We start from the raw sequence: 55,338 nt of genomic DNA, 5'->3' as shown, positions 1-55,338 counted from the left end.
GAGGACGTCCTCGCGCTCTCGGTCGACGCCCGCGCCCGTGCGGGTCTGTTCCTCGCCATGCAGTACCCGGTCGAGGTCCCCGGCGTCAGCGTGAGCAACTTCCTGCGCACCGCGAAGACCGCGATCGACGGGCAGGCCCCGCCGCTGCGCACGTGGGTCAAGGACGTCCGCAAGGCGATGGACGACCTGCGCATGGACCCGGCCTTCGCCGAGCGCTCCGTCAACGAGGGCTTCTCGGGCGGCGAGAAGAAGCGCCACGAGATCCTGCAGATGGAGCTCCTCAAGCCGAAGTTCGCGATCCTCGACGAGACCGACTCCGGCCTCGACGTCGACGCGCTGCGCGTCGTGTCCGAGGGCGTCAACCGCGTCAAGGAGAACCCGGACGTCGGCGTCCTGCTGATCACGCACTACACGCGGATCCTGCGCTACATCACGCCCGACTTCGTGCACGTCTTCGTCGACGGCAAGGTTGCCGAGGAGGGTGGCCCGGAGCTGGCCGACCGCCTCGAGAACGAGGGCTACGACCGCTTCCTGTCGACAGCCACGGTTCTCTGAGCACCTGATGACCAGCCTCCTCCACGACGCAGCCCGGACGCTCGACGCGTCCGAGCTCGCGGCCGTGCGCGCGGACTTCCCGCTGCTCGCGCGGACGCTGCGCGGCGGGCGCCCCCTGGTGTACCTCGACTCGGGGGCCACCTCGCAGAAGCCCGAGGTCGTCCTCGACGCCGAGCAGGACTTCTACGTCCAGCGCAACGCCGCCGTGCACCGCGGGGCGCACCAGCTCGCCGAGGAGGCGACCGAGGCGTTCGAGGACGCGCGGGACCGGGTCGCCTCGTTCGTCGGGGTGTCGCCGGGGTCGCTGGTCTGGACGTCCAACGCGACGGCCGGGCTCAACCTCGTGGCGTACGCGATGTCGAACGCGTCGCTCGGGCGCGGGGGAGCGGCGGCACGGCAGTTCGCGCTCGGTCCCGGCGACGAGATCGTGGTCACCGAGGCGGAGCACCACGCGAACCTCGTGCCGTGGCAGGAGCTCGCGTTCCGCACGGGAGCGACGCTGAAGTGGCTCGGGGTCGACGACGACGGCCGCATCCGGCTGGACGACCTCGACACGGTGGTCACCGACCGCACCAAGGTGCTCGCGTTCACGCACGCGTCGAACGTGACGGGCGCGATCACGCCGGTCGCACCGTTCGTCGCGCGGGCCCGCTCCGTGGGGGCGCTGACGGTGCTGGACGCCTGCCAGTCGGTCCCGCACCTGCCCGTCGACCTCACGGCCCTCGGCGTCGACTTCGCCGCGTTCTCGGGGCACAAGATGCTCGGTCCCACGGGCGTCGGCGCGCTGTACGGGCGGCGCGAGCTGCTCGAGGCCATGCCGCCCGTGACCACCGGCGGCTCGATGGTCGAGGTGGTCACCATGGAGTCGACCACCTACGCGCCGCCGCCGCAGCGGTTCGAGGCGGGCACGCAGATGGTGTCCCAGGCCGTGGGCATGGGCGCCGCGGCGTCGTACCTGGCCGAGCTGGGCATGGACGCGGTCGCCGCGCACGAGGCGCACCTGGCCGGGCTGCTGCTCGACGCCGTCGCGTCCGTGTCGGGCGTGCGGGTCATCGGGCCCACAGACACGCGCGATCGCCTCGCGACCGTCTCGTTCGTCGTCGACGGCGTGCACGCGCACGACGTGGGCCAGGTGCTCGACGACGCCGGCGTGGCCGTGCGGGTGGGCCACCACTGCGCGCAGCCCCTGCACCGGCGGTTCGGCGTAGCGTCGACGTCGCGGGCGAGCGCCGCGGTCTACACGACCGACGAGGAGATCGAGGTCTTCCGGGAAGCACTGACGGGGGTCCGGGCGTTCTTCGGTCTGGAGGTGTCATGAGCACGGGATCGATGGAGCAGCTGTACCAGCAGGTCATCCTCGACCACGCGAAGTTCCCGCACGGCAAGGGACTGGGCGCGGCGGGGGACCTGCACCTGCACACGGGCGAGTCGCACCAGGTGAACCCGACGTGCGGTGACGAGGTGACGTTGCAGGTGGACCTCTCCGACGACGGCGTCGTGCGGGACGTGCGCTGGGACGGGCAGGGCTGCAGCATCTCGCAGGCCTCCGTCTCGGTGCTGCACGACCTGGTGGTCGGCAACGACCTGGCCACCGTCGACCAGATCGGCGGCACGTTCCGCGCGCTCATGCAGACGCGCGGCGCGGGGCTCGACGACGAGGCCGAGGACTCCCTCGGCGACGCCACCGCCTTCACCGGCGTGGCCAAGTACCCCGCGCGGATCAAGTGCGCCCTGCTCGGCTGGGCGGCGCTGACCGACGCACTCATCAAGACCGGCGCACGGGAGAACTCATGAGCACGGACACGCCCGCACCCGTCACGGTGGCCGACGTCGAGGAGGCCATGCGCGACGTCATCGACCCCGAGCTGGGCATCAACGTGGTCGACCTCGGGCTGGTCTACGGCCTGACGATCGACCAGACCAACACGGCGGTCATCGACATGACGCTCACGTCGGCGGCCTGCCCGCTGACCGACGTCATCGAGGACCAGTCGGCGCAGGCCCTCGACGGCCTGGTCGACGGCTTCCGCATCAACTGGGTGTGGATGCCGCCGTGGGGCCCCGAGAAGATCACGCCCGACGGGCGCGAGCAGATGCGGGCCCTGGGCTTCAACATCTGACCACGAAGGCCTCCGGGATYCCGGAGGCCTTCGTCGTTCTTCAGGAGCTGTCAGAGCTGGTCGGTGGCGAACGTGTCGCAGGCCTGGAACGTGCGCTGCTGGTAGCCCGTGGTGAACCAGCGCTCGCGCTGCTCGCTCGAGCCGTGCGTCCACGAGTCGGAGTTCACGCTGCCGCCGGACTGCTTCTGGATGTTGTCGTCCCCGACCGCCGCCGCCGCGCCGAGCGCGTTCTGCAGCTGCTCCGGCGTGATCGGGTCGAGGTAGGCGACGCCGGTGTCCGGGTCGATGGTGTTGGCGGCCGTGCCGGCCCACATGCCCGCGTAGCAGTCGGCCTGGAGCTCGGTGCGGACCGAGTCGGAGTCGGCGCCGGTGCCCTGGCGGTCGGCCTTGTCCATGACGCCCGTGATCTGCTGGATGTGGTGGCCGTACTCGTGCGCGGTGACGTACTCCTCGGCCAGGGGCCCGTCCTCGCCGCCGAGCTGGCTGAGCTGGTCGTAGAAGCTGACGTCGAGGTAGATCGTCGCGTCGGGCGGGCAGTAGAACGGGCCGGTGGCGCTCGTCGCGTCGCCGCAGCCGGTGCTGATGGAGTCGGTGAACGCGACGGCGTCCGGCTGGCTGAACTGGCCGCCGGCCGCGGTGACCGTGGCGGCCCAATAGGTGTCGAGCGAGTCCAGCGTCGCGCTCAGCCGGCAGGTGCGGTCCGTGTTGGCCTGCTCCGCCGTGCACTCGCCGACGGTGCCCTCGGGCTGGGGTGCTCCGCCGCCGCCGGCGACCCCCGTCAGATCGACCTGGCCGTTGGAGAACAGGTAGACGAGCAGCACGATGATGCCGACGGCGCCGCCGCCGCCCGCGGCGATCTTGCCGCCGTTGCCGCCGGTTCGTACGCGTCCGCCGCCGAAGCTGCCACCCTCCTGGAACGTCACCGAGGCAACGTAGCCGCGTCATGCCGTCCGCGCCCGTCGAGAGCGGGTGATCAATCCTCGCCGAGCCCCCGCGCGGCCAGGGCGTCGCCGGTCGCGCGGGCGTGCGCGACCATCCGCACCGCGGCGGGCACGAGGATCGCGCGCGGCTCCCGGTCGAGGCCGCGCGCCCGGGCGGCGTCCCGCGTCTCCAGCGACATCCGGGCGAGCACCGGCACGGTCCGCAGGAACAGGCCGACCACCAGCGCGAACGTCTCGGGTGCGAGGCCCACGTGCCGCAACGGGCGCGCCAGCCGCGCGACGACGTCCAGGAGGCTGTCGGCACGGGTGGTCGCGGTGACGACGGCGGCCATGAGCACGAGGGCGACGAGGTCGACCGCGACCTCCACGGCGGTCGCCCAGCCGCGCGCCCACCACTGGTACGCGCCGACGAGCCCGGCGGTGACGACGGCCGGGACCAGGCCGCGGGTGGTCCGGTGCCAGGGGATGCGCGCGACCAGCTGGGCCAGCAGGGCGACGCCCAGGGCGAGCACCGCCGACAAGGGACCGTGGAACGCCACGACAGCAACGGCGAAGACGGTGAGGAACGCGAGCTTGAGGCCGGCCGGCGCACGATGGATCACGGTCGTGCCCGGGTGGTAGAGCCCGAGCGGCCCGGCCCACGGGGGCCGGATCGGGCCGGTCACGACCGGATCTCCATGAGCGCCCGGTACGACGCGACGGCCGATGCCGGGTCCCCGTCGAACACCACGGCGCCGTCATCCACGACGAGCACGCGGTCGGCGCGCAGCGCGGCGTCGAGGTCGTGCGTCACGACGATCACCTGCTGCTCGAGGTCCGCCAGCAGCCCGTCGACGACGCCGCGCCAGCGCAGGTCCAGCAGGGTCGTGGGCTCGTCGCACACCAGGACGGCGGGCTCCGTGGCCAGCACGGACGCGAGCGCGAGCAGCTGCCGCTGCCCCCCGGACAGCGCGTGCACGGGGACCTCGGCCCGGTCGGCCAGCCCGAACCGGTCGAGCGCCGCGCGCGCGGCGACGTCCCGCTCGGCCGCGGTCATCGACAGGCGGCGCAGGGACAGGGCGACGTCCTCGACCGGCGTCGGCATGACGAGCTGCGCGTCGGGGTCGGTGAACATGAAGGCCACCCGGCGACGCACCGCGGCCCCGTCCCGAGCGGTGTCCAGGCCGTCCACCCGGACGGTCCCCGACGACGGCAGGACGAGGCCGTTGAGCAGGCGCGCGAGCGTCGACTTGCCTGAGCCGTTCGCCCCGATGATCGCGATGCGGTGCTCGGCGAGCGCCAGCGTCACCGGCCCGAGCAGACGGACGACGCGGTCGGCGCCGCCCGCCGGGTCGGGGCTGTAGGCGGTGACGAGGACGTCGTCGAGGGCGATCACGCGAGCGTCAGCGGCGGGTGCGCAGCATGTCGGGGAACGCCTTGAAGACGGCCAGGGCGACGGCCGCGGCGGCGAGGTTCTTGAGCACGTCGCCGGGCCAGTAGACGAGGTCGATGGCGAGGGCCTCGCGGAAGCTGAGGCCCAGGCGGGCCATGAGGCCGACGATGCCCGCGGGGTGGATGGTCAGGAAGCTCGCGGCCAGACCGGCCAGCACGAGGACCGGGTACCGCCATCCGGAGGTGACGCGCAGCGCGATGCCGCCGAAGACGCCGGCGAGCGCGGCGGCGAACGGGAACGCGAGCAGGTAGCCCACGGACGGCTTGCTCAGCACGACGACACCGCCGGTGCCCTCGGCGAAGATCGGCAGCCCCGCCAGGCCGAGCGCGAGGTACAGCAGCACCGCGAGGGTGCCGCGGCGCCAGCCGAGCACCAGGCCGGCCAGGATGACCCCGAACGTCTGCAGCGTGATGGGTACGCCCGACGGGGTGGGGATGCCGGGCAGGATCGCGCACACGGCGATGAACGCGGCGAACGTGGCGATGAGCGCGACGTCGGTGGCCACCGACGCACGCGCGACCGGAGCCGGAAGAGCAGAGGCGGATGCGGCGGCGGTCTCGTTGCCAGGTGCGCTGGTCATGGATACCCCTCGATGGTCGTGGCGGGCGCGGCGATCCCGCTCGTACGGGGCGCCGTCGGGACCCTGCGGCCGGTCGCCACGCTAGCCGGTCGTAGACTTGCTGGCGTTTGTGCCCGCGGCCAACGCCAGCGCGGCGAACTCGGAGGAAACCGTCAAGTGATCACTGCCCAGGCTGTCGAGCTGCGCATCGGCGCACGAGTGCTGCTCGAGGAGTCGTCGTTCCGCATCGCGGCCGGCGACCGGATCGGTCTGGTCGGTCGCAACGGCGCCGGCAAGACCACGCTCACCAAGACGCTGGCGGGCGAGACGCAGCCCACCGGCGGCCAGATCGTCCGCGGCGGCGAGGTGGGCTATCTCCCGCAGGACCCCCGCACCGGCGATCTCGAGCAGCTCGCGATGGACCGGGTGCTCTCGGCTCGCGGCCTCGACGAGGTCGTCCGCGCCATGCGCGCCACCGAGGTCGCGATGGCCAGCGAGGACGACGCGGTCCGCGAGAAGGCGATGGACCGGTACTCCCGGCTCGACTCGCGCTTCAACGCCGCCGGCGGGTACGCCGCCGAGAGCGAGGCCCACCGGATCGCGTCGAACCTGGGGCTCGACGAGCGGGTGCTCGGCCAGACCATCGGCACGCTCTCCGGTGGCCAGCGCCGCCGCGTCGAGCTGGCCCGCATCCTGTTCTCGGGCGTCGAGACGCTGCTGCTCGACGAGCCGACCAACCACCTCGACGCCGACTCGATCATGTGGCTGCGCGACTACCTGAAGTCCTACTCGGGTGGCCTCATCGTCATCTCGCACGACGCCGACCTGCTGCGGGCCGTGGTGAACAAGGTGTTCCACCTGGACGCCAACCGCTCGCAGCTGGACCAGTACGCGCTCGGCTGGGACGCGTACCTGCAGCAGCGCGAGACCGACGAGAAGCGCCGCCGGCGCGAGCGGGCCAACGCCGAGAAGAAGGCCTCCGCCCTCATGGCGCAGGCCGACAAGATGCGCGCCAAGGCCACCAAGACGGTCGCCGCGCAGAACATGGCGCGCCGCGCCGAGCGCCTGCTGTCCGGGCTCGAGGACGTCCGCGCGTCGGACAAGGTCGCGCGCCTGCGGTTCCCCGAGCCGGCCGCGTGCGGCAAGACGCCGCTCACCGCCTCCGGGCTCTCCAAGACGTACGGGTCGCAGGAGGTCTTCACCGACGTCGACCTGGCGATCGACCGGGGGAGCAAGGTCGTCGTGCTCGGGCTCAACGGCGCCGGCAAGACGACCCTGCTGCGCATCCTCGGCGGCGTCGAGCGGTCCGACACCGGCGAGGTCCGCCCGGGTCACGGGCTCAAGCTCGGCTACTACGCGCAGGAGCACGAGACGCTCGACATGGACCGCACGGTCGTCGAGAACCTCAAGTCGTCGGCGCCCGACCTCACCGAGACCCAGGTCCGCTCGGTCCTGGGCTCGTTCCTGTTCTCGGGCGACGACGCCGACAAACCCGCCCGCGTGCTGTCCGGCGGCGAGAAGACCCGCCTCGCGCTCGCGTCCCTCGTCGTCTCCAGCGCGAACGTCCTGCTGCTCGACGAGCCCACGAACAACCTCGACCCGGCGTCGCGCGAGGAGATCCTCGCGGCGCTGCGCGGCTACGCCGGGGCCGTGGTCCTGGTGTCCCACGACGAGGGCGCCGTCGCGGCGCTGGACCCCGAGCGGGTGCTCCTGCTGCCCGACGGCGACGAGGACCTGTGGAGCCCGGCCTACCTCGACCTCATCGCGCTGGCCTGATCTGCCAGACCCCTGGATGACGCCCCGGCCGCGTGGACCGGGGCGTCATCCGTCGGCTCAGACGACGCCGTAGGTGGCCAGCCAGTCGCGGACGACGGCGATGTCGACCCGCTGGTAGCCGCCGAGGTACCGGCAGTTCGCGGTCAACCCGTAGCTGGTGACGGCGACGATCGTGCCGTTCAGGAACACCGGGCCGCCCGAGTCCCCGAAGCACGTGCCGCCGGTGCCGCGGGGGTCCTTGTCGTTCCCGTTCGTCTGCAGGATCTGCGGGGTGAGCTTCTGGCCCGGCATGTCGACGTACCGGCGGATCAGCGGGTAGCTCATCGGCTGCGGCTTCTGCGGGCCCGAGTCCGGCTTGCGGACCTCGGTGCCGTACCCGACGGCCGTGAACAGCGTCTTGTTCAGCACCGGCTGCGCGAACCCGTCGAGGTAGTTGAGGGTCGAGAGCTTCGCGGGCGTGATGCTCGTGACCGGCCGGTCGAGCACGATGACGCCGACGTCGTTCCAGTTGTCGAGGTCGGTGAAGTCGGAGTAGTCGGGGTGCGTGTACGCCGTCCCCGAGAGATAGCCGGCCGCCTCGATCTCGGCCTGCGTGTAGCCGGCGGCCGGGTTGGCGGCGACCGGGAACGGGGTCGGCGGCTTCTCGGCGATGACGGAGTCGAACGTGACCAGCGTCTTGCCGAGCGTCCCGTCGGTGCAGTGCGCGGCGGTGATCAGCACCGTCGGGGAGACGAGCGTCGCGCTGCACCGGAAACGGCCGTCAGCGCTGTAGAAGAGGATCAGTCCGACGTTCGGGTGGGTGTTCCCGTCGGGGGTCCCTCCGGTGCTGGCGAGGGCGGGTGCCGCGCCGAGGGCGGTCAGCCCCAGCGCCATGGCGAGGGCGACGACGAGCTTGATGAGTCTGGGTCGCATGCGTGCTTCCTCCTGGTTGGTGTGTGACGCACACCACACCACGAAGATCCCGGGCGCGCGAGGCGAGCGAGGGTCAGTGCGCGCGGTCCTCGCGCACCGCCGCCTCGGCGAGCTGGGCGTCGATGAGCGCGTCMTCGGCGTCCTCGTCGCGGCCCCCGCGGCGGCGCGGGGCGTCCGGAGCACCCGGCGTCGGGCGGGGCCGCGGGGTGTCGCGCGTCGGCCACAGCTCGACGCCCGACGGGGAGACCTGGACCGGGGCGGGTTCCGGTGCCCGCCCCTCGGCGTCGCGGAACGCGCGCTCGTCCTGCAGCTCGCGGCGGGCACCCAGGCTGAACGCGATCAGGCCGCCGAGGGCGAACGTCCACCACTGGAACGCGTAGGACAGGTGCGAGCCCGGGTCCGTGCTGGGGGGCGGCAGCGCGCCGGGCACGGGGGAGACCGACKGGTCTTCCGCGGTCATCGCCCCGTAGACGTCGTAGGTCTCGCCCTCGACACCGCCGGCGGCCAGCACCTGCTCGGCAGAGATGGCCTGCACCTGGCCCGGCGGCGCGGTGCGCGTCGACGCCGGCTCGTCCTGGCGCAAGCGGGCCGTGAGCGTGACGGACCCCTCCGGCGGCGCGGGCGCGGCGACGTCGACGCTCGCGTCAGCACCCGGGTCCACCCAGCCGCGGTCGACGACGAGCACCGTGCCCGCCTGGGTGGGGGTGGTGGCGGTGCCCGCCGAGGCGTCCTCGACGACGAAGGGGACGAGCACGTGGTACGCCGGGGCGCCGTCGACCGGGCGGTTCCGCAGCAGCACGGTCGCGTCCGGCTCGTACCGGCCGACCACCGTCACGCGCCGCCAGACGTCGTCGTCGGTGAGCGGGGTGTCCGTGGTCGGCAGCACCGTGTCCAGGGGGACCGGGTCCGCGGACCAGTTCGTCTCCACCACGTCGATCGCCGCGTCGCGCCAGACGTGCCGGTTCCACTGCCACCGGCCGAGGAACGTGCAGGCGACCGCGACGACGATGCCGAGCAGCACCAGTCCGGTCGCGCGACGGGCCGCGGGGCTCATGATCCGGTGGCGGGCTCGAGCTCCGCCGCGGGGACGACGTCGCGCAGGAAGCCACGCGTGTCGAGGAACTGGCTGAGGTGCTCGCGGTGGTCGTCGCACGCGAGCCACACCTTGCGCCGGTCCGGGGTGTGCAGCTTCGGGTTGTTCCAGAGCAGACCCCAGGTCGCCTCCGCCCGGCAGCCGCGGCTGCTGCACACCAGCTCGTCCACGGCGTCCGGGACGGGGCCGAACAGGCTCACGCGCGACCGTCCGGCTGCTCGTCCGAGGGGCCGAGCCCGCGGGGCGCGCCGGTGCCCGGACCGATCTCGCGCGACGTCATGAACGTCCCGTCGGTGTCGCGGCGCTCGCGGCCGGCGTTCGCGAACAGCACGGCCGAGTAGGGCAGGACGACGGCGGCGACGATGAGGATGAGCGACGCCCACAGCGGGATGTGGCCCCACGAGAAGACGGCACCGGCGAAGCAGACGACGCGGATGCCCATCTGCACCAGGTAGCGCTTCTGCCGGCGGGCCAGGTCGTCGGCCAGCGCCTCGGGCGCGGAGGTGATGCTGTGGACCTCACCCGGGGGGACTGCCGGGTGACGGCGGTTGCTGCTCACTACCTGATCGTAGTCCGGCGGCGCTGAGACGGTGCTGAGGAGAGGTGTTGTGTGGGTCCCACAACACCGCGCGACGAACATGGGCGCGGACCCTGCCGTGACGTGCGGCGGACGTCGGATAGCGTCGTGTCTCGTGCCAGAGACTTCCGACAACACGACCACCGCCCCCGCGCCGCGCAGCGTCCTCGTGACCGGGGCCAACCGTGGCATCGGCCGGGCGATCGCCGAGCGGTTCGTGGCGAACGGCGACAAGGTCGCCACGATCTACCGCGCGGGCGAGCTGCCCGCCGGCGTCCTCGGGGTCGTCGGTGACGTCCGCGACACCGCCAGCGTCGACGCGGCGTTCGCCGAGATCGAGGCCGCGCAGGGACCGGTCGAGGTGCTCGTCGCCAACGCGGGCGTCACGCGCGACCAGCTGCTGATGCGGATGACGGATGAGGAGTTCTCCGAGGTCCTCGACGTCAACCTCACCGGCGCCTTCCGCTGCGCGCGCCGCGCGAGCAAGGGCATGATCCGGCTGCGCCGCGGTCGGATCATCTTCATCTCCTCGGTGGTCGGCCTGTACGGCTCGGCCGGGCAGGTCAACTACGCGGCGTCGAAGTCCGCGCTCGTCGGGATGGCCCGCTCGATCACCCGGGAGCTCGGCGGCCGGGCGATCACCGCGAACGTCGTCGCGCCGGGGTTCATCGACACCGACATGACGCGCGCCCTGCCCGAGGACAAGCAGAAGTCGTACCGCGACGCCATCCCGCTCGGCCGGTTCGCCGAGCCCGACGAGGTGGCCGGAGTCGTGGAGTTCGTGGCCTCGCCGGCGGCGGGCTACATCTCCGGCGCGGTCATCCCGGTCGACGGCGGCCTCGGCATGGGCCACTGACACACTCATTCTTTCTGCACGGCGACACACAGAACGGAACACTCATGGGTCTGCTCGACGGCAAGAAGCTCCTGGTCACCGGTGTCCTCACGGACGGCTCGATCGCCTTCCACGTGGCGCGCCTCGCGCAGCAGGAGGGCGCCGAGGTGCTGCTCACCTCGTTCGGCCGCCAGTTCCGGCTGACGCAGGCGATCGCGCGCCGCCTGCCCAAGGAGGCGCAGGTCCTCCAGCTCGACGTCACCGACGCCGACGACCTCGCGGCGCTCGAGGGCCGCGTGCGTGAGGCGGGCTTCGACGCGCTCGACGGCGTCGTGCACTCGATCGGGTTCGCGCCGCAGTCCGTCATGGGCGGCAACTTCCTGGCCGGCGAGTGGGACGACGTCGCGACCGCGCTGCAGGTCAGCGCGTACTCGCTCAAGTCGCTCGCCGTCGCGACGCAGCCGCTGCTCAGCTCGGGCGGCGCCATCGTGGGCCTCACGTTCGACGCGCGCTACGCCTGGCCGGTCTACGACTGGATGGGCGTGGCCAAGGCGGCGTTCGAGTCGACCTCGCGCTACCTGGCACGCGACCTCGGCCCGCACGGCATCCGCATCAACCTGGTGTCGGCCGGACCGATCCGCACGACGGCCGCCAAGTCGATCCCGGGCTTCGAGGCGATGGAGGGCGGCTGGCCCGAGCGCGCGCCGCTCGGCTGGGACGCGTTCAACCCGGAGCCGACGGCCCGCGCGGTCGCCGCGCTGCTGTCCGACTGGTTCCCCGCGACCACGGGCGAGATCGTGCACGTCGACGGCGGCTACCACGCGATGGGTCTGTGAGTCGTCGCGCGGCGGCCGCGGGAATGGGACGCTGAGCCGGTGACGTCCGACACCGGCCCCCGGCGCCTGCTCCTGCTCCGCCACGCGAAGGCCGAGCACCCGGACCTCATCGCCGACATCCAGCGCCCGCTGTCGCTCGTGGGTCGCAAGCAGTCGGCGAAGGTCGGCGCGGCGCTCGCGGCCGACGACCTCGTGCCCGACCTCGTGCTCTGCTCGGCGAGCGTGCGGACGCGGCAGACGTGGGAGCTCGCCCGCGGGACGCTCGGCGCGGATCCCGAGGTGCGGTTCCTCGAGGACCTCTACTACGCCGGGTCGAGCGCCGTGCTCGAGCTCGTCCGGGCCGTCCCCGCGAACGTGCGCACGGTGCTCGTGGTCGGCCACGAGCCGACGATGTCGCAAGCGGCTGTCCTCCTGGCCGGCGCGGACTCCGACCCGACCACCCTCGCGCGGGTGCGCGTCGGTGTGCCCACCGCGAGCTGGTCGTTGCTCGAGGTGGACGGCTGGGACGGGCTCGGGCGGGCCTCGGCGAACCTGCGCCGGCTCGCCATCCCGGAGTGAGCTCAGTACAGGTCGCGTAGCGCCCGGCTGCGTCCGGCGTCGGTGGTGAGGTCGGTGCTCGCACTGAGCAGGTCGACTCCACCGACCAGCGGCCGCCGCGCGAGCTCCCGCACCTCGGGGTCGGTGACGGCGCCGACGAGCAGCCGGGCGACCGCGCCGCCGTCGACCACGGCGAACGGCCGCCCGTGGAACGCGGTCGTGGCCTCGGGCACGGCGGGGGTGAGCCCGAGGGTGTTGTGCCGACGCACCAGCTCGACGAGGACCCCGCCGAGCCGCTCCTGACGCTCCCGCCATCCGTCGGCCGCCAGCGCGGCCGCCATGGCTGCCCGGAGCATCGTGGTGGAGTCGATCCGCGCCAGCGCCGTGCCCAGCCACTTGTCGTACGGCGCGTACCGGCGCTCCTGCAGCAGCGCCAGGAGCGCGGCCGTGCGGCACACGCGCGCGGTGATCATCCGGGACCCGAGGTCGTCGCCGACCATGCCCGCGCGCGGCGCGAGGTGCTCGTCCTGGCCGATCGCCGACCACGCCGCGGCCTGCTGGTAGAGCCACACGTCGCGGGGGTAGTAGCGCAGCCGCGCGCGGACGGCCTCCAGGCCGAGGTCGTCGTGGAACACCGCGCCGGCGGTCAGCGAGAGCAGACGCTGCTGCGGGACGACGAGCCAGTCCGCGGCCGACGTCGGGTCGACGGGACCGAGCACGCGCACGAGCAGCGAGTCGAGCGTGTGGAGCTCGATCCGATGGTCTACCGGGCCGACCGCTGCGGCGTCGCCGGGACCGCGTGTGCCGTCCGCAGCGGGCGCGGCGGCGCGCGTCGTCCAGCCGGCGACCTCKGGCGGCAGGCGCCGGCGCAGCTCCTCGTGCAGGTCGTCGCCGTGCGCGGCGCGGTCCGGCTCCGACAGGAGCAGCTGGAGCCGCGGCCCCCAGTCGTGGTCGGTGGAGGTCGCGTCGTCGTACCCGAGCACGTCCGAGCCGGGGCCGACCAGCGCGGCGGTGTGCGCGAGCCCCCGGACGACCAGCACCGGTCGGACCTCGGCGTAGAGCAGCCGTGCCAGGTCGATGCCCGGCACGAACGTGGTCACCGTGCGAACACCGGCAGGTCGAGCACCGCGTCGAGCCGGTCGCGCACGACGGCGTCCGCGGCGGCGCACACCAGGGGCTTGGCGTTGAACGCGATGCCGAAGCCGGCCGCCGCGAGCATGTCGAGGTCGTTGGCGCCGTCGCCGATCGCGATGGTGCGGTCCATCGGGATGCCGACCGTCGCGGCGTACTCGCGCAGGGTGTCCGCCTTCGCGGCGCGGTCCACCACGGCTCCGCTCACCCGGCCCGTGAGGCGCCCGTCGACCACCTCGAGGGCGTTCGCCCTGGTCAGGATGATGCCGACGGTGGCCGCGAGCGGGCGGACGATCTCGATGAACCCGCCGGACACGAGCCCGACGGGCCAACCCCGCGCGTCCATCTCGGCGACCAGCTCCCGGGCGCCGGGGGAGAGCTCGACCGCGGCGAGCACGTCGGCCAGCACCGACACCGGCAGGCCCGCCAGCGTGGCCACCCGCTCGTGCAGGGACGCGACGAAGTCGATCTCGCCGCGCATGGCGCGCTCGGTGATCTCGGTGACCAGCTCCTCGGTGCCTGCGTGGGCCGCGAGCATCTCCACGACCTCACCGGTGATGAAGGTCGAGTCGACGTCCATGACGACGAGGCGGGGCTGGGGGACGCTCACGGAACCGCAGGGTAGTGCCGGGCACGGGGTGGGCGCGCTGGCGGCTCAGCCCTCGATGATCGTTCCCTTCGGGACGACGGTGATGCCCGACTCCGTCACGGTGAAGCCGCGCGCGCGGTCGTGGTCGTGGTCGAGCCCGATGCGGACGCGCTCCGGGACGACCACGTTCTTGTCGATGATCGCCCGGTGGACCTGGGCGTAGCGGTTCACGTGGACGTCGTCCATGAGCACCGAGTCCGTGACCTGCGCCCACGAGTGCAGCCGCACGCCCGGCGACAGCACCGACCCGGACACCGTCGCGCCGGAGACCAGCACGCCCGGCGAGACGACGGAGTCCACCGCGTGACCGAGCCTGCCCGCGCCGGCGTGGATGAACTTGGCGGGAGCCAGGCTCGTGTAGCCGCTGTAGAGCGGCCACTCGTCGTTGTACAGGTTGAACACCGGCTCGATGGAGATGAGGTCGATGTTGGCCTCGTAGAACGCGTCGATCGTCCCGACGTCCCGCCAGTAGTCGCGGTCGCGAGGCGTGGAGCCCGGCACGTCGTTGCGCAGGAAGTCGTAGACGCCCGCGGTGCCGCGCTCGACGAAGTACGGGGCGATGTCGCCGCCCATGTCGTGACGGGAGTTCACGTTCTCGGCGTCGGCGGTCACCGCGGCGACGAGGGCGTCCGCGTTGGCGACGTAGTTGCCCATCGACGCGAGGATCTCGCCGGGGGAGTCGGCCAGGCCCACCGGGTCGGTCGGCTTCTCGAGGAACGCCTTGATGAGCGTCGGGTCCGCGGGGTCGACCTCGATGACGCCGAACTGGTCGGCCTCCTCGATCGGCTGGCGGATCGCGGCGACGGTGAACTCGGCGCCGGACGTGATGTGGGCGTCGACCATCTGGGAGAAGTCCATGCGGTACACGTGGTCGGCGCCGACCACGACGACGATGTCGGGGCGCTCGTCCTCGATGATGTTGAGGCACTGGTAGATGGCGTCGGCGCTGCCGAGGTACCAGTGCTTGCCCACCCGCTGTTGCGCGGGGACGGCGGCGACGTAGTTGCCCAGCAGGGGCGACATGCGCCACGTCTTGGACACGTGCCGGTCGAGGCTGTGGGACTTGTACTGCGTCAGCACGATGACGTGCAGGTACCGCGAGTTGATGACGTTCGACAAGGCGAAGTCGACGAGCCGGTACAACCCCCCGAAGGGCACCGCCGGCTTGGCACGGTCGGCGGTGAGGGGCATGAGGCGTTTACCTTCCCCACCTGCGAGGACGATAGCGAGGACGCGCGGCGCTGCCATGGGTACGACCCTAGGCCCCAGGCGCGGTCCCAGCGAGGCCTGCGCGCGCTCACGCGCTAGCGTGTCGATGGGAGAACCGGTCGTCGGGGCCGGAGGCGAGGGGATGGTTCGCGTGCGTGTCGACCTGTTGACCCGGGAGTATCCGCCGTTCATCTACGGCGGTGCGGGCGTCCATGTCGCGGGGCTCTCCCGCGTCCTCGAGCGCACCATCGACGTGCGCGTGCACTGCTTCGACGGCCCGCGGGAGGACCCGCGGGTCACCGGGTACTCCGTGCCGACGGAGCTCGCCACGGCCAACGCCGCACTGCAGACGTTCGGCATCGACCTCGAGATGGCCGACGCCGTCGGGAAGGTCGGTGCCGACGGCGTCGCGTCCGACCTGGTGCACTCCCACACCTGGTACGCCAACCTCGGCGGGCACCTGGCCGGGCTGCTGCACGGCCTGCCGCACGTGGTCAGCGCCCACAGCCTCGAGCCCTTGCGGCCGTGGAAGGCCGAGCAGCTGGGCGGCGGCTACGCGCTGTCGGGCTGGGCGGAGAAGACGGCCTACGAGGGCGCCGCCGCCGTCATCGCGGTCAGCGGCGGCATGCGCGACGACATCCTGCGGGCGTACCCGAAGGTCGACCCGGACCTGGTCAAGGTCGTCCACAACGGCATCGACCTCGACCAGTGGCAGCGGCCCACCGACGACGCGGCGGTCGCCAAGGCGGACGCCACTGTGCGCGCGCTGGGCATCGACCCGTCGCGGCCGGCCGTGGTCTTCGTCGGCCGGATCACCCGCCAGAAGGGCCTGCCCTACTTCCTGCGCGCGGCCGAGCTGCTGCCCCCGGACGTCCAGGTGGTGCTCTGCGCCGGCGCACCGGACACCCCGGCGATCATGGCCGAGGTCACGGGCCTGGTCGACTCGCTGCGCACCAAGCGGTCCGGCGTGGTCTGGATCGAGCAGATGCTGCCGCGGGACGAGCTCATCGCGGTCCTCATGCACGGCACCGTGTTCGCGTGCCCGTCGATCTACGAGCCCCTCGGCATCGTGAACCTGGAGGCCATGGCGGTCGGCCTGCCGGTGGTCGGGACGGCCACCGGCGGAATCCCGGAGGTCATCGACGACGGCGTCACCGGCCGGCTCGTGCCGATCGACCAGCTGCAGGACGGCACCGGCACCCCGGTGGACCCGGAGCGGTTCGTCGCGGACCTGGCTGCGGCCTTCAACGACGTGCTCGACCACACCGCGCGGACCGCGGAGTGGGGGATCGCGTCGCGGCGGCGGGTCGAGGACCACTTCACGTGGGAGGCGATCGCCGACCGCACGCTGGAGGTGTACCGGGCGGCGCTGGCCTAAGGGGTCAGCTGCGACGAGGCCGCCGCCATCGCGCGGCGGGCCATCCGGTCGACGTCCCGCAGGGCCGTCGAGCGCTGGTCGGCCTGCCACAGGTTGACCGCCGCGCCGTCGTCCTGCGTGGCCAGCGCGACGATCGCGCGTAGCCGGGCCGCGCTCGCGAGCACCCGGAGCCGACGGCCGTCCAGCCCGTCCGGTAGCCGCCACGCGGGCAGCTCCAGGTCGCGCAGCGCCGCGACCTGCTCGGCCGCGTCGGGCCGCCATCGGGCGACGTCGAGCCGGACCAGCGCCTCGGTCGCCTGGAGCAGGCCCTGACGCAGCTCGCGCTCGGCGTCCTGCAGCGACCCCGTCCGCGCGTGCGCGACGTGCCGCCAGTCGGGGACCTCCGAGACCTCCCAGGTGACCAGGTGCCCCGGCTCGAGCGCCGAGCCGAACCGCTGCACCACGGGGACCGCGACGAGGCACGACTGCGGCGTCCGCACGAGCACGGCCTCGCCGGCATCGGTCGCTGCCGAGCTGACGGCCGCGGGCGTGGCGCCGGGGTCGCCCGGCACGGGCAGGACGGCGGCGACGTCGCGCGGGGAACCGGCGCACGCGTCGAGGAGCGAGCCGAGCGGCTMGTCGCTGACGTCGTCGCGGAGGGGGTCGTCGGCGGCCGGTCGGCGCTGCACGGTGTGCGGCTCGTCGTCGGACTGGACGGCGTCCAGCAGTACCGAGCGGTCGGAGCGGTCGTCCGCCAGCCACAGGGCGAGGAGCACGGAGCGGGGGAGCTCCAGGGTGAGGTCCACCGGACAACCGTAGACGTGACCGAACCCACCGACGAGCGGCCCGTCGTGGGCGCCCGACGTGCGGCTCGACGGTTATGGTCGTGCCCATGACCGACGTGCTCGACCTGCAGGCCGTGACGATCCGCCGGGGAACGACGACGATCCTCGACGAGGTGACCTGGACGGTCCGCGAGGGCGAGCGGTGGGTGGTCCTCGGCCGCAACGGCGCCGGCAAGACCACCCTGCTGCAGGTGGCCTCGGGACGCATGCACCMCACCAGCGGGACCGCGGACCTGCTGGGCTCCCGGCTGGGTCGCGTCGACGTCTTCGAGCTGCGCCCGCGGATCGGCCTGTCGAGCGCCTCGCTGGCGGACCGGATCCCGGCGGGCGAGCGGGTGCGGGACGTGGTCCTCACGGCGGCGTACGGCGTGACGGGCCGCTGGCGCGAGGAGTACGAGTCGCTCGACGAGTCGCGGGCGACGGACCTGCTCGCCGCGTTCGGCGTCGCGCACCTGTCCGAACGCTACTTCGGCACCCTCTCCGAGGGGGAGCGCAAGCGCGTGCAGATCGCCCGGTCGCTCATGACCGACCCCGAGCTGCTGCTGCTCGACGAGCCCGCCGCCGGGCTGGACCTCGGCGGCCGCGAGGAGCTGGTGGTGGCGCTCGCCGAGCTGGCCGGCGACCACAAGTCACCCGTGCTGGTGCTGGTCACGCACCACGTCGAGGAGATCCCGCAGGGCTTCACGCACATCCTCCTGCTGCGCGCGGGCAAGGCCTTCGCGGCCGGCCCGATCGACGAGGTGCTGACGGCGCAGACGCTGTCCGGGGCCTTCGACCTGCCGCTCGTCGTCGACAAGACGGACGGTCGCTGGTCGGCCCGGGCAACTTCCTCTCAGGGCTGAGCGTTTCCCCAGGTTTTCGCAAAGAAGACGCCTAGTATCGGCTTATAGCGGGAGCCGACGGCGGAACCTGCCGGACCGGAGGAGTGGACCCTCATGGGTTGGCTGTGGTGGATCGGCGCGGCGCTCGTCTTCGGCATCCTGGAGATGCTGTCGCTGGACCTCGTGCTCGCCATGTTCGCCGGCGGTGCCATCGCCGGGGCGATCGCGTACTGGCTGGGCGCCTCGGTCCCCGTGCAGTTCATCGTCGCCGCGATCACCTCCGTCGTGCTGCTCTTCGGGCTGCGACCGTGGCTGCTGCGACACCTGCGGGCCCGGATGCCGCTGGTGGAGACCAACGCCGCGGCCCTGGTCGGGCGCGACGCCGTGGTCGTCTCGACGGTCACCGTCGAGGGCGGCCGCGTGAAGCTCAACGGCGAGGTCTGGAGCGCGCGCGCCGACGCCGCGCAGGCGATCCCGCCCGGCACCGAGGTCCGCGTGTCACGGATCGACGGCGCCACCGCGGTCGTCGTGCCCGTGCCCGGCGCCTGACCCTGAGTGACCTGAGACCCCCGCGGGCACCTCGCCCGCGTGTACTCCTGGAGGATCCATGGACCTGAGCGGTGGGCAGATCGCCCTCTACATCGTGCTGGGCCTGGTGCTGCTGTTCGTCATCATCGCGCTGGTGCGGTCGGTCAAGATCGTCCCGCAGGCCGTCGCGATCATCATCGAGCGGCTCGGCCGGTACTCCCGCACGCTGGACGCCGGCCTGCACCTGCTCATCCCGTTCGTCGACCGCCCGCGCGCCAGCGTCGACCTGCGTGAGCAGGTGGTCTCGTTCCCGCCGCAGCCCGTGATCACGTCCGACAACCTCGTGGTGAGCATCGACACCGTCATCTACTTCCAGGTGACCGAGCCGAAGTCGGCGGTCTACGAGATCGCCAACTACATCCAGGGCATCGAGCAGCTGACGGTGACCACGCTCCGCAACGTGGTCGGCTCGATGGACCTCGAGCAGACGCTGACCAGCCGCGACCAGATCAACGGTCAGCTGCGCGGGGTGCTCGACGAGGCGACCGGGCGCTGGGGCGTGCGCGTGAACCGCGTCGAGCTCAAGTCGATCGACCCGCCGGAGAGCATCAAGGGCTCGATGGAGCAGCAGATGCGCGCCGAGCGTGACCGCCGCGCCGCGATCCTCACCGCCGAGGGGTTCAAGCAGTCGCAGATCCTCACGGCCGAGGGCGAGAAGCAGGCGGCGATCCTGCGGGCCGAGGGTGGCGCGCAGGCGGCGATCCTCACGGCCGAGGGCGAGGCGCGGGCCATCCTCCAGGTGTTCGACGCGGTCCACCGCGGCGACGCCGACCCCAAGCTGCTGGCCTACCAGTACCTGCAGATCCTGCCGAAGATCGCGGCGACCCCGTCGAACAAGATGTGGTTCCTGCCGTCCGAGCTGACCAGCGCGCTGGGCGTCTTCGCCAAGGGATTCGGCGGGCCGTTCACCCCCGACGACAGCGGGCGCCCGGCCGGTACCTCGCCGTTGGGGGACGACCTGCCGCCGACGACGCTCACCGATCCCGCCGAGGCGCTCGCGGAGGCCCGGCGCGAGTCGGCCGCCGCGACCGCGGACGCGACGGCCTCCGGCACCCTGAGCGGCCTGCCGTTCGACCCGTCGGTCGAGCTGGGCCAGCGGCCCGGCGGGGGAGCGGTGCCGCCGCGCGCCCCGCAGCCGCCCGCACCTGAGCCGCCGCAGGACACTCCGACGCAGTGAACCGTGGAGAGCCGGATCCGGGGTTCGGCTCTCTACGCCGTTCGCTCACAGTGAACAACGCTTTGGAGTGAGTGCTCACTCAGTTACATTCGCCGCGTGGAGATGATCACCGGGGTCGCACGTGCGGGTCGGGCCGCGCCGCTGCCGCCCGACGAGCGCCGCGCCGCGATCCTGCTGGCCGTGCGTCCCGTGCTGCTGGCCCGGGGTGCCGCCGTCACCTCCCGGGAGCTCGCCGAGGCCGCCGGAGTCGCGGAGGGGACGCTCTTCCGGGTGTTCACCGACAAGGTGACCCTCATCCGCGAGGCCGTGCTCGCCGCGGTCGACCCGGCGGACGCGATCCCGGAGATCGCGGTGATCGACCGGACGCTGCCGCTGCGCGACAAGCTGCTCCTCCTGATGACGCAGGCACAGGCCCACGTGGGCGACTCGATGCGCTGGATGGGCCTGCTGCACGAGGTCGGGCGGCTGGAGCCGGCCGGGCCGACCCCGGAGAACCGCGAGGCGGCCGTCCGGCAGTGGGGCCGCCGTCAGCAGGCGGGCACCGAGGCCGTGACGGCCGTGGTCGCGGCGCTCCTGGAGCCCGACGCGAGCGACCTGCGCCTGCCTCTCGCCGACGTCATCGACCTCTTTAACACCGTGCTCCTGGGCGCCACCATCCGTACGGTCGACGCTGGTCGCCGCGGGCTCGACACCGGCCCGCCGGACCCGGAGAAGCTGGTCGACCTCCTCCTCCACGGCGTCCTCGCCCCCACCCCGACCGACAGGAGCTCGTGATGCTGGTCAAGCTGCTGAAAGAGCATCTCAAGCCGTACCAGGGGGCGGTGATCGCGGTCGTCGTGCTCCAGCTGATCCAGACGATGGCGACGCTCTACCTGCCCAGCCTCAACGCCCGGATCATCGACGACGGTGTGGTCAAGGGCGACACAGCCGAGATCATGCGCCTGGGCGGCGTGATGCTCGCGGTCAGCTTCGTGCAGATCGTCGCAGCGATCATCGCGGTCTACTACGGTTCGCGGACCGCGATGGCGTTCGGCCGCGACGTGCGCAAGCGGTTGTTCGGCCAGGTGCAGACGTTCTCGGCCCAGGAGGTGGCCAAGTTCGGGGCGCCGACGCTGATCACCCGCACGACGAACGACGTCCAGCAGGTGCAGATGGTCACGATGATGACCTTCACCATGATGATCATGGCGCCGATCATGCTGGTCGGCGGCGTGATCATGGCGATGCAGGAGGACGTGGTGCTCTCCGGCATCCTGCTCGTCTCCGTGCCGGTCCTCGGCCTGGTCATCGGCCTGATCATCTCGCGGATGGTGCCGTACTTCCGGTCGATGCAGAAGCGGATCGACGCGATCAACCGCGTGCTGCGCGAGCAGATCGCCGGCGTCCGCGTGGTCCGGGCGTTCGTCCGCGAGCGCCGCGAGTCGCAGCGGTTCGACGGCGCGAACTCGGACCTCTACGACACGTCCCTGCGCGTCGGCAAGCTCATGGCGCTGATGTTCCCGTCGGTCATGGTGGTCCTGAACGTCACGAGCGTCGCGGTGCTCTGGTTCGGCGCGTACCGGGTCGACTCGGGCGCCATGCAGATCGGTCAGCTCACAGCGTTCCTGTCCTACATCGCGTACATCCTCATCGCCGTCATGATGTCGACGATGATGTTCGTGATGGTCCCGCGGGCCGTCGTGTCGTCGGAGCGCATCGGGGAGATCCTCACGACCGACACGTCCGTGGTGCCGTCGCCGCACCCGCGGGGGCTGCCGGGCAACCGCCCCGGCCTGCTCGAGCTGCGCGGCGTGGAGTTCCGGTACCCGGGCGCCGAACGCTCGGTCCTGCACGGCATCGACCTGGTGGCCGAGCCGGGCCGGACGACGGCCATCATCGGTTCCACGGGTTCGGGCAAGACGACGCTCGTGAACCTCATCCCGCGGCTGTTCGACGTCACCGGCGGCGCGGTGCTGCTCGACGGCGTCGACGTGCGCGACCTCGACCCGGACCAGCTGTGGACGCAGATCGGGCTCGTCCCGCAGAAGCCGTACCTGTTCGCCGGCACCGTCCGGTCGAACCTGGAGTACGGCAAGCCGGGGGCGTCCGACGAGGAGCTGTGGCACGCGCTCGAGGTCGCCCAGGCCCGGCCGTTCGTCGAGGCGCTGCCCGAGGGGCTCGACGCCCCCATCTCGCAGGGCGGCACCAACGTGTCGGGCGGCCAGCGACAGCGGCTCGCCATCGCCCGGGCGCTGGTGCGCAAGCCGTCGGTCTTCCTGTTCGACGACTCGTTCTCCGCGCTCGACTACGGCACGGACGCCGCGTTGCGCGCGGCCCTCGTCCCCGAGACCCAGGACGCGACCGTGCTGGTCATCGCGCAGCGGGTGGCCACCATCCGCCACGCCGACTCCATCGTCGTGATGGAGGACGGCCTCGTCGTCGGCGTCGGCACGCACAGCGAGCTGCTGGAGTCGTCGGAGACGTACCGGGAGATCGTGTACTCGCAGGTGAGCGTGGAGGAGGCGGCATGAGCACCGACGAGCGACCGGCACCCGCCCAGCGGATGCCCCCGCAGCGCCGCGGACCCGGCGGCGGCGGTCCCATGATGAACATGGGCATGCCCGGCGAGAAGTCGATGAACTTCCGCGGGTCGGCCCGCCGGTTCCTGGGCGAGATGCGCGGCGAGCGCTGGCCCATGCTGGCGATCGTCGCCATGGGCACCGCGTCCGTCGTCCTGGCGGTCACCGGGCCGAAGCTCCTGGGCAACGCGACCAACGTGATCTTCGCGGGCGTGATCGGCAAGCAGCTGCCCGCGGGCACCACCAACGCCCAGGCGGTCGAGTTCCTCCGCTCGCGCGGCGAGACGGCTCAGGCCAACATCGTCGAGTCGTCCGGCGCGATCCCCGGCGTCGGCATCGACTTCACCCAGCTGCGCAACATCCTGCTCGTGGTCCTGGTGATCTACCTGGGGTCGTTCCTGTTCGGGTGGCTGCAGGGCCGGATGACGGCGGTCGTGGTGCAGCGGGTCGTCTACCAGATGCGGCAGCGGGTCGAGGCGAAGCTGTCCCGGCTGCCGCTGAAGTACCACGACGGCCAGCCGCGCGGCGAGCTGCTCAGCCGGGTGACCAACGACATCGACAACGTCGCCCAGACGTTGCAGCAGACCCTCTCGCAGCTGATCACGTCGGTGCTCACCGTCATCGGCGTGCTCGCCATGATGTTCTTCATCTCGCCGCTGCTCGCGGTCATCGCCCTGATCACGGTCCCGCTGTCGATGTGGATCGCGGGGATGATCGCCAAGCGGTCCCGTCCGCAGTTCATGCAGCAGTGGGCGGTGACCGGGCAGCTGAACGCCCACATCGAGGAGATGTACACCGGGCACTCCCTGGTCACCGTCTTCGGTCGGCAGAAGGAGGCCGCCGAGGTGTTCGCGGAGCGCAACGAGAGGCTGTACGAGTCGAGCTTCAAGGCGCAGTTCATCTCCGGGATCATCCAGCCGGCGCTCGGCTTCGTCGCCAACCTCAACTACGTGATCGTCGCGGTCGTCGGCGGACTGCAGGTGGCGTCGGGAGCCCTCACGCTCGGCAGCGTCCAGGCGTTCATCCAGTACAGCCGGCAGTTCACGCAGCCGATCACCGCGATCGCGTCGATGGCCAACCTGCTCCAATCGGGCGTCGCGTCCGTGGAGCGGGTGTTCGAGCTGCTGGACGCCGACGAGCAGGAGCCCGACCCGGTCGACGCGGTGCAGCCGGACCAGCCCATCCAGGGCCGGGTCGCGTTCGAGAACGTGGCGTTCAGCTACTCGCCGGAGAAGCCGCTCATCCGGGACCTCTCGCTGGTGGCCCAGCCGGGCCAGACGATCGCGATCGTCGGCCCGACCGGCGCCGGCAAGACGACCCTGGTGAACCTGCTCATGCGGTTCTACGAGGTCGACGCCGGCCGGATCACCCTCGACGGTGTCGACGTGCGGGACATGACCCGCGACGCGCTGCGCTCGCAGATGGGCATGGTGCTGCAGGACACCTGGTTGTTCGGCGGCACGCTCGCGGAGAACATCGCGTACGGAGTGGAGCACGCGACGCAGGAGGAGATCGTCGAGGCCGCCGTCGCGACCCACGTCGACCGCTTCGTGCGGACCCTGCCGGACGGCTACGAGACCACGGTCGACGACGAGGGCGCGAACGTCTCGGCGGGGGAGAAGCAGCTGCTCACCATCGCCCGGGCGTTCCTGGCCGACCCCGCGATCCTCATCCTCGACGAGGCGACCTCGTCCGTGGACACGCGCACCGAGGTGCTGGTCCAGCAGGCGATGAACGCGCTCCGGCACGGGCGTACCTCGTTCGTCATCGCGCACCGGCTGTCGACGATCCGTGACGCCGACACGATCCTCGTCATGGAGGACGGCGCGATCGTGGAGCAGGGCTCGCACGACGAGCTGCTCGCCGCCGACGGCGCGTACGCGCGCCTGTACGCGAGCCAGTTCGCGGCCGCGGTGGCTCCCGTGGACTGACGCCGTCCACGCACGGCTCGGCGGCATACCGGCGGGCCACGGACGACCTCATCGAATCGATGTGATCGACCCGTACGCTCGGCCCCATGCCCACCCTTCCCGACGCCGAGCGCACCGGGTTCACGCGCGATCGGATGACGATCGCGTTCTACGGCTGCTTCGCCGTGTGGGGCTGGCTCCTGTACAGCTTCAACCCGAGCGTGCCGCTGCTGGCCGACGAGCTGGGCATCAGCGACGCACAGGCCGGTCTGCACGGGACGGCCATGGCCGCCGGCGGGATCCTCGCCGCACTCGTCACGCCGCGGCTGGTCCGCGCCCGGGGTCGGCGGGCCGCCATCCTGCTCGCGTGCGCGCTCATCACGGTGGGCGCGTCCGGGCTGGTGGCCGCGCCCGCGCTCGGGTGGAGCCTGCTGGCGATGGTGGTCCTCGCGCTCGGGGGCAACGTCATGATCAGCGCGGCGCAGGCGGGGCTGGCGCTCCGCCACGGACCCAAGGCCTCCGCGGCCCTCACGGAGGGCAACGGCGTCGGCTCGTCGATCGGGCTGGTCGGACCGCTGGTCGTCGGGGCGTGCGTGGCGATCGGGTGGGGGTGGCGTCCGGCCGTCCTGGTGACGGCCGCCMTCGCTCTGGTGACCGCGATCCTGATGTCGCGGATCCCCGTCGGCGGCGCGATGACGCCGGCCCACGTCCCAGGCTCGTCGCACGCTGCCGCGGCCCCGGTCCGCGCGGGGAGCCGGCTGCCGGCGTGGTGCTTCCTGGTCACGCTCGTCGCCGGCGTCTCGCTGGAGTTCGCCACCACCTACTGGTCGACCAGCCTGATCCTGCAGCAGACGGGCGCCGGCGCCGGGATCGCCGCCGCGGCGACGGCCGGGCTCGTGGCGGGCATGTCCGCCGTCCGGTTCGTCGTCGGCCCCCTCTCCCTGCGCGTCGCGCCCACCATGCTGCTGGCCGTCGCATTCGTCGTGGCCATCGGTGGCTGGGCGATCCTGTGGAGCGCGACCACCCCGGCGACGGCGATGGTCGGGCTGGTGGTCGCCGGGTTCGGGTACGGCGCGCAGTACCCGCTGTCCATCTCCCTGCTGCTGGCGACGGCGCCCGGGCGGGCCGACGCGACGCAGGCCCGCGCGACGTTCGTCGGCAGCCTCGCCATCGGCATCGCGCCGTTCGCGCTCGGCGCGCTCGCCGACACCGTCGGCACGCACCAGGCGTTCCTCGTCGTGCCTGTCGTGGCTGTGATCGGGGTGGCGGCCGCGCTGCTCGGAGGCCGCGCGCTGCGCAGCTCCCGGGTCCCGCCCGCGCAGGTCGTCGCCGGTGTGGCGGCGGATCGATAACGTTTTCCGTCGTGGCAGGCTGGGCGCATGCCCTCGCTCGCTCATCGACGCGCCGACGCGGTCGTCACGGTCCTGCGCCCCGACGGCCGCCCGCTCACGGACACCGACGTCGTCGTCGCGCAGGAGCAGCACGCGTTCCTCTTCGGCAACATCGGGTTCGACTTCCTCGACCCTTCTGCTCGGTCGGAGTCGCTCGCCGACCTCTGGTTCGACGTGTTCAACGCCGCCACCCTCCCGTTCTACTGGGGCAGCTTCGAGCCCGTACGCGGGCGACCCGACACCGCGCGCCTGCTGACGGCCGCGCGGTGGCTCGTGGACCGGGGCGTCGTCGTCAAGGGGCACCCGCTCGCGTGGCACACCGTCGGCGCGCCCTGGCTGCTCGACCTCACGACGGACGGGATCGCCGACGCCCAGGACGCGCGGATCCGCCGCGAGGTGGCCGACTTCGCCGGCGTCATCGACACCTGGGACGTGATCAACGAGGTCGTGATCATGCCGGTGTTCGACAAGGAGCCCAACGGCCTGACCCGGCTCGCCTGGGAGCGCGGGCGGATCCCGACGATCCGGCTCGCGTTCGACGCGGCGCGGCAGACCAACCCGTCGGCCACCCTCCTGCTCAACGACTTCGACATGTCGACCGCGTACGAGTGCCTCATCGAGGGCGTGCTCGAGGCGGGCATCCAGGTCGACGCGATCGGCCTGCAGAGCCACATGCACCAGGGCTACTGGGGCGAGGAGAAGACGCTCGCGATCCTCGACCGGTTCGCGCGGTACGGGCTCCCGCTGCACCTCACCGAGACGACGCTGCTGTCGGGCGACCTCATGCCCGCGCACATCGAGGACCTCAACGACCACCAGGTCTCCTCGTGGCCCTCGACCCCCGAGGGCGAGGCGCGGCAGGCGGACGAGCTCGAGCGGCACTACCGCACCCTGCTCGCGCACCCGGCCGTGCAGGCGGCGACGTACTGGGGGATCACCGACGAGGGCGCGTGGCTCGGTGCGCCGGCCGGCCTGGTCCGCGCCGACGGGACGCCGAAGCCCGCGTACGACGCCCTGCGCCGGCTGGTGAAGGACGAGTGGTGGGTGGCGCCGAGGACCGTGCGGACCTCCTCGTCCGGGCGGGTGCCGGTCAGCGGGTTCCGCGGGACGTACTCCGTCGACGGGGTGCCGTTCTCGCTCGACCGGGACGGGGAGGTCGTCGTCCGGCTGGAAGGATGAGCGCGTGCCCGTCGCCTCCCTGCAGCCCGTCACCGACCCGTCCGACGACCGCCTCTCCGACTACGTCTCGCTGACCGACGTCGCGCTGCGCTCGCGGCAGGAGCCCGCTAAGGGGCTCTACATCGCGGAGAGCTCCACCGTGCTCGGCCGGGCGCTCGCGGCCGGCCACCGGCCCCGGTCGATCCTGCTGTCGCCGCGCTGGCTGCCCGACCTCGAGCGGCTGCTGGCGAGCCTGCCGCCCGACGACGTGGTCGTCCCGGTCTACGTCGCCGAGGAGCCCGTGCTCGAGGCCATCACCGGGTTCCACGTCCACCGCGGGGCGCTCGCGGCCATGCACCGCCCACCCCTGGAGCCCGTCGCGGCGCTGCTGGCCGGCGCGCGCCGGGTCGCCGTGCTGGAGGACATCGTCGACCACACCAACGTCGGTGCCGCGTTCCGGTCGGCGGCGGCCCTCGGTGTCGACGCCGTGCTCGTCACGCCCCGCTGCGCCGACCCGCTCTACCGGCGGTCGGTGCGCGTGTCGATGGGGACCGTGTTCCAGGTGCCGTGGACGCGGATCGACCCGTGGCCCGACGGGCTGTCGTTGTTGGGTGCGCTCGGGTTCGCCACCGCCTCTCTCGCGCTCACCGACGAGTCGATCTCGCTCGACCAGCTCGCAGCCGACCCGCCGGAGAAGCTGGCCCTGATCCTGGGCGCGGAGGGCGACGGGCTCAAGCCGCGCACGATCGCCGGATCGGACCTGGTGGTCCGCATCCCGATGGCGGGCGGGGTCGACTCGCTCAACGTCGCCTCGGCGGCCGCGGTGGCGTTCTGGGCGACTCGCCTCTGCTGATCTCGGACGACCCGTTGCCACCGGCGCCCGACGGGCGGAGACTGACGGAGCACCCGCCGGAGGTCGTCATGCGCACCCGTCCCGCACCCGCCGTTCCCGACGTCCTGCCCGAGCTGCGGGCGGGCAAGCATCGTCGCCCGGAGCAGGGCGGCTGCCTCATGGAGTGGACGAGCCTCCTCGCAGGGGAGCGCTGGAGCGACCACCCCGCGTGCACCCACCCGTTGCTGGCGCACCTCGCACGGTCGGTGAACGACATCGTCGACGACGGGGGCCGCGCCGACCTGGCGCGTCTGGTCCCGGACCTCGTCGGTACGACGAGCGACGACCCGTCGTGGGAGCTCGAGATCGCCGACGTGACCGCCAGGCACGCCCTCCCGGTCGCCCGCGCGGAGGACGCGCGAGTGCTCGTCGTGGCGCTCCTCACGATCGACCGGCTCCTGGAGCCGTTCGACGGGCGCCCGCCGGGGATGCGTCGCCGCACGACCGTCGACGCGCTCGCCACGGTGCCGCGGGTCGCGGAGTGGGCCGAGCGGTTCACCGAGGAGATGGGCCGCCCCCGGCGGACCCGCGAGCTGCCGCGGAGCGTCGTCGACGTGGCGCTCGCCGCGGCGAGCGCCGGAGCGACGTGCGACGACATCCTCGTCGCGATGCTCGTCGACGCGGTGGCGACGTGCCGGGCTCTCGTCTCGCCGTCGCCGGACGGGTCCCGGCGCCGTCCCGCGGCTGCGCTCGTCTGACGGTGCCCGCGTCCTGTGCGACGCATCGGTCGACCGCGCCCTGACGTCGCGTCCGCAGCGGTGGCCCCAGCGACGCCCTGACGCGACCGAGCGCTCTGCGCCGCCGGCGTCCGGCCCGTCACCGCTGGTCGCCCGGAGGGCCTCCGTTCTTTCACCCGGCCCCTCACCCGGTCCCAGCGAGCCGGGGTACGGCGGCCGAGCGTAATGTCGGATTCGTCGGATGTGTGCGGTGAAGAAACTGGGGGCGCGGCCTCCTTGCCGAACACACACGGCATCGCCTCCGAGGGTCGAACGGTGCGTTTCGCGTGCCCGAGGCAACCCGACCCGCTCGCGGGACTCGACCCGGTCGTCGGGAGCGCGTGTCCGTGGCGGCAGATCTCAAAGGGGAGAGAACTGTGAAAAGAATGAAGTGGTGTGCGGCGGCGACTGCCGGCGTGCTCGGGGCCGTCATGTTCGGCGCTCCTGCATTTGCTGCTCCGGCCTTCGCCGACGACCCGGCCCCTGTGGTGGCCGAGGAGACAGCTGCGGCTCCCGCGGCACCGGACCCTGTCGCAGAGCCCGAGGCCGCACCTGCGGCAGCGGAGCCGGTGGCGGAGCCCGCTCCCGAGCCGGTGGTCGAGGCCCCGGCAGCCAAGCCTGCCCCTCAGGCCGCCGCGGAGGCGCCTGCCGCAGCTGCGGCTACCCGGCTTGCCCCCGAGGCCGCCGCGGAGGCGCCTGCCCCCGCTGAGGCTGCCGGGCTGGCCCCCCAGACCACGTGGACGCCCAGCGAGGGCGTGATCCTTTCCGAGTGGCACACCTGGAAGTCGCCCACCTTCGCGCCGAACGCCCACAGCAAGTACGACGTCGGCTGGCCGCAGACCTACGTGGGTGCGGGCAAGATCCCTCCCACGACGTGCGGGACGACTTACCAGCAGGACCTCTACAAGGGCACCCGCGCCCAGATCGACGCCCTCCTCGCGGATGGCAAGCTCACGGGGCCGAACCCGCCTGAGGACGCCAACCTCGTGCAGCGGTGGTACTGGGTCTCCACGGCCCCGTGCGTGCCGACGCCGGTGGCTGTGCAGTTCGACGTGGCGCCCGCCCCGCCCACCTGTGACGCGGCCGGTTCTCTCAACACCTCCGTGTTCCCGATCGACCGCGTGGGCTACGTCCTCACGGTGGACCGCTCGTTCAACGGTCCGGGCACGTACACCATCACGGCCACGGCGAAGGCCGGGTACCAGTTCAGCGGGGCGGGCAACCCCACGGTGCGGACCGCGACCGTCGTCGTTCTGGGAGCCACCGGCTACCAGTCCACCAACCCTCACGCACCGTGCTACACCCAGCCGCCGGTCTGCAAGGACGGTCGCCTGCCCGTGTGGCACACCTGGACCGGCGGGCCCGTCACGTCTGCCCCGGCTGTTGGCGCTGCGGGCTGGCACGCCACCAGCGGCAACCCGCAGTCGGCCAACCACGCCCTCGCCAACCACCAGGCCGGCGTGCCGTACTTCGTCAGCCACGGCGGATCGGGCAAGGGGGACTGGTTCCTCTGGACCTACGAGGACTGCGCGCCGACGTACGGCACGGCGACCGCGTCGTGGACGACGACCCCGCCGACCTGTGACGACCGGGACGGCTCCGGCCTGCTCGCCTACGAGCACGCCACTCTGACGAGCGCCACTCTCAACGGGGCCAACTACCCGAACCTCGGTGAGTTCCCCAAGGGCGTGCACCCGAACCCGGCTCCCTCGGGCAGCCACTGGACGCTGACCTTCACGGCGGACTCCGGCTACCGGTTCGCCGGCAATGCCACCACCAAGACGATCACGTTCGACGTGCCCTCCTACAAGACGGACGCGGACTGCACGGCGACCGCGTCGTGGACGACGACCCCGCCGACCTGTGACGACCGGGACGGCTCCGGCCTGCTCGCCTACGAGCACGCCACGCTGACGAGCGCCACGCTCAACGGGGCGAACTACCCGAACCTCGGTGAGTTCCCCAAGGGCGTGCACCCGAACCCGGCTCCCTCGGGCAGCCACTGGACGCTGACCTTCACGGCGGACTCCGGCTACCGGTTCGCCGGCAATGCCACCACCACGACGATCACGTTCGACGTGCCCGCCTACAAGACGGACGCGGACTGCACGGCTACCGCCTCGTGGACGACGACCCCGCCGACCTGTGACGACCGGGACGGCTCCGGCCTGCTCGCCTACGAGCACGCCACGCTGACGAGCGCCACGCTCAACGGGGCCAACTACCCGAACCTGGGTGAGTTCCCCAAGGGCGTGCACCCGAACCCGGCTCCCTCGGGCAGCCACTGGACGCTGACCTTCACGGCGGACTCCGGCTACCGGTTCGCCGGGAACGCCACCACCACGACGATCACGTTCGACGTGCCTGCCTACAAGACGGACGCGGACTGCACCACCGTGTACCCGGTCCCGGCGTTGTTCAACGCCGAGCCCACCGGTCCGAGCTGCACGGCACCTGGTGCCCTGCCGACCGGGCTGGACGGCGTGTTCGCCAACATCACCGTGGCCGTGACGCCGACCGGTGTCGCCGGTCAGTTCATGATCACGGTGACGGCGAAGCCGGGTGTCACGCTGGCTGGTCTCGACGCGACCAAGTGGACGATCGATGCGTCCAAGACCGTGGCGACCAGGACCATCACCTTGGCCGCTGCCACCGGGTTCCAGGGCACGAACCCCGCGGCTCCGTGCTTCCAGGCGACGCCGCCCACCACGACGCCGCCCACCACGACGCCGCCGACGGTGACGCCTACCAACCAGGTCCTGGTCGCGTCGACCCCCGTGCCGGCGACCGCGTCGACCGCGGTTCTGGCCGCGCCGACGACGTCCTCGTCCACTGAGGTCCTGGCCGCAACCGGTGCCGGCAACCCGCTGGCCCTGGCTGTCCTCGCACTGCTCGTGCTGCTTCTGGGTACGAGTGGTCTCGTGGTCGCGCACCGCCGCTGACCGCACCGGGAGCGGGGGATCGGGCCTCGGCCCGGCCCCCGCTCCGTCATGTCGGCACGGAGGTCACGTCGGATCCTCCCGGGGCAGCGTGTAGCGCAGGAAGCCCGTGGTCCTCGCCCACGTCTCCCCGCGCACCCGGGCGGTGATCACCGGGTCGCCGCCGTGCCGGAAGGTGACGCCCGGCCCGGGGCCGAGGCTGGTAGAGGCGCCTCCGGGCGGTCCGGCGATCATGTGCCCGACGTGCTCGAGCACCACGTTCGCCCACGGGTACGGGTGGCCCGCGGCGCGCAGGCGGTCGGCGGCGACCCGGCTGTACGCCGGCGAGTCCCACATCTGGTCGTCGCCCGCGGCCACGAGCAGGACGCCGCCGCGGATGCGCTCGACCGGGATGCTGATGCGGTCGAGCGCGTCGGGGTCCGTCGGCAGTGCGCTGAACCCGTCGCGCAGCGAGACGGGTTCGTGGCGTTCGATGGCCCCGACCAGCTCGGGGGTGACGTCGTAGGGCAGGAAGGGGAGCGGCTCGCCGTCGACCGTCCAGGCAGGGCCGGAGGTCTGCAGGATCGCGTCCAGCCGGCCGGCCCGGTAGTCGATGCCCTGCGTGACGACGCCGCTGCCGACGACGCTGACCACGGACCCGACGCGGTGGTCGCGGCTCCCGACCAGCAGCGCCGCCTCGCCGCCGCGGCTGCCCMCGAGCAGCCCGATGGAGCCTGGTGCGAAACCCTGCGCCTCGAGCAGGTCGAGCGCCCGCGTGAAGTACTCGAGCGGCACGTCGACGAGGACGGACGGGACCCCCGGTGCGCCGAAGTAGGCCAGGGCGAGCGCGGCGAAGCCCTCCTCCGCCAGCGCGACGGCGTCGCGTTCGTGCAGCCCGCCCTCGGACCCGCCGATCACGACGACCGCGCGCTTGGCGCCCGACGCCGGTCGGGCCAGCACGCCGGCGATCCCGTGCGCACGGCAGATGGCACGGTCGCGGATGACACGGCTCGTGGTCCGGCTCATGCCGCGCACCCTAGCGGTGCTGGCCCCGGTGGCCCCTGGGCAGGCGGCAGGTGCGCCCGGCGCGCGGGAGCCAGGCGCCGCACGCGGTGCCGATCGGGTCGAGCGCGGCCACGGGGACGTCGACACCCGCGTCGGCATCGGCCGCCGTGCCCGGCTCCGCGACGAGGTCCAGCAGCTCCGTGGCGACGTAGACCGTGCGGGTGCGGTCCGCCTTCTTGTCCGGCCGGAGCACCCCCGCGGCGGCCAGCGACTCCAGCGCGTTGCGCGCGGCGACGTCGGTGACCTCGAACCTCGCCGCCACGGACGCGGCGTCGAGCACGGGGTGCGTCGGGAGGTCGGCGACGAGCCGGTGCGCGACCCCGCGCCGGACCCGGCCGGTCGGGGACCGGTCCCGCAGGTACGCGTCGAGGGTGTCGGTCTGCCGGTCCTGCCACGCCGTCACCTGGCCCGAGAGCCGGAGCGCGTCGTCGGCCGCGGCGGTGACCGCCTGGGCGATCACGGTGACGATGGCCGCGCCGCCGTCGCCGCGGCGGAACGTGTCGAGCGCGGCGTAGTAGCGCGCGCGGTCGCGGAACAGGGCCGTGCTCACCGGCAGCGTGATCCGCGGGGCGACGCCGTAGCGGGCCAGGACGGTGCCGATGAGCACGCGTCCCGCGCGGCCGTTGCCGTCGGCGAACGGGTGGATGGTCTCCAGCTGGGCGTGCGCGAGGGCGGCGGCGAGCACGGGCGGGTGCCGCCGCGAGGACAGGTAGGCGTCGAGGTCGTCGAGAAGACCCGGCACGAGGTCGTGCGGCGGCGCGTTGTAGTGCGCCTCGAGGGGTGTCCGGCCGCCGATCCACACGGGCTCGGTGCGGACGCCCGCGTGCCGGGGCGCGATCAGGCGCTGGAGCTCGACGACGTCCCACACCAGCGACAGGTCGGGGTCGAGGGCGCGCAGCACGGACGACCGCACCGCCTGCAGGTTTCGGGCGACCGTGACGGCGGAGTCCCGGCCGCGGGCCACGAAGTCGGCGACGGCGACCGCACGAGGCGTCGGCTCGTACCCCTCGATGAGCGACGACGCCGCGGCCTCCGACCGCACGAGGAGGTCGCCGACCTGCCCGAGCCCCGCGTGCGCGACGAGCTCACCCGCCTGCCGGGCGCGGGTCTCCGCCTCGTCCAGGAGCTGCGTGACGTCCGCGGGGAACGCCGCGTCGTGCTCGAGCAGGGAGTCGGGCACGAAGGCCTGGTAGGTGCCGGCGCGGGTGTACCGGCGCGGGACGCCGTCCGTCGTGCGCGGCGTCCACTGCTGCGTGACGTAGTGGCCCATGCGCACCTCCCCGGGGGCGTCGTAAAGTTGACTCCGATGCTACTCGGGGAAAGTTTATCGGGTCAGCCCAGGGCGAGCCCGTCGACCACCTCGACGCCGGGCGCCCGCGCGAGGAGCGCGCCGGGCAGCGCGATCTTCGACCGGCGCACGCCGCTGCCGATGATCACCGTCGGCCCGACGTCGAGATCGTCCTCGGCGATGCGGGCGTCGACCAGCACGCGGTAGCGGCCGGGCAGGCCGAGCGGGGTGATCCCGCCGTACTCCATGCCGGACTCCTCGACGGCCCGGTCCATCGGCAGGAACGACGCCTTCCGGACGTCCAGCAGCCGCTTGACCGCGTTGTTGACGTCGGCGCGCGTGGTGGCGCGCACGACCGCGGCCGCGACGCGCTCCTCGCCCTCGCGGCGGCCGGCGACGAGTACGCAGTTGGCCGATGCCGCGGGCGTCAGCTGGTACGCCTCCGTCAGTGCCGCCGTGTCCGCCAGGTCGGGGTCGATCTCCGTGACCAGGACGGCGTCGGTGACCTCCGGGTCGTGCGTGGACCAGGCTGTGATCGCGGCGAGGGTGGACGGAGCGAGGAGGTCGGGGTGGTCGAGCGCGCGCACCCAGGTCAGCGTGCCGAGGCTCACCGCTGGTAGGTCCCGACGAGGACCGCCCGCGCGAGCGTGTGGAAGATGACCGCGGTGTTCGCGGCGCCCGGCATCGTGTCCGGCCCCAAGCCGAGGGAGGGCACGTCGAGGGCGTGCACGACGAAGAAGTACCGGTGCACCTGGTCGCCGGGCGGGGGAGCGGCGCCGACGTAGCGGGCCTCGCCGTCGTCGCCGCGCAGCGCGAACGCCCCGGCGGGCAGGTCGGCCCCGGTGGCCAGCGAGGTGGTGGTCGCGGGGACGTCGACGGCCGTCCAGTGCCACCAGCCGGCGGGGCCGGGGGCGTCGGGGTCGAAGCAGCTGATCAGGAACGACTGCGTGCCCTCCGGGAAGCCCTCCCACGACAGCTGCGGCGAGACGTTGCTGCCGGCATCGGTGTTGGTGTGCACGTCGGGGAGGCGCTCGCCGTGCCGGAAGTCGTCGCTGGTCAGCGCGAAGTCGGCGACGGACGGGAGCAGCGAGTAGGGGTCGGGGGCGACGGGACGGGTGAGGTTCACGGCCATGGGCGACATCATTCCGCGGGGACCAGCGGCGCGCGCGGGGTCGGCTCGGGTTCGCGTCGCCCGATGATCGCCCGCGCGGGCAGCAGCCGGTCGATGCCGACGAGCGCGAGGCCGAGGACGAAGAAGCCGATTCCGTAGACGAGCACGTTGAGCAGCAGGCCGCCGTAGCCCAGCTCGGAGACGTCGATGAAGCCGTACGGGTAGTCGCTGCCCGGGCTCAGCACGCCGCGGAGGGTGGTGAACGCGCAGTACGCCACCGGGTAGAGGAGCCAGTACGCCGCGTTGCGGATGCGCAGGCGGCGGTGCGGGACCATCAGCAGGTAGTGCACGAACGCGGCGATCGGCGTCAGGCGGTGCACGAGCTGGTCGTGCGTGAGGCCGAGCGCGATGACCTCCTCGCCGGGCGGGGCCGGGTCGAGGATGAGGTACGACACCAGGCCGGTGATGAGGATGAAGAGGGTCACCGCGCCGAACAGCCAGGGCGCGGGCTCCGTGCGCCGGGCGAGCACCGCGATGCCGCCCCAGAGCATGACGACGGCCAGCAGCAGGTTCGACTGGTTGGTGAAGTAGACGTAGTCCTCGAGGTCGAACGTCACCCCGGCGCTGGGCGCCCAGAACAGCGCGAGGAAGGTGATGGCCGCCAGCGCGAGGCGGTAGATCCCGACGACGACTCCCATGGTGCCTCCGTGCTGATGGTGTTCCAGCCGGCCACGCTGCCGGCGACGAGAACATAGCCGAGACCTGCGACATCGCGCCCGCGGGCACGCCGCCGGTCCTGTACGAGGGTGACCTGGATTGACACCGTCGGGGATGTCGGCGTGTACTGAGATACTTCGAACAGATGTTCGATGAAGGTCTCGAGAGCACCCTCTCATCGGCCGATCGAGGGGAGGTCCGCATGACCGTCGACACCATGTCCCGGGAGGACCGGGTCATGCTCGCACGGGCCGCTCTCGCACGCGCCGAGCAGCGCACCGGGGCACGCAGCGTGCTGCCGCTCGGCGGGCTCGCGGCGACCGTGCGGACCGCTCCGGAGGTCGCCGCCGTGGTCGCGTTGGTGCCGGACCTGCCCGACGAGCCCCCGGAGCCGCCGACCACGGGGATCATCACCAGCGAGCGCCCCCCGATGGCCGTGCCGCCGCCCCTGGTCCCGATCCTGCCCGAGGGCCTGCGCCGCGGCGGCACCACGGTGGTCACGGGGTCGACGTCGCTGGTGCTGGCCATGCTCGCGCACGCGTGCGCCGGCGGGGCGTGGGCGGCCGTCGTCGGCCAGCCGACCATCGGCCTGCTCGCGGCGTCCCAGGCGGGCGTGTCGCTGGACCGGCTGGCCGTGGTGCCGCGGCCGGGTCTCGAGGCGCCGACTGTGGTGGCAGCCCTGCTCGACGGGGTGGACGTGGTGGTCGTCGGCCCGGACGTCGCCCTGTCCGACGCCGAGCGCCGCAAGCTGTCCGCGCGGGCACGGGACCGCGGGTCCGTGCTGCTGTCGACCGTCGACTGGCCCGGCGCGGGTGTGGTGCTGACGGTCGAGTCGGGCCGCTGGACGGGGATCGACGCCGGCGAGGGCAGGCTGCGCACGCACGAGATCCGGCTGGTGCGCACCGGCCGGGGGAGCGCGGCGGTGCCGCGCGCGCTCGACCTGACCCTGCCGATCGGCTCCGAGCCCGTGCCCGCCCCGTCGGTCGAGGCGCCCGCACCCGGTCTGAGGCTCGTCGGATGAGCACGCGCACGACCGTCCTGTGGGTCCCTGACTGGCCGGTGGTGGCCGCGGCGACGGTCGAGGAGGTCCCGCCGCACCAGCCGACCGCCGTGCACGACGGGCGGCAGCTCACCGCGGTGTCGGCGCTCGCCCGCGCGGAGGGTGTGCGCCGGGGGATGCGGCGTCGGCAGGCGCAGGGCGTCTGCCCCGAGCTGGTGCTGCTGGCGGCGGACGACGCCCGCGACGTGCGGCTGTTCGAGCCGGTCGCGGCGGCGGCCGAGACCGTGGTGGCGGGCATCGAGGTGGTCCGCGCCGGGATGCTGCTGCTGCCCGCGGGCGGCGCCAGCCGGTACCACGGCTCCGAGGACGCCCTGGCGGAGAAGCTCATCGACGCGGTCGCCACCGGGTCGGGGTACGAGTGCGCGGTCGGCACGGCGGACGGGCTGCTGGCGGCCGTACTGGCTACCCGGACCGGTGCGGTGGTGCCGCCTGGCGCGTCGGCGGCGTACCTGGGCCCGCGCGGCGTGAGCGAGCTGGTGCACGCGGCGGTCACAGACGAGGCGGCCTCCGCGGTGGCGGAGCTGGTCGACCTGCTGCACCGCCTGGGGCTGCGGACGCTCGGGCAGCTCGCCGCGCTGCCGCCCACGGACGTGCACGCCCGCTTCGGTCGGCTCGGCGCCTGGGCGCAGCTGCTCGCGCGCGGGGACGACGAGCGGCCGCCCGCGCGCCGGCGGCCGGAGGCGGACCTCGAGGTGGCCGCCGACCTCGACCCGCCGCTCGACCGGGTCGACTCCGCGACGTTCGCGGGGCGGCGCCTGGCCGAGGAGCTGCACGCGCTGCTTGTCCAGCACTCGGTGACCTGCGGGCGCCTGCAGATCGCCGCGCGCACCGACGAGGGCACCGACCTGGTGCGGACCTGGCGCACGGACCTCGGCGGGTGGGGCGGGCTGACCCCGGCCAGGATCACCGACCGGATCCGCTGGCAGCTGGAGGGCTGGCTGGCCTCGAGCGCGGTCGAGACCGCCCGGGCGCGGGCGGCCGACGACCCCGCCGCGCGTGCCCGCACGCGGGCGGCGCGGGACGCCGTCGCGTCCGGTCGGGACCCCTGGGCGCACGACGACCTGCCGACGAACCCCTGGCCGGACGAGGACTCGCGGTCCGTCACGCTGGTCYACCTCGCGGTCACCGCCCTCGACGTCGCGCCCGCGGGGGCCGAGCAGGGCCGGCTGTGGGGCGGCCCGTCCGGCGGTGACCTGCGCGCGCACCGCGCGCTCGACCGGGTGCAGGGGATCGTCGGCGGCTCGGGGATCCTCGTCGCCACCCTGCAGGGCGGGCGTGACGTGCGGGACCAGGTGCACCTGCGGTCGTGGGGCGAGCAGACCGAGCCGGCGCGGCCCCTGGACCGGCCGTGGCCGGGGAGGCTGCCCGACCCCGCGCCGGCGACGGTGCTCGACCCGCCCCAGCGGGTCGACGTGCGCGACGCCGCCGGGGTGCCCGTGGTGCTCGACGTGCGCAGCGGGATGCGCGGCGAGCCGGCCTGGGTGCGGTGGCTGCCGCGCGAGCCGGACGACGCACCAGTGGCCGCCAGGCCGTCTGGTGCCCGCGGGCGACGGGCGGAGGGTCGTCGCCGGGTCGAGGCGTGGGATGTCGCCGTCGAGCGGGTGCGGTCCGCTGATGACGGGACCGGCTCGCCCAGCGCGGTGGTCGGGTGGGCCGGGCCGTGGCTGTTGAGCGAGCGCTGGTGGGCGACGGCCGACGACCGCCCCGGGCTGCGCGCGCACCTGCAGGTGATGTTCGACGACGGCCGCGCGGTGCTGCTGGCCTGCACCGCGAGCGGGTGGACGTGCGAGGCGACCTATGACTGAAGGGGCTTTTCCGCGCTACGCCGAGCTGCACGCCCACTCCGCGTTCAGCTTCCTCGACGGCGCCAGCCAGCCCGAGGAGCTCGCGGCCGAGGCGTCGCGGCTCGGGCTGCGCGCGCTCGGGCTCACCGACCACGACGGGCTCTACGGCGTGGTCCGGTTCGCGCAGGCGGCCAAGGCGGTCGGGCTGCCCACGGTGTTCGGTGCCGAGCTGCACCTGCCCGCGCCGGACGGGCGTCGACACCCGCGGGAGAAGGCGCGCGCCACCCCCGGGCCGCCGGTGCTCGACCTGCCCACCGGCGTCCCGGACCCGCGGGCGTCGCACCTGCTCGTCCTCGCCCGCGGGCCGGACGGTTACCGCGCCCTGTCCCGCGCGATCGCCGAGGCGCACCTGCGGACGGGGCAGAAGGGGGCCGCGGACTACCGGCTCGAGCAGCTCGCGGAGACCGCCGCGGGCCAGTGGCTGGTGCTCACGGGATGCCGCAAGGGGTCCGTGCGGCGCGCGCTCGCGGGCGGGGACCCGTCGGGCGTCGCCGGGGTCAGCCCCGCCGGGGTCGCGGCCGCGAGGACCGAGCTGGACCGGCTCGTCGCGCTGTTCGGGCAGGACAACGTGGCCGTCGAGGTCACGGCGGCGGGCGACCCGTACGACTCCGACCGCGCCGACGCGCTCGCGCACCTCGCGGCCGACGCCGGCCTCCCGCTCGTCGCCACCGGCAACGTGCACTACGCCACGCCGCGCGACGCCGACCTCGCCGCGGCGCTCGCGGCGGTCCGCGCCCGCTCGTCGCTGGAGGACCTCGACGGCTGGCTGCCCGGCGGCCCGATGGCGCACCTGCGGTCGGCCACCGAGATGCTCGCGCTGCACCGTCGGCACCCCTCGGCGGTGGTGACCGCGGCCGACCTGGCTGACGAGTGCGCGTTCGACCTGTCGCTCGTCGCTCCCCAGCTGCCGCCCTACCCGGTGCCCCCGGGCCACACAGAGGCCACCTGGCTGCGTGAGCTGGTCCGCCGCGGCGCGCTCGAGCTGTACGGGCCGCCGGAGACCGAGAAGGTGCCGGGCGCGTACGCACAGCTGGCGCACGAGCTGCGGGTCATCGAGGACCTCGGCTTCCCGGGGTACTTCCTCGTGGTCTACGACCTGGTCGACTTCTGCCGCCGTAACGGGATCATGGCGCAGGGCCGCGGCTCGGCCGCCAACTCCGCGGTCTGCTACGCGCTGCGGGTCACCGCGGTCGACGCCGTCCGGCACGGGCTGCTGTTCGAGCGGTTCCTCGCCCCCGAGCGCGACGGGCCGCCGGACATCGACGTCGACATCGAGTCGGCGCGGCGCGAGGAGGTCATCCAGTACGTCTATGAGAAGCACGGACGTACACATGCCGCGCAGGTGGCCAACGTCATCTCCTACCGGCCGCGCTCGGCGGTCCGGGACGCCGCGCGGGCGCTCGGGTACGACGCCGGGCAGCAGGACGCGTGGGCGCAGTCGATCGAACGGTGGGGGAGCCTGCGCTCGACCGCGCCGACCCCGTCGCMCGAGAAGCCGTCCGCCGGGCCTGGTCGCAAGGCGCGCCCGCACGTCGACCACACAGGACCGGTGCCCACCACCGCGCGCGAGGACCGCCGACGCACGCAGGCGTCGATGTGGGGCAACACGTGGGAGCCGCCCTCGGCGCTGCGCGCCCCGAAGGGCGTGGACACGCCCGGCCTGGCGACCGCCGACGGGCACGACGTCGTCCCGGCGATCCGGCCGCCGGCGGCCAGCGACCTCGACGAGATCCCCGAGCAGGTCATCGACCTGGCCGACCGGTTCCTGCGGCTGCCGCGCCACCTGGGCATCCACTCGGGCGGGATGGTCATGTGCGACCGGCCGGTCATCGAGGTGTGCCCGGTGGAGTGGGCGCGGATGCCGGGCCGCACGGTGCTGCAGTGGGACAAGGAGGACTGCGCGGACGCGGGGCTGGTGAAGTTCGACCTGCTCGGGCTGGGCATGCTCACCGCGCTGCGCATCGGGTTCGGGTTCGTGCACGAGCACGAGGGCAGGGAGCTCGACCTGCACGGGCTGCCGGCCGAGGACACGCGCGTGTACGACCTGCTCAGCGCGGCGGACACCGTCGGGGTGTTCCAGGTGGAGTCGCGCGCGCAGATGGGCACCCTGCCGCGCCTGCAGCCGCGCACGTTCTACGACATCGTCATCGAGGTCGCGCTCATCCGCCCCGGCCCCATCCAGGGCGGCTCGGTGCACCCGTACATCGAGCGCGCGCACGGCCGCCAACCGGTCACGTACCTGCACCCGCTGCTGGAGAAGTCGCTGGCCAAGACCAAGGGCGTGCCCCTGTTCCAGGAGCAGCTGATGCAGATGGCCATCGACGTCGCCGACTTCACGCCCGCCGAGGCCGACCAGCTGCGGCGGGCGATGGGGTCCAAGCGGTCGACCGAGCGGATGGAGGCGATGCGAGGGCGGTTGATGTCCGGCATGGCCGGGCACGGGATCGACGAGAAGACCGGGGCGGAGATCTTCGACAAGCTCAAGGCGTTCGCCGACTTCGGGTTCCCCGAGTCCCACGCCTACTCGTTCGCGTTCCTGGTGTACGCCAGCGCGTGGCTGAAGGTGTACCACCCGGCCGCGTTCTACGCGGGGCTGCTGGCCGCGCAGCCGATGGGCTTCTACTCGCCGCAGAGCCTGGCGGCCGATGCGCGCCGGCACGGCCTGGAGGTGCTGCGCCCGGACGTGCAGGCGTCGGATGCGCTGGCACGCGTCGAGCGGCTGGGCCCAACGCCCGACGGTGGCGAGCCGCTCCTCGTCCCCGCGCCGAGCGGCACCGGTCCGGTCACCGCGCCGGGGGTGCGCACGGGGGACGGGACACGTTCCCTCGCGGTCCGGCTGGGGCTCTCGTCGGTCCGGTCGGTGGGGGAGGACGTCGCGCAACGGGTGGTCGACGAGCGCCGCGCGCACGGCCCGTTCGCCGACCTGCGCCAGCTGGTCCGACGGGTGCAGCTGTCGACAGCGCAGCTCGAGGCCCTCGCCACCGCCGGCGCGCTCGACAGCCTGGACGTCACGCGCCGGGAGGCGCTCTGGGCGGCCGGCGCCCTGGCGCAGGAGGGTCCGGACACGCTGCCGGGGGTCTCAGTGGGGGTGAGTGCGCCGATGCTCCCCGGGCTCAGCGACGTGGAGATCGCCACCGCGGACGTGTGGGCGACGGGCGTCTCGGTCGACTCCTACCCGACGCAGTTCGTCCGCGACGGGCTCGACGCGGCGGGGGTCCTGCGGGTCGAGCAGGCGTACACCCACGAGATCGGGCGGCGGGTCGCCGTCGCCGGCGTCGTAACCCACCGGCAGCGGCCGGGCACCGCGGGCGGGATCACGTTCCTGTCGCTCGAGGACGAGACCGGGCTGCTCAACATCATCTGCTCGGCCGGGTTGTGGCAGAAGTTCCGCAAGGTCGCCCGCACGTCACGGGCGCTCGTCGTCCGCGGTCGCCTGGAACGGTCGGACGGCGCGACCAACCTGGTGGCCGAGCACCTGAGCGCGATGTCGCTGAAGGTCCGGACGGCGTCGCGGGACTTCCGGTGACGCTCAGGCCTGGGTGACGGCCTCGTCGTCGTCGAGCTGCTGGACGTCGTCGACCGGCTCGACCTCGTCGTCCGCCGACTCCTCGTCCATCGGCGGGTCCAGCGTCCGCAGCCGCGCGAAGATCGCCCAGCAGACCGCCACGAGCGGGACGGCGATGACCGCGCCGAGGATCCCCGCGGTCAGGGTTCCCGCGGTGACGGCCAGCGCGATGATCACCGGGTGCAGCGCCACCTGCTTGCCCATCACGATCGGCTGCAGGAAGTGCCCCTCGAACTGGCCGATCAGGGCGATGCCGGCACCGACGAGCGCCGCCGACAGCAACCCGTTCGCGGCGAGCGCCACGATCATCGCCACGACCATCGCCAGCGGAGCGCCGATCAGCGGGATGAACGCACCGATGAACACCAGCACCGCGAGCGGGGCAGACAGCGGCACCCGAAGGATGGTCAGCAGGATGAAGGCCAGGATCCCGTCGGTGACCGCGATGATCACGGTGCCGCGCGTGTAGCCGGAGAACGTGTACCAGCCGGCGCCGCCCGCGGTCTTCCAGTTGTCGCGCACGCGAGCGGGCAGCTGGTTGAGGAACCACGTCCACATCTCGCGCCCGCGCGCCAGGAAGAACACGGTGCAGAAGATGGCCAGCGCGAGCGCGGTGAACACCTCGACCACGGAGCCGGCTCCGGCGGCCGCCTGGCCCGCCAGGTCACCGGCGTGCTCCTGCACCCACTTCTGGCCGTTGCTGATCCATTCGGCGATCTGGTCGTTCGTGATGGTGAACGGCAGGTTCCCGCTCTCCAGGAAGTCGGTGATCTGCCCGATGCCGTCGCTGAACTGCTCGGTGAGGTCGGTCCACTGGTTGGCGATCGAGTACCCGACGTACGTCAGGAGCCCCAGGAAGAAGACGATGCCGCTGAGGAGTGCCAGGGCGGTCGCGAGCCCGCGGGGCATCGACCGGGCGAGGAAGTCGACGAGCGGCCGCAGGACCGCGGTGAACACGCACGCCAGGAACAGCGCCACGAACAGCAGCTGCACGCGACCCGTGACGTAGAAGATCAGCGCGACCATCGCGATGACGACCAGCAGCCGCCACGAGGTGCCCGCTGCGTTGCGCAGCCATCGCGGAGCGGTGTGCTCGACCCCGTACGCGCTCGGGTTGCGCCGCGCGCCGGCGACCTTGCGCGCCGATGGGGTGGACGTGGTCCGTCCGGTCGAGCTGCTGGCGTCGGTCATGGGGCTCCCTGCATCACAGCCGGTGACGGCCGGTCCCGGCGTCTGCGGCAAGTCTGCCTCGCACGCGCGATGCGTGCCCGGGCGCCGCGCCGTGCTATCTTTTCTGCCGCACCTGAGGGCGCCTCCGGGTGCCCTGCGGTCCACCTGTCCGGGTGGCGGAATGGCAGACGCGCTAGCTTGAGGTGCTAGTGCCCGAAAGGGCGTGGGGGTTCAAGTCCCCCTCCGGACACTCGTTGAGACAGCGACGAAATTGCCCCTGATCTGCGGAGACGCGGATCGGGGGTTTTTTCGACCTGGAGCTCGGGACCTCTGGCCCTGGTCCCCGGTGGTGGCGCGACGACGATGGAGCTATCGGTCACCGACGAGGGTGACCGCCTCGATCGGGAGGACATCATGACGCGCGTGCTGGTCGCCTACGGGAGTACCCGAGGCGGCACCGAGGGTGTGGCGGAGACAATCGGCGAGGACCTGCGTGAGCACGGTCACGATGCCGTCGTCCGACCTGCCGCCGAGGTCGAGGGGCTCGCCGACGTCGACGCGGTCGTCGTCGCGGGTGCGCTCTACGCGGGCCGTTGGCACAAGGATGCGCGCCGGTTCGTCCGCCGCCACGCGCAGGGGCTGTCCGAGGTCCCGGTCTGGCTCGTCGCCACCGGTCCGCTCGACGCGACCGCGACGACGGGGGACATCCGGCCCGTCGGCCACGTGCGCGAGGCCGCGAAGCAGATCGACGCACGCGGGACGATGACGTTCGGCGGGCGGCTCCTGCCGGATGCCACCGGGTTCCCGGCCTCCGCCATGGCGAAGAAGATGGCCGGCGACTGGCGTGACACCGAGCAGATCGCCCGGTGGGTGGACGGGATCGACCGGGAGCTCGCGAAGTAGCGCGCCCGAACACCGGCCGCCCGAGCGGGGGGACGTCGACTGCCGCTTCCAGCACGTCCGCCGTGCGGTCAGTCGTCGATCTCCTCGACGCCCCGGCTGGCGAGGTCGGCCAGGTGCGCCCGCATCGCCGCGAGCTGCTCGGGCGGGTGCCCGACCCAGTCCTCGAGCTCGCCGACGACCCGCACCGGCTCCCGGGTCCGGTAGGACCGCGTCGGGTTGCCGGGGAACCGCTTGTCGGTGACGTTGGGGTCGTCCTCGAGAGGCCCGGTCGGCTCCACGATGTAGATCCGGCCCGGGCCATCACCCTGTGCCAGCTCCGCGCCCCACGTCGCCGCGTCGAGCGTCGCGGTCACGTAGACGTGTCCCGCCGTCCGACCGCCGCCGAAGTTCGACGGGCGGCCGGGTTCCAGCAGGTCGCCCACGGCGAGGTCCGCCTTCGTGCCGTGGAGGTAGGCGCCCGAGGGGTGGACCTCGAAGGGTGTCGGTCCGTTCGTCATGCGCCCCCCAGGGCGTTCGTGCCGAGCGGTCGGTCGAGGATTGTCGCGAGCCGCTCGACCTCGGCTGCCACCGCCTCCCGCGGGACCGGCAGGGTGTCGGGGAACCAGGTCACGACGACCTCGTCGCCGGCCCACGACCAGGTGCCGCTGACGACGCCGCCGACCAGGGCGACGTTCGCCCCGCGGCTGACTTCGCTGCGGTGAGCCGGCGGCACGACGTGCCGGTCGGCCGTCCCGGGACCGAGGACCCACTGGTCGTACCGGGGAAGGAGCCGGACCGCGCTCGACGGCGACGTCGCGACCAGCGCGTCGGCGTCGTCGCGCAGGACGAGGGCCGCCGCGCCGTCGATGTCGACCTCCGTGAGGCGGCCGCCGACGTCGGCGAGCCAGCTCCGGATGCGCTTGCGGGCGGCGCCGAGCCCCTCGCCGAGCCAGTACTGGAGGTGGTCGGGCGTCGTCGGGCCGTACGCCCGGACGTAGGACTCCACGGCGTGCCGCCCGGCCTCGTCGACGTCGACAAGGCCGGTCCAGCGGGGGTTGGTGTCGAGGCGCTGGAAGGTCGACTGCCCGTCTCGTGGCGGACCGAAGCTCAGGTCGCCCTGCCAGCCGAGCGGCTTGAGCAGCGTCCAGGTGACCTCCAGGCCGCGGAACGCGGGGTGCGCGGTGACGGCCGCCGTCAGCTCGGCGAACGTGAGCGGCCCGTCGGCGAGAGCATCCCGGACCACGCCACGGAAGGCCGGCCAGTCGGACGGCGCCAGGCCGTAGTAGGCCTGCCAGTTGGGCAGCTCCCACATCCGGCTCGAGGCCCGCAGGGCCAGGTACGCGCCGGCGTCCTCGGGCGTCATGAGGTGGACGGCACCGCGGAAGGCGAACGTCATGATCAGCTCGCCGTCGGCCAGGGCGCGCGTGACGTCGCCCGGCCTCGGGCTCTGGCGCCGGATGCCGACGGCGAGCTCGACGGCGGTGTCGTGCTGGGCCGGGACCGCGCCCAGCGTGCGCACGACGTCCGCGGCCGAGCCGTCGCCGACCGGCTCGAGCAGCTGTCGTCGCAACCGCCAGGCGAGGGCCTGCGGCCAGCCGATCGACACCTCAGTCCTGACCGGCGCCCGGGACGTTGTCGGTCACGTCGTCGTACGACGCGGCGCTGGGCAGCTCGCTCGGCGCGTAGATCAACCGCACGACGCCCGTCGGGAAGATGTCGGAGCTCACCAGCCGCAGCGGGTAGATGGGCTCGCCCTCGTCGAACAGCCGCTCGCCGCGTCGGGCGGCCACCGGGTGCACGAGCAGTCGCAGCTCGTCGATGAGGCCCGCGGCGAGCAGCTGGCGGACCACGGAGATGGACCCGGCCACGAGGATCTTGCCCACGCCGGGCTCGGCCTTGACCGCCGTGATCGCCTCGACGAGGTCGCCGCGGACCGCCTCGGCGTTGCGCCAGCCGAGGTCCTGGGACCCGCGGGTGGCGACGATCTTGCGGAGGTCGCCGAGCTGCACGGCGAACGTGGCGTCCGGGCCGCCGGCGGTCTCGCGGCCCGGCCACGCCCCCGCGAAGCTGTCGTAGGTCACGCGCCCGAGCAGCAGCACGTCAGTCCCCTCGTAGTCCTCGCCCACGGCGGCACCCATGTGGTCGTCGAAGTAGGGGAAGTGCCAGGTGGGGTCGATCTCGACCACGCCGTCGAGGGAGATGAACAGGGTCGAGACGATCGTCGCCATGGGTCCTCCACTCAGCGCGACCGCACCGCGCGGCCGCTCGAGACGATCAGACCGCATCCCACCCACATCCGTACAGGACCGGCGAGCTCACCCCACGAGCACGGAGGCGAGGAACGCGCGCAGGTCGGCGGCGAGCTCCTGCGGCCGCTCGAGGGCGGGGACGTGGCCGCCCCGGGGGTGCTCGGCCCAGGAGGCCAGGCGCCCGTCGGGGTCGAGGATCCGGCGCATCAGCGGTTCGTCGCCGAACGCGACGATGCCCAGCGGCCGGTCGTGCCGCCGACCCCAGGCGGCCGGGGCGTGCGCCGCCTCGTACAGCAGGTTGGCTGCGCCGAGGTTGAGGGTGCCGGCGGCGTACGGGACCACGGACGGCTCCGACGAGGCCCCGCTGAGCAGCACGCGCGGCCCGTGCGCCGTGATGGTGAAGGTCATGTCCACCGGGCGTCGGCGGACGCGAGGTAGGTGGTGTCGCGGGTGCGCCAGACCAGGTCGACGAACGGCGACGGTGAGGTCCTCTCCTCGTAGAGGAAGCTCATGCCCCACGAGCGAAGACCGACCGGTGTCCGGGAGGACCGCGGGGTGCACGCCGCGAGCTCAGGTGGTGCTCTCTGTGTTCTGGGCGTTGTGGGGGATACGGTCGGTCCGTCGCATTTCACGCGACCTTTCCGGACGGACCAAGGAGCACTTCATGTCGGACGACCAGCCCACTGACGTCGTCGCCGCCCTCAGCGACGGCGCCTACACACTCTTCGTGGCCGACTTCTCGGACACCGACACGGCGTGGGCGGCCTACGAGACCCTCACGTCGGTGGCGGACGGCAAGACCCTCGACATCCAGGGCGTCATCGTCGTCAAGCGCGACGCGGACGGCAAGCTCGAGATCCAGAAGGCCACGGACCACAGCACGCGCCGGGGGCTGACCTGGGGCGTCGTCGGTGGCGTCGCGCTCGGCCTGATCTTCCCGCCGTCGATCATCGGCAGCGCGGCCGTCCTGGGTGCGGTGGGTGCGGCGACCGGCAAGGCGCAGGAGCTGCACCACCGCAAGGGCCTGAGCGAGGAGCTGCAGGACACGATCGCGCCGGGACACTCCGGCATCGTCGCGCTCGTCTCCGACCCGGGTGCCGTCGCGATCCGCGAGGCGCTCGACAAGGCGGACGCCATCGTCGAGAAGGCCATCGACAAGGTCGAGGCGGACGAGATCAAGGCGGCGGCCGACGAGGCGCAGGCCGAGGCGAAGTAGCTGCGCTGGCGGCGTCCGGGTCGGGGAGTCACGATCGTGAGGTGCCCAAGACGACCCGATCCGGCGCCGCCAAGCAGAGCGAGCTGCCGAGCACCCTGCAGCGTTCCGACGAGAAGGCGCAGCGAACGTACGCGCACGCGTACGACGCGGCGATCGAGCAGTACGACGGCGACGAGGAGCGCGCCCACCGCGTCGCGTTCGCCGCGCTGAAGCACACGCACGAGAAGGTCGGCGACAGCTGGCGGCCGAAGCAGGAGTACGGCCCGTCGGACCAGCGCGCCGAGGAGGGGTTCGGCTCGACCGCCCCGACGGCGGGCGGCGTCGACGCCAACGCGAGCAAGGCGCACCTGTACGACGTCGCGAAGGAGCTCGGGATCGCCGGGCGCTCGCGGATGAGCAAGGACGAGCTCGTCGCGGCGATCGAGAAGGAGAACGACCGGCGCAGCCGGCAGGCCCTCGCGTGACGGAGCGGATGGTCGACGTCGCCGCCGGCGTGCGCCTGTGCGTCGACGTCCAGGGCGCGGGCGAACCGCTGGTCCTCGTGCACGGCGCCGGCTGCTCCCTGGTGCACTGGCCCGACGGGCTGGTCGAGCTGCTCGGTCGGCGGCATCGCGTGCTGCGGTACGACGCCCGCGACCAGGGTCGGTCGACGACCTGGCCGGCGGGTGCGCCGGACTACGGGATGCCCGACGTCGTGGCGGATGTGCTCGCGCTGATGGACGACGAGGGGTTCGACCGCGCGCACGTGCTGGGAGTGTCGGGCGGCGGCGTGATCGCGCAGCTGCTGGCTCTCGATCGGCCGGATCGCGTCGCTGCGCTCACGCTGGTGAGCAGTACGCCGGGCTCGGACGGCCTGCCGGGGATGTCACAGGAGATGCGGGAGTTCTTCGACGGTGGGACGCGGGAACCCGACTGGGCCGACCGCGATGCCGTCGTCGCGCACCTCGCGGAGCTCGAGCGGCCCTTCCAGCGCGGGGGCTACGACGAGGACCTGGAGCGCGTGATCGCGGAGCGGACGGTGGACCGGTCGCGGGACCTGCGGGCCAGCACCACCAACCCGTACCTCGTCGACCCCGGTCCGCCCTGGCGGGACCGGCTGGGCGAGATCGCCGCGCCGACGCTCGTGGTGCACGGCGCCGACGACCCCGTGTTCCCGCTCCCGCACGGCGAGGCGCTGGCCCGTGAGATCCCGCACGCCGAGCTGCTGGTGATCCCCGACGCCGGCCACGGGGTTCCCCCGCAGCGCGCGTGGCCCCAGCTGGTCGCTCGGGTCGAGGCGCTGACGTCACCGACCTGAGCCTGATGTTCGCGGACTGCACGCGCACTGCGGTACAACGAGGCATGGCGATGTTCCTGGTCGTGCTCACCCGGTCGGGTCCCGCGTGGGACGCGTCGACGCCGATGGAGGAGCAGCTCGGCTGGACCGAGCACGCGGCGTTCATGGACCGGCTCGTGGAGTCGGGATTCCTGGTGCTCGGCGGTCCCTTGGTCGACGAGATCCGCGTGGTCCACGCCGTGGAGGCCGCCTCGGTCGACGAGGTGCGCGCCATCTTGGCGCGGGACCCGTGGAGCGGTTCGCACCTCGTCGTCGAGACGGTCACGCCGTGGACGATCCGGCTGGACGGTCGGGACCCAGCTCCCGCGTGACGGCGGTCCGCGGGCCGCCTGCGTCGCCKGTGTTGACCGTCCCCGCCAGCTCGACCAGCAGCGCCGACACCTCGTTCTCGGCCCACGGGCAGTGCTCGACGCCGCGCGGGACCACGTACACGTCCTGCGGCCCGAGCACGACGTCGCCGTCCCGCAGCCGGATGGTGAGCGAGCCGGCGACGACGACGAACATCTCGTCGGTGTCGGGGTGGGTGTGCCACACGAACTCCCCGTGCAGCTTGACCACCTTGAGCTCGTGGTCGTTGAACCGAGCGAGCAGGTGCGGCTGCCACGGCTCCAGCACCTGGGCCAGGGCGGAGCCGATGTTGCGCGGCGCGTTCGTCATTCGTCGAGCGTAGGAGTCAGGGGCGGCACGAGCAGGAGCGGGTCGGTCTCGAGATCCACCACCTGCGAGCGCGCCGGCGGGGTGTCGACGGACTCGAACCGCACGGTCGCCTGGTGTCCGCGGACGTGCACCACCCAGCCGCGGCCGAGGCTCGGGTGCTCGACGTCCAGGCCGGGTCGGGCGTTCTCCTCGGTCAGCAGCCCGAGCGTCGCGGGAGCGTCCTCGGAGGGCTCGTCGACGACGACCGGCGCGGGATCGTCGTCGCCCCACGGCAGGGTCAGCTGGGCGTGCGCCGACAGGTTGTGGAACGAGACGCCCAGCAGCCGCACGGAATCGCTGATCCCCGCGGCGCGGGCGGCCTGGTGCGCGGCGGCGCGCAGCTCGGCGGGCTCGGCGGACGGCTGGGGGAGCGTGACCGAGCGGGTCAGCGTGGTGAAGTCGGCGAACCGCACCTTGGCGACGACGGTCCGCGCCCCGCCGCCGTGCGCGGTGAGCCGGCGCAGCGCCTCGTCGGTGACGCGGTCGATCGCCGCGGCGATCAGCTCGGAGCCGAAGATGTCCTCCGCGAACGTGCGCTCGGCGCCGACGGACTTGCGCTCGCCGCCGGGGGCCACGGGCCGCGGGTCGATCCCGCGGGCCAGCCGGAAGAGGTTGACGCCCGACGACTCGCCGACCGTCATCGTGAGGACGTCGAGCTCCTGGCGGCGCAGGTCGGCGACCGTGCGCACGTCGAGCCGCTGGAGCGCTGCGGCTGTCGCGGGGCCGATCCCCGGGACCGCGCGCACGGGCAGGGGGAGGAGGAAGTCGTCCTCGTCGGCGGGCTCGACCACCAGCAGCCCATCCGGCTTGCCGGCGTCGGACGCGAGCTTGGCGACGAGCTTGGTTCGCCCGATGCCGATCGACACGGCCAGCCCGGTGCGCTCCCGGATCCGGGCGCGGACGTCGGCGGCCGCCGCGGCGGGGTCCTCGGCGAACGGACCGGCCTCGAGGTCGACGAACGCCTCGTCGATGCTCAGCGGCTCGATGAGCTGCGAGAGCGTCCCGAGCGTCGCCATGATGATCCGGGAGTAGGCCGAATAGGCCTCGAACCGGGGGAACAGCACGGCGGCGGCCGGGGTGAGCCGGCGCGCGCGGCTCATCGCCATCGCCGAGCGGGCACCCGCGCGGCGGGCCTCGTAGGACGCCGTCGAGACGACGCCGCGCGGTCCGGTGCCGCCGACGAGCACGGGCTTGCCGCGCAGCGACGGCTTGTCGCGCTGCTCGACGGCCGCGAAGAACGAGTCGGCGTCCGCGTGCAGCACGGTCGCCCGGGTGCGCAGGCGCGAGGCGTCGGCGAGCTGCGCGGGGTCCACGCCCCTACTGTGCCTGCCGGAGCCGCAGATCAGGCGACGGCGAGGCCGCCGGTCCGATGGCGCAGCTCGTGCAAGGCGTCGAACAAGATGCGGTTGAAGGCGACCGGTGCATGGGCGTTCACGTCGTGGCCGGCGCGGGGCACCACCGTGAGCCGGGTGCCGGGGCGGGCGTCGCGGTACCGGCGCTCGTCGATCCGCAGAGGGTCGCGGCTGCCGTTGACCAGCCAGACCGGCAGCGCGGTCCGTCGAAGGTCCGCCAGCGGCGAGTAGCCCTTCATCGCGGTGAGCATGTCGGTCACCACGTGCCAGTCCCCACCGCCGAGGCGCAGTGCGCGGGTGACCATGCCGGACGCGCGCCGGTAGGCGCCCAGCGGCTTGCCCTTGATCTCGGTCGAGCAGCCGGCCAGCACGACGCCGGCGACCTTGGTCTCGTTCCGGCGTGCGTACGCGAGGCTCGTGTAGCCGCCGAGGGAGAGCCCGACCAGCAGCGGGGGCTCGGTGCACGAGTCGACGGCCTCGTCGATCGCGTCCAGTGCTCCCGCCAGGCTGAACCGCTCGTGCGAACGTCGGCCGTGCCCGGGCAGGTCGAGCGTGACCGTCGGGTGGCCGGAACGTTCGAGCGCCTCGACCTGTCGCCGCCAGATGGCGGAGGACGTCCGGGTGCCGTGCACGAGCACGATCGGTCGACGGTGGATGGGGTCTCCTCGGTTGGCGGGGCCGGGCGAGCGTACCCAGTCGACCTGGGAGTTCCGTGAGAGGGGGCGTGAAGGGTTCGGTCAGACGTTCGGCGCGCACGCGCCGCTGCCCAGCGCGGCAAGTCCGGCGAGGTCGCCGTTGCCGAAGGTCGAGACGGACGCGGTGGTGCTCGGGTTCATCAGCTGCGAGGGGTCGTCCACGTGGTCGAGACCGACCAGGTGCCCGAACTCGTGGGTGACGATGCCCAGCGCGGTCGCGCGAGTGGCCGGCGCGGCCATCAGCTCGGCCAGGTCGCCGGCGTCGAGCGTCACCGACCCCGTGACGTAGACCGAGAGGCCGGCGCGGGTCACGATGGCGGACCCGCCGATCCCCGCGACGTCGCCGGTCAGGCTCGGGGTTTCCTCGGGCGTCGACCAGGCGACCAGGACGGGCGCCCAGCGCCGTCCGTAGGAGCCGGGCTGGTAGGCGCTGCGGCCCGCGTCGGGCGCCTCGTGCGTCGGGCCGTCGTCGACGAACTGGAGCCCGGTTGCCGCGGAGACGGTGGCGATCGCGGCCGTGAGGAACTCGGCGCCCCCGACCGGGGCGCCGTCGGGTCGCACGACATAGTGGATGGGCCGGCACGGGCTGTACGCGACGGGGCCGGCGCCGTCGGGCTGCATCGACGTGAACGCGAACGAACCCGACGAGGCGGCGGGCACCGCGGGCGGCGCACCCAGCGGGAGCGTCGCCTCCTCGAGGCCGGACGGAGGCCCGAAGACCGTGGCGGTCGACATCCACCAGCGACCTCCCACCAGCAGGCTGGCGACGAGGACCGCGGCGACGAGGAGGAAGCCGATGCGGGGGCCGCGCCGGACGCGGAGGGCCGGGCCGAGGAAGCGCACGGCGCGGTCCTCGAGGGGCCCGCGCGGGCTCGGCAGCAGGGGCGGATAGGGCTCGTCACCGCGCGCGCCGACCCAGGGATTGAGGCCCTGCGGGTCCCCAGCGCTCACCCCGTGCCCTCCAGCCCTCTGCGCGTCGGTGGCCGCAGGATCGCACAAGGGGGCGTGGTCCGCGCGGCTGGGCACGGCCCTTCACGCACGCCATTCACCCGCGAGGCGCAGCAGCTGCGCGCGGTAGCCGCCGCCGAACAGCAGGGCGTGCACGCCGACGGGATACAGCTGGTGCAGCCCGACCCGCCGCTGCCAGCCTGCCCGCAACGGGTGGACCGCGCGGTACCCGGCAAGGACCTCGGCCAGGAACGGCAGCCCGAACAGGGCGAGCATGGCCAGGTCGGTCTCCCGGTGTCCGCCGTGCGCCGCCGGGTCGATCAGCGTCACCCCGTCGGACGTCCAGACCACGTTGCCCGACCAGAGATCGCCGTGCAGGCGCGCCGGCCCGTCGTCGTCGTCGAGCGCACCCGAGCGCAGCCGGTCGGCCACCCGTCGCAGCACGTCCGCGGGCTCCGGGTCCTCCAGCGCGTCGGCGAGCGGGTCGAGCCGGCACTCCGCCAGGAACTCGCCCCAGCCGGCGTAGGAGCCGGAGCGCATCGGCAGCGGCTGGTCGAGCGGTCCGAAGAACCCGTCTCCCGACCAGCCCGCGGGTGGGCTGCCGAAGGCCGGGGCGCCCGCGGCGTGGGTGAGCGCCAGGTCCCTGCCGAACGCGGTCKCGGCGTCGCGGGTGGGCGGCACCGGCACGAGCCGGCGCAGGTCGAGGCCGTCGTCGTGCACGCCGAGCACGTCGACCACGCGCACACCGCCGGCCGCCCGCAACCAGTCGAGGCCGGCCGCCTCGCAGGCGAAGAACCCCGGGGGCGCGCCGGCCCGGCCCTTGCGGAAGACGTCCATCGCTAGCCTCGCTCCGTGGCCGATCCCGTCATCCCTGCGATCCTGCACGACGGTCCCGGGCGCACGCCCGCCGGACGGGCCTGGATCGCGCGGCTGCCCGAGCTGGTCGGCCGGGCCGTCGAGCGCTGGGCCCTGACCCCGGGGGCGCCGTACACGAGCGGCGCGTCGTCGTGGTGCGCGCCGGTGCTCCGCGCGGACGGGTCGCACGCCGTGCTGAAGATCTCCCTCCCGCACGACGAGGCTCGTGCCGAGGCGGTCGCGCTGCGCGCCTGGCACGGGCGCGGCGCGCCCGCGCTGCTCGACGCGGACGCGGCCGACTGGGCACTGCTGCTCGAGCGGGTCGAGCCGGGGACGACGCTCTCGCGGGCTACCGGCACCGCGCAGGAGCGGCTGGAGCGCGGGGCCGCCGTCGCCCGGGTGCTCTGGGCCGTCCCCGAGGTCCCGGACGTCCCGCGGATGGCTGACGTGTGCGCCCGCTGGGCCGACGTCCTGCAGGAGCGTGCGGACGGGCACGAGGTCGACCGCGCGCTCGTATCGCGTGCCGCGGACATCCTGCGCACGCTCCCGGGCACGGCCGGGTCACTCGTCCACGGGGACTTCAACCCCGGCAACCTGCTCGACGCGGGCGACGGCCGGTGGCTCGCGATCGACCCGAAACCGATGCGCGGCGACCCGGCATACGACCTGTGGCCGCTGCTCGAGCAGGTGGACGACCCGTTCGCGCACCCCGACCCGGTCGCGGTGCTGCGCGCGCGGGTGCGGACGGTCGCGGGGGACCTCGACCCCGACCGCATCGCCGCGTGGGGGTTCGCCCGGTCCACCGAGTCGGCGTTCTGGGTCTGGGACGTGCTGGACGACGAGCCCGCGGCGCGGCGCATCCTGGAGCAGGCCGCGCTCTGGGCGCGCCTCGCCGGCTGATCAGATGGAGGCGGTCCCCGGGGCGTGCACGTGCTCGAACACCAGGCTCGTCTGCGTGTGGGCGACCTCGGGCCGGGTGCTGAGGTGCTCGAGCACGAACGCGCGCAGCTCGCGCGAGTCGCGCACCGCGACGTGGACCAGGACGTCATCGACGCCGGCGAGCAGGTAGACATCGCGCACCTCGGGGCGCTGGGCCAACCGATGCGCCACCTCCGCCAGCCGGGCGCGCGCCGCGGCCTGCAGGCGCACGGCGATCATCGCCTGGAGCCCGCGACCGACCGCCTCGGGATCGACCTGGGCGTGGAACCCGCGGAGCACGCCGGACTCCCGCAGCGCCCGGACGCGGGCGTGGCACGTGGACGGCGCGATGCCCGCCGCGGCGGCCAGCTCCTTGTTGGAGATGCGGCCGTCGCGCTCGAGCTCGCTGAGCAGGCGACGGTCCACGTCGTCGAGCTCCACGGCGCCGAACGGCGTTCGACTCGCAGCGACCAGGGGGTGCTGTGCCGAATCCTGAACTGACATTGCGCAAATCTAGCGAATGATCGTCGATCGTCATGCGCTTGCCACACAGGAAGTTCAAGATGCAGGGAAGTGCTGTTGCGAACACGGACGGAGCCCCCCATGAAGGTCGGCATCCCCAGCGAGGTCAAGAACCGCGAGTACCGCGTCGCCCTCACCCCGGCGGGGGTGCACCACCTCGTGTCCTCGGGCCACCAGGTCCTCGTGCAGGCCGGCGCCGGGGCGGGCTCCGCCATCACGGACGACCAGTACACGGCCGCGGGGGCCGACATCGTGCCCGGCGCCGACGAGGTCTGGGGGAGCGCGGACCTCGTCTGCAAGGTCAAGGAACCGGTCGCCTCCGAGTACGGCTACCTGCGCGAGGACCAGGTCCTCTT

Annotated in this window: 58 protein-coding genes and 1 tRNA gene (2 of these 59 only partly in view); 31 read left to right on the top strand and 28 right to left on the bottom strand. The window is 73.2% G+C overall.

The window, feature by feature from the left end; genetic code table 11:
* The 4 genes in view from sufC to AC1DYZ_RS12985 are tightly spaced (at most 7 nt apart) and all read left to right on the top strand, a layout consistent with a single transcriptional unit that may run on beyond the window.
* Positions 1–555, top strand: the 3' portion of a protein-coding gene (sufC, locus tag AC1DYZ_RS13000; protein WP_477065606.1) for a Fe-S cluster assembly ATPase SufC. The gene continues 210 nt to the left of window position 1, outside the view; only the last 555 of its 765 coding nucleotides appear in the window; its start codon lies off the left edge, out of view; its stop codon occupies positions 553–555.
* A 7-nt stretch (positions 556–562) separates the two neighbouring features.
* Positions 563–1,873 (top strand): cysteine desulfurase, encoded by a 1,311-nt coding sequence (locus AC1DYZ_RS12995; RefSeq protein WP_477065605.1) that lies wholly within the window; start codon positions 563–565, stop codon positions 1,871–1,873.
* Positions 1,870–2,349 (top strand): Fe-S cluster assembly sulfur transfer protein SufU, encoded by a 480-nt coding sequence (gene sufU, locus AC1DYZ_RS12990; RefSeq protein WP_477065604.1) that lies wholly within the window; start codon positions 1,870–1,872, stop codon positions 2,347–2,349. Before AC1DYZ_RS12995 ends, sufU begins: the two co-directional genes overlap by 4 nt.
* Positions 2,346–2,675, top strand: a complete 330-nt coding sequence (locus AC1DYZ_RS12985) for a metal-sulfur cluster assembly factor (RefSeq protein ID WP_456826693.1) — start codon at positions 2,346–2,348, stop codon at positions 2,673–2,675. Before sufU ends, AC1DYZ_RS12985 begins: the two co-directional genes overlap by 4 nt.
* A 50-nt stretch (positions 2,676–2,725) precedes the next feature.
* Here AC1DYZ_RS12985 and ypfJ read toward each other — a convergent pair whose 3' ends face one another.
* From ypfJ to AC1DYZ_RS12965, 4 genes are read right to left on the bottom strand one after another with little or no spacing between them, the layout of a single operon-like run.
* Entirely contained in the window at positions 2,726–3,598 is an 873-nt protein-coding gene (gene ypfJ / locus AC1DYZ_RS12980; RefSeq protein WP_477065603.1) for a KPN_02809 family neutral zinc metallopeptidase, read from the bottom strand.
* 50 nt (positions 3,599–3,648) lie between these two features.
* The gene (locus AC1DYZ_RS12975) at positions 3,649–4,281 is read right to left on the bottom strand and encodes an energy-coupling factor transporter transmembrane component T family protein (RefSeq protein WP_477065602.1); all 633 of its coding nucleotides are present in this window, start codon (positions 4,279–4,281) and stop codon (positions 3,649–3,651) included.
* Entirely contained in the window at positions 4,278–4,991 is a 714-nt protein-coding gene (locus AC1DYZ_RS12970) for an energy-coupling factor ABC transporter ATP-binding protein (RefSeq protein ID WP_477065601.1), read from the bottom strand. Before AC1DYZ_RS12970 ends, AC1DYZ_RS12975 begins: the two co-directional genes overlap by 4 nt.
* Before the next feature lie 7 nt (positions 4,992–4,998).
* Positions 4,999–5,628 carry a biotin transporter BioY gene (locus AC1DYZ_RS12965; RefSeq protein WP_477065600.1) on the bottom strand — a complete coding sequence of 210 codons (630 nt, stop codon included), beginning with the start codon at positions 5,626–5,628 and terminating at the stop codon, positions 4,999–5,001.
* Positions 5,629–5,784: 156 nt separating this feature from the next.
* Between AC1DYZ_RS12965 and AC1DYZ_RS12960 the strand changes: the two genes are divergently transcribed.
* Positions 5,785–7,383 carry an ABC-F family ATP-binding cassette domain-containing protein gene (locus tag AC1DYZ_RS12960; RefSeq protein ID WP_456826687.1) on the top strand — a complete coding sequence of 533 codons (1,599 nt, stop codon included), beginning with the start codon at positions 5,785–5,787 and terminating at the stop codon, positions 7,381–7,383.
* Between the two features lie 57 nt (positions 7,384–7,440).
* Here AC1DYZ_RS12960 and AC1DYZ_RS12955 read toward each other — a convergent pair whose 3' ends face one another.
* From AC1DYZ_RS12955 to AC1DYZ_RS12940, 4 genes are all read right to left on the bottom strand, one after another.
* Positions 7,441–8,295 (bottom strand): S1 family peptidase, encoded by an 855-nt coding sequence (locus AC1DYZ_RS12955; protein WP_477065599.1) that lies wholly within the window; start codon positions 8,293–8,295, stop codon positions 7,441–7,443.
* 73 nt (positions 8,296–8,368) lie between these two features.
* On the bottom strand, positions 8,369–9,349 hold the full coding sequence (locus AC1DYZ_RS12950; protein WP_477065598.1) for an SURF1 family cytochrome oxidase biogenesis protein: 981 nt from the start codon (positions 9,347–9,349) through the stop codon (positions 8,369–8,371).
* Complete coding sequence (locus tag AC1DYZ_RS12945) at positions 9,346–9,588, bottom strand: hypothetical protein (protein WP_477065597.1); 243 nt, start codon at positions 9,586–9,588, stop codon at positions 9,346–9,348. The genes AC1DYZ_RS12950 and AC1DYZ_RS12945 overlap by 4 nt, the downstream gene beginning before the upstream one ends.
* A complete protein-coding gene (locus AC1DYZ_RS12940) occupies positions 9,585–9,947 on the bottom strand; it encodes a DUF3099 domain-containing protein (RefSeq protein WP_477065596.1) in 363 nt (120 codons plus the stop codon). The genes AC1DYZ_RS12945 and AC1DYZ_RS12940 overlap by 4 nt, the downstream gene beginning before the upstream one ends.
* Positions 9,948–10,080: 133 nt before the next feature.
* On the opposite strand from AC1DYZ_RS12940, the gene fabG reads away from it, so the two are divergent.
* From fabG to AC1DYZ_RS12925, 3 genes are read left to right on the top strand one after another with little or no spacing between them, the layout of a single operon-like run.
* Positions 10,081–10,821: a 3-oxoacyl-ACP reductase FabG gene (gene fabG / locus AC1DYZ_RS12935; protein WP_477065595.1), complete on the top strand. Its 741-nt coding sequence runs from the start codon at positions 10,081–10,083 to the stop codon at positions 10,819–10,821.
* Positions 10,822–10,865: 44 nt separating this feature from the next.
* Positions 10,866–11,636 (top strand): enoyl-ACP reductase FabI, encoded by a 771-nt coding sequence (gene fabI / locus AC1DYZ_RS12930; RefSeq protein WP_477065594.1) that lies wholly within the window; start codon positions 10,866–10,868, stop codon positions 11,634–11,636.
* A gap of 39 nt (positions 11,637–11,675) precedes the next feature.
* Positions 11,676–12,194 (top strand): SixA phosphatase family protein, encoded by a 519-nt coding sequence (locus AC1DYZ_RS12925; RefSeq protein ID WP_477065593.1) that lies wholly within the window; start codon positions 11,676–11,678, stop codon positions 12,192–12,194.
* A 2-nt stretch (positions 12,195–12,196) separates the two neighbouring features.
* On the opposite strand, the gene AC1DYZ_RS12920 is transcribed toward AC1DYZ_RS12925, so the two are convergent.
* The 3 genes from AC1DYZ_RS12920 to glgC are packed head-to-tail and all read right to left on the bottom strand — an operon-like array spanning position 12,197 to position 15,201.
* Positions 12,197–13,273, bottom strand: a complete 1,077-nt coding sequence (locus AC1DYZ_RS12920) for a DUF4037 domain-containing protein (RefSeq protein ID WP_477065592.1) — start codon at positions 13,271–13,273, stop codon at positions 12,197–12,199.
* Positions 13,270–13,914 carry a phosphoserine phosphatase SerB gene (gene serB / locus AC1DYZ_RS12915; protein WP_477065591.1) on the bottom strand — a complete coding sequence of 215 codons (645 nt, stop codon included), beginning with the start codon at positions 13,912–13,914 and terminating at the stop codon, positions 13,270–13,272. The genes AC1DYZ_RS12920 and serB overlap by 4 nt, the downstream gene beginning before the upstream one ends.
* A gap of 45 nt (positions 13,915–13,959) precedes the next feature.
* Complete coding sequence (gene glgC / locus AC1DYZ_RS12910) at positions 13,960–15,201, bottom strand: glucose-1-phosphate adenylyltransferase (RefSeq protein ID WP_477065590.1); 1,242 nt, start codon at positions 15,199–15,201, stop codon at positions 13,960–13,962.
* 112 nt (positions 15,202–15,313) lie between these two features.
* Between glgC and glgA the strand changes: the two genes are divergently transcribed.
* Complete coding sequence (gene glgA, locus AC1DYZ_RS12905) at positions 15,314–16,540, top strand: glycogen synthase (protein ID WP_477065589.1); 1,227 nt, start codon at positions 15,314–15,316, stop codon at positions 16,538–16,540.
* Here glgA and AC1DYZ_RS12900 read toward each other — a convergent pair.
* Positions 16,537–17,325: a hypothetical protein gene (locus AC1DYZ_RS12900; RefSeq protein WP_477065588.1), complete on the bottom strand. Its 789-nt coding sequence runs from the start codon at positions 17,323–17,325 to the stop codon at positions 16,537–16,539. The genes glgA and AC1DYZ_RS12900 overlap by 4 nt on opposite strands.
* 86 nt (positions 17,326–17,411) lie before the next feature.
* On the opposite strand from AC1DYZ_RS12900, the gene AC1DYZ_RS12895 reads away from it, so the two are divergent.
* The 11 genes from AC1DYZ_RS12895 to AC1DYZ_RS12845 all read left to right on the top strand — a co-directional run bounded on the left by AC1DYZ_RS12895 (position 17,412) and on the right by AC1DYZ_RS12845 (position 31,517).
* A complete protein-coding gene (locus tag AC1DYZ_RS12895) occupies positions 17,412–18,206 on the top strand; it encodes an ABC transporter ATP-binding protein (RefSeq protein ID WP_477065587.1) in 795 nt (264 codons plus the stop codon).
* Positions 18,207–18,299: 93 nt separating this feature from the next.
* On the top strand, positions 18,300–18,734 hold the full coding sequence (locus tag AC1DYZ_RS12890; protein WP_477065586.1) for an NfeD family protein: 435 nt from the start codon (positions 18,300–18,302) through the stop codon (positions 18,732–18,734).
* A gap of 58 nt (positions 18,735–18,792) precedes the next feature.
* A complete protein-coding gene (locus tag AC1DYZ_RS12885) occupies positions 18,793–19,950 on the top strand; it encodes an SPFH domain-containing protein (protein ID WP_477065585.1) in 1,158 nt (385 codons plus the stop codon).
* Between the two features lie 102 nt (positions 19,951–20,052).
* On the top strand, positions 20,053–20,724 hold the full coding sequence (locus AC1DYZ_RS12880; protein WP_477065630.1) for a helix-turn-helix domain-containing protein: 672 nt from the start codon (positions 20,053–20,055) through the stop codon (positions 20,722–20,724).
* Complete coding sequence (locus AC1DYZ_RS12875; protein WP_477065584.1) at positions 20,724–22,460, top strand: ABC transporter ATP-binding protein; 1,737 nt, start codon at positions 20,724–20,726, stop codon at positions 22,458–22,460. Before AC1DYZ_RS12880 ends, AC1DYZ_RS12875 begins: the two co-directional genes overlap by 1 nt.
* A complete protein-coding gene (locus AC1DYZ_RS12870) occupies positions 22,457–24,439 on the top strand; it encodes an ABC transporter ATP-binding protein (protein ID WP_477065583.1) in 1,983 nt (660 codons plus the stop codon). Before AC1DYZ_RS12875 ends, AC1DYZ_RS12870 begins: the two co-directional genes overlap by 4 nt.
* Before the next feature lie 86 nt (positions 24,440–24,525).
* Entirely contained in the window at positions 24,526–25,770 is a 1,245-nt protein-coding gene (locus AC1DYZ_RS12865) for an MFS transporter (RefSeq protein WP_477065582.1), read from the top strand.
* Positions 25,771–25,797: 27 nt separating this feature from the next.
* The gene (locus tag AC1DYZ_RS12860) at positions 25,798–26,988 is read left to right on the top strand and encodes an endo-1,4-beta-xylanase (protein WP_477065581.1); all 1,191 of its coding nucleotides are present in this window, start codon (positions 25,798–25,800) and stop codon (positions 26,986–26,988) included.
* A 4-nt stretch (positions 26,989–26,992) separates the two neighbouring features.
* Positions 26,993–27,820 carry a TrmH family RNA methyltransferase gene (locus AC1DYZ_RS12855; RefSeq protein ID WP_477065580.1) on the top strand — a complete coding sequence of 276 codons (828 nt, stop codon included), beginning with the start codon at positions 26,993–26,995 and terminating at the stop codon, positions 27,818–27,820.
* A gap of 68 nt (positions 27,821–27,888) precedes the next feature.
* Positions 27,889–28,557, top strand: a complete 669-nt coding sequence (locus AC1DYZ_RS12850; RefSeq protein ID WP_477065579.1) for a hypothetical protein — start codon at positions 27,889–27,891, stop codon at positions 28,555–28,557.
* Between the two features lie 404 nt (positions 28,558–28,961).
* Positions 28,962–31,517 (top strand): hypothetical protein, encoded by a 2,556-nt coding sequence (locus tag AC1DYZ_RS12845; protein WP_477065578.1) that lies wholly within the window; start codon positions 28,962–28,964, stop codon positions 31,515–31,517.
* Positions 31,518–31,580: 63 nt separating this feature from the next.
* Here AC1DYZ_RS12845 and AC1DYZ_RS12840 read toward each other — a convergent pair whose 3' ends face one another.
* From AC1DYZ_RS12840 to AC1DYZ_RS12820, 5 genes are all read right to left on the bottom strand, one after another.
* Entirely contained in the window at positions 31,581–32,519 is a 939-nt protein-coding gene (locus AC1DYZ_RS12840) for an acyl-CoA thioester hydrolase/BAAT C-terminal domain-containing protein (protein ID WP_477065577.1), read from the bottom strand.
* Between the two features lie 10 nt (positions 32,520–32,529).
* Positions 32,530–33,828 carry a Fic family protein gene (locus AC1DYZ_RS12835; protein WP_477065576.1) on the bottom strand — a complete coding sequence of 433 codons (1,299 nt, stop codon included), beginning with the start codon at positions 33,826–33,828 and terminating at the stop codon, positions 32,530–32,532.
* Positions 33,829–33,890: 62 nt separating this feature from the next.
* On the bottom strand, positions 33,891–34,457 hold the full coding sequence (locus tag AC1DYZ_RS12830) for a YbaK/EbsC family protein (protein WP_477065575.1): 567 nt from the start codon (positions 34,455–34,457) through the stop codon (positions 33,891–33,893).
* The gene (locus tag AC1DYZ_RS12825) at positions 34,454–34,978 is read right to left on the bottom strand and encodes a YbhB/YbcL family Raf kinase inhibitor-like protein (protein ID WP_477065574.1); all 525 of its coding nucleotides are present in this window, start codon (positions 34,976–34,978) and stop codon (positions 34,454–34,456) included. Before AC1DYZ_RS12825 ends, AC1DYZ_RS12830 begins: the two co-directional genes overlap by 4 nt.
* Positions 34,979–34,986: 8 nt before the next feature.
* On the bottom strand, positions 34,987–35,655 hold the full coding sequence (locus AC1DYZ_RS12820; protein WP_477065573.1) for a Pr6Pr family membrane protein: 669 nt from the start codon (positions 35,653–35,655) through the stop codon (positions 34,987–34,989).
* A gap of 221 nt (positions 35,656–35,876) precedes the next feature.
* On the opposite strand from AC1DYZ_RS12820, the gene AC1DYZ_RS12815 reads away from it, so the two are divergent.
* Genes AC1DYZ_RS12815 through dnaE form a run of 3 tightly spaced genes read left to right on the top strand, consistent with a single transcriptional unit; the run spans position 35,877 to position 42,104 of the window.
* The gene (locus tag AC1DYZ_RS12815; protein WP_477065572.1) at positions 35,877–36,695 is read left to right on the top strand and encodes a hypothetical protein; all 819 of its coding nucleotides are present in this window, start codon (positions 35,877–35,879) and stop codon (positions 36,693–36,695) included.
* On the top strand, positions 36,692–38,539 hold the full coding sequence (locus AC1DYZ_RS12810) for a Y-family DNA polymerase (protein ID WP_477065571.1): 1,848 nt from the start codon (positions 36,692–36,694) through the stop codon (positions 38,537–38,539). The genes AC1DYZ_RS12815 and AC1DYZ_RS12810 overlap by 4 nt, the downstream gene beginning before the upstream one ends.
* Entirely contained in the window at positions 38,532–42,104 is a 3,573-nt protein-coding gene (gene dnaE, locus AC1DYZ_RS12805; protein WP_477065570.1) for a DNA polymerase III subunit alpha, read from the top strand. Before AC1DYZ_RS12810 ends, dnaE begins: the two co-directional genes overlap by 8 nt.
* Positions 42,105–42,107: 3 nt before the next feature.
* On the opposite strand, the gene AC1DYZ_RS12800 is transcribed toward dnaE, so the two are convergent.
* A complete protein-coding gene (locus tag AC1DYZ_RS12800; protein ID WP_477065569.1) occupies positions 42,108–43,334 on the bottom strand; it encodes an AI-2E family transporter in 1,227 nt (408 codons plus the stop codon).
* A 146-nt stretch (positions 43,335–43,480) separates the two neighbouring features.
* On the opposite strand from AC1DYZ_RS12800, the gene AC1DYZ_RS12795 reads away from it, so the two are divergent.
* Both AC1DYZ_RS12795 and AC1DYZ_RS12790 read left to right on the top strand, forming a co-directional pair.
* Positions 43,481–43,563 (top strand) — tRNA-Leu (locus AC1DYZ_RS12795).
* A 113-nt stretch (positions 43,564–43,676) separates the two neighbouring features.
* On the top strand, positions 43,677–44,216 hold the full coding sequence (locus tag AC1DYZ_RS12790) for a flavodoxin domain-containing protein (RefSeq protein WP_477065568.1): 540 nt from the start codon (positions 43,677–43,679) through the stop codon (positions 44,214–44,216).
* Positions 44,217–44,284: 68 nt separating this feature from the next.
* On the opposite strand, the gene arr is transcribed toward AC1DYZ_RS12790, so the two are convergent.
* From arr to AC1DYZ_RS12770, 4 genes are all read right to left on the bottom strand, one after another.
* Positions 44,285–44,713, bottom strand: coding sequence for an NAD(+)--rifampin ADP-ribosyltransferase (gene arr, locus AC1DYZ_RS12785; RefSeq protein ID WP_477065567.1), 429 nt, complete (start codon positions 44,711–44,713; stop codon positions 44,285–44,287).
* Positions 44,710–45,801 (bottom strand): winged helix DNA-binding domain-containing protein, encoded by a 1,092-nt coding sequence (locus AC1DYZ_RS12780; protein WP_477065566.1) that lies wholly within the window; start codon positions 45,799–45,801, stop codon positions 44,710–44,712. Before AC1DYZ_RS12780 ends, arr begins: the two co-directional genes overlap by 4 nt.
* 1 nt (position 45,802) lies before the next feature.
* Positions 45,803–46,423 (bottom strand): dihydrofolate reductase family protein, encoded by a 621-nt coding sequence (locus tag AC1DYZ_RS12775; RefSeq protein WP_477065565.1) that lies wholly within the window; start codon positions 46,421–46,423, stop codon positions 45,803–45,805.
* A gap of 87 nt (positions 46,424–46,510) precedes the next feature.
* Positions 46,511–46,852 (bottom strand): alpha/beta fold hydrolase, encoded by a 342-nt coding sequence (locus AC1DYZ_RS12770; RefSeq protein WP_477065564.1) that lies wholly within the window; start codon positions 46,850–46,852, stop codon positions 46,511–46,513.
* Between the two features lie 256 nt (positions 46,853–47,108).
* Between AC1DYZ_RS12770 and AC1DYZ_RS12765 the strand changes: the two genes are divergently transcribed.
* From AC1DYZ_RS12765 to AC1DYZ_RS12750, 4 genes are read left to right on the top strand one after another with little or no spacing between them, the layout of a single operon-like run.
* A complete protein-coding gene (locus AC1DYZ_RS12765) occupies positions 47,109–47,660 on the top strand; it encodes a DUF1269 domain-containing protein (protein ID WP_477065563.1) in 552 nt (183 codons plus the stop codon).
* Positions 47,661–47,701: 41 nt separating this feature from the next.
* Entirely contained in the window at positions 47,702–48,124 is a 423-nt protein-coding gene (locus tag AC1DYZ_RS12760; RefSeq protein WP_477065562.1) for a ChaB family protein, read from the top strand.
* Entirely contained in the window at positions 48,121–48,957 is an 837-nt protein-coding gene (locus AC1DYZ_RS12755) for an alpha/beta fold hydrolase (RefSeq protein WP_477065561.1), read from the top strand. Before AC1DYZ_RS12760 ends, AC1DYZ_RS12755 begins: the two co-directional genes overlap by 4 nt.
* A 44-nt stretch (positions 48,958–49,001) precedes the next feature.
* Entirely contained in the window at positions 49,002–49,307 is a 306-nt protein-coding gene (locus AC1DYZ_RS12750; RefSeq protein ID WP_477065560.1) for a YciI family protein, read from the top strand.
* On the opposite strand, the gene AC1DYZ_RS12745 is transcribed toward AC1DYZ_RS12750, so the two are convergent.
* The 5 genes from AC1DYZ_RS12745 to AC1DYZ_RS12725 all read right to left on the bottom strand — a co-directional run bounded on the left by AC1DYZ_RS12745 (position 49,258) and on the right by AC1DYZ_RS12725 (position 53,524).
* Positions 49,258–49,653 (bottom strand): cupin domain-containing protein, encoded by a 396-nt coding sequence (locus AC1DYZ_RS12745; protein ID WP_477065559.1) that lies wholly within the window; start codon positions 49,651–49,653, stop codon positions 49,258–49,260. The two genes, AC1DYZ_RS12750 and AC1DYZ_RS12745, sit on opposite strands and share 50 nt — an antisense overlap.
* Positions 49,650–51,005 (bottom strand): DNA polymerase IV, encoded by a 1,356-nt coding sequence (locus AC1DYZ_RS12740; protein ID WP_477065558.1) that lies wholly within the window; start codon positions 51,003–51,005, stop codon positions 49,650–49,652. The genes AC1DYZ_RS12745 and AC1DYZ_RS12740 overlap by 4 nt, the downstream gene beginning before the upstream one ends.
* Before the next feature lie 29 nt (positions 51,006–51,034).
* Positions 51,035–51,682, bottom strand: coding sequence for an alpha/beta fold hydrolase (locus tag AC1DYZ_RS12735; RefSeq protein WP_477065557.1), 648 nt, complete (start codon positions 51,680–51,682; stop codon positions 51,035–51,037).
* 99 nt (positions 51,683–51,781) lie between these two features.
* Positions 51,782–52,690 (bottom strand): matrixin family metalloprotease, encoded by a 909-nt coding sequence (locus AC1DYZ_RS12730; protein ID WP_477065556.1) that lies wholly within the window; start codon positions 52,688–52,690, stop codon positions 51,782–51,784.
* 81 nt (positions 52,691–52,771) lie between these two features.
* Complete coding sequence (locus AC1DYZ_RS12725; RefSeq protein WP_477065555.1) at positions 52,772–53,524, bottom strand: fructosamine kinase family protein; 753 nt, start codon at positions 53,522–53,524, stop codon at positions 52,772–52,774.
* A 15-nt stretch (positions 53,525–53,539) separates the two neighbouring features.
* On the opposite strand from AC1DYZ_RS12725, the gene AC1DYZ_RS12720 reads away from it, so the two are divergent.
* Positions 53,540–54,442, top strand: a complete 903-nt coding sequence (locus AC1DYZ_RS12720; protein WP_477065554.1) for an aminoglycoside phosphotransferase family protein — start codon at positions 53,540–53,542, stop codon at positions 54,440–54,442.
* Here the strand turns inward: AC1DYZ_RS12720 and AC1DYZ_RS12715 are convergent, their stop codons facing one another.
* On the bottom strand, positions 54,443–54,964 hold the full coding sequence (locus AC1DYZ_RS12715) for an Lrp/AsnC family transcriptional regulator (protein WP_477065553.1): 522 nt from the start codon (positions 54,962–54,964) through the stop codon (positions 54,443–54,445).
* Positions 54,965–55,063: 99 nt separating this feature from the next.
* Here AC1DYZ_RS12715 and ald point away from each other — a divergent pair, with 99 nt between their 5' ends.
* Positions 55,064–55,338, top strand: partial view of an alanine dehydrogenase gene (gene ald / locus AC1DYZ_RS12710; protein WP_477065552.1) — the 5' end (the start) only. 844 nt of this gene lie beyond the right edge of the window; only the first 275 of its 1,119 coding nucleotides appear in the window; the start codon lies at positions 55,064–55,066; its stop codon lies beyond the right edge, outside the window.

Source organism: Cellulomonas sp. P1_C4, from assembly GCF_056406355.1.
This window is presented reverse-complemented; position numbering and strand designations above follow the sequence as displayed.

What these genes read in the sequence shown, in the direction of transcription:
- AC1DYZ_RS12995 (WP_477065605.1), top strand. Translation starts at nt 563, where the DNA reads ATGACCAGCCTCCTCCACGACGCAGCCCGGACGCTCGACGCGTCCGAG.
- sufU (WP_477065604.1), top strand. Translation starts at nt 1,870, where the DNA reads ATGAGCACGGGATCGATGGAGCAGCTGTACCAGCAGGTCATCCTCGAC.
- AC1DYZ_RS12985 (WP_456826693.1), top strand. Translation starts at nt 2,346, where the DNA reads ATGAGCACGGACACGCCCGCACCCGTCACGGTGGCCGACGTCGAGGAG.
- AC1DYZ_RS12965 (WP_477065600.1), bottom strand. Translation starts at nt 5,628, where the DNA reads ATGACCAGCGCACCTGGCAACGAGACCGCCGCCGCATCCGCCTCTGCT.
- AC1DYZ_RS12955 (WP_477065599.1), bottom strand. Translation starts at nt 8,295, where the DNA reads ATGCGACCCAGACTCATCAAGCTCGTCGTCGCCCTCGCCATGGCGCTG.
- fabI (WP_477065594.1), top strand. Translation starts at nt 10,866, where the DNA reads ATGGGTCTGCTCGACGGCAAGAAGCTCCTGGTCACCGGTGTCCTCACG.
- glgC (WP_477065590.1), bottom strand. Translation starts at nt 15,201, where the DNA reads ATGGCAGCGCCGCGCGTCCTCGCTATCGTCCTCGCAGGTGGGGAAGGT.
- AC1DYZ_RS12890 (WP_477065586.1), top strand. Translation starts at nt 18,300, where the DNA reads ATGGGTTGGCTGTGGTGGATCGGCGCGGCGCTCGTCTTCGGCATCCTG.
- AC1DYZ_RS12885 (WP_477065585.1), top strand. Translation starts at nt 18,793, where the DNA reads ATGGACCTGAGCGGTGGGCAGATCGCCCTCTACATCGTGCTGGGCCTG.
- AC1DYZ_RS12880 (WP_477065630.1), top strand. Translation starts at nt 20,053, where the DNA reads ATGATCACCGGGGTCGCACGTGCGGGTCGGGCCGCGCCGCTGCCGCCC.
- AC1DYZ_RS12875 (WP_477065584.1), top strand. Translation starts at nt 20,724, where the DNA reads ATGCTGGTCAAGCTGCTGAAAGAGCATCTCAAGCCGTACCAGGGGGCG.
- AC1DYZ_RS12870 (WP_477065583.1), top strand. Translation starts at nt 22,457, where the DNA reads ATGAGCACCGACGAGCGACCGGCACCCGCCCAGCGGATGCCCCCGCAG.
- AC1DYZ_RS12860 (WP_477065581.1), top strand. Translation starts at nt 25,798, where the DNA reads ATGCCCTCGCTCGCTCATCGACGCGCCGACGCGGTCGTCACGGTCCTG.
- AC1DYZ_RS12850 (WP_477065579.1), top strand. Translation starts at nt 27,889, where the DNA reads ATGCGCACCCGTCCCGCACCCGCCGTTCCCGACGTCCTGCCCGAGCTG.
- AC1DYZ_RS12845 (WP_477065578.1), top strand. Translation starts at nt 28,962, where the DNA reads ATGAAGTGGTGTGCGGCGGCGACTGCCGGCGTGCTCGGGGCCGTCATG.
- AC1DYZ_RS12835 (WP_477065576.1), bottom strand. Translation starts at nt 33,828, where the DNA reads ATGGGCCACTACGTCACGCAGCAGTGGACGCCGCGCACGACGGACGGC.
- AC1DYZ_RS12825 (WP_477065574.1), bottom strand. Translation starts at nt 34,978, where the DNA reads ATGGCCGTGAACCTCACCCGTCCCGTCGCCCCCGACCCCTACTCGCTG.
- AC1DYZ_RS12820 (WP_477065573.1), bottom strand. Translation starts at nt 35,655, where the DNA reads ATGGGAGTCGTCGTCGGGATCTACCGCCTCGCGCTGGCGGCCATCACC.
- AC1DYZ_RS12815 (WP_477065572.1), top strand. Translation starts at nt 35,877, where the DNA reads ATGACCGTCGACACCATGTCCCGGGAGGACCGGGTCATGCTCGCACGG.
- AC1DYZ_RS12800 (WP_477065569.1), bottom strand. Translation starts at nt 43,334, where the DNA reads ATGACCGACGCCAGCAGCTCGACCGGACGGACCACGTCCACCCCATCG.
- AC1DYZ_RS12790 (WP_477065568.1), top strand. Translation starts at nt 43,677, where the DNA reads ATGGAGCTATCGGTCACCGACGAGGGTGACCGCCTCGATCGGGAGGAC.
- arr (WP_477065567.1), bottom strand. Translation starts at nt 44,713, where the DNA reads ATGACGAACGGACCGACACCCTTCGAGGTCCACCCCTCGGGCGCCTAC.
- AC1DYZ_RS12775 (WP_477065565.1), bottom strand. Translation starts at nt 46,423, where the DNA reads ATGGCGACGATCGTCTCGACCCTGTTCATCTCCCTCGACGGCGTGGTC.
- AC1DYZ_RS12770 (WP_477065564.1), bottom strand. Translation starts at nt 46,852, where the DNA reads ATGACCTTCACCATCACGGCGCACGGGCCGCGCGTGCTGCTCAGCGGG.
- AC1DYZ_RS12765 (WP_477065563.1), top strand. Translation starts at nt 47,109, where the DNA reads ATGTCGGACGACCAGCCCACTGACGTCGTCGCCGCCCTCAGCGACGGC.
- AC1DYZ_RS12750 (WP_477065560.1), top strand. Translation starts at nt 49,002, where the DNA reads ATGGCGATGTTCCTGGTCGTGCTCACCCGGTCGGGTCCCGCGTGGGAC.
- AC1DYZ_RS12715 (WP_477065553.1), bottom strand. Translation starts at nt 54,964, where the DNA reads ATGTCAGTTCAGGATTCGGCACAGCACCCCCTGGTCGCTGCGAGTCGA.